This is a genomic window from Streptomyces sp. NPDC088350 (assembly GCF_044753545.1).
Taxonomy (GTDB): Bacteria; Actinomycetota; Actinomycetes; order Streptomycetales; family Streptomycetaceae; genus Streptomyces.
On the sequence record NZ_JBIVNL010000016.1, the window covers coordinates 1 to 55,494 of the forward strand.

A 55,494-nucleotide genomic window follows, 5' to 3' on the forward strand; every position below is an offset into this window, starting at 1 on the left:
CCCCCCGCCCCCCCCCCCCGGGGGGGCGCCCCCCCCCCCCCCCCCCCCCCACCGCCCCCCGCCCCCCCCCCCCCCCGGGGGGGGGGGCGCCCCCCCGCCCCCCCCCCCCCCCCCGACTCGCATGGGGTCTCAGCCGAGTCTCGCCGCCAGGCCGCCCGTGCAGCGGACCTCGTCGCCCGCCGTGATGAGCAGTGCCTCCACGTCCGGCAGCGACTCCAGCCAGCCCAGACCCTCCCGCGAACCCATCGCGAACGCGGCCGTCGCCCAGCAGTCGGCCCAGGTCAGCCGGGGGGCCACGACGGTGACGGCGACCAGGTCGGTGACCGCGGACTTGCCGGTGCTCGGGTCCACGATGTGCGCCCCGCGCTCCGCCGTACCGGAGGTGGCCACGGCCAACTCGTCGGCGCCGGCGGCCGAGATGACGGCTGCGAGGCCGCCCGGACGGAGGGGATCGGAGACACCGACCCGCCACGGCCGGTGCGGTCCCGGTGTGCCGAACATCTGGACGTCACCGCCGCCGTTCACGCTGACCCCGCTCACCCCGGCCGCCGCCGCGATCAGCCCGGCCGCCCGCTCGGCGGCCCAGCCCTTCACGATGCCGGTCGGGTCGAGCCGTCCCTCGTAGGTCGTGCTGAACCAGCCGGCGCTCACCCGCTCCGCCTCGGCGCCCAGCTCCAGCACCTCGGCGACCTCGGCGTCGCACTCGGCCAGGGTCAGCTCGCCGCGGGCCAGCCGGGACACCTGGCTGTCGTCGCGGTAGGTGCTGAACACCTCGTTGACGCGGTGCAGTTGGGCGACCGCCCGGTCCAGCGCGGTCCGGACTGCCTCGGGCTCCCCGCCGCGGATGTCGAAGGAGAACACCGTCCCCATGACCTCCTCGGCGTGCCGCAGCGCGGCGGGAGCCTCCGCGGGATCGGTCACCGTGTCAGCCACCGGCCTTGTCCAGCGCCGACTGCAGGGACTGCTTGTAACCGCCGCTCGTGTACGTCGCACCCGACACGGAGTCGATGGTCGCACTCCCGGCTGCCACGGCCTCCTGGTTGAGCTTCGGGATCGCCAGCGCCGTCTTCTGGTCACTGAGCCCGCCGCTCGGCGCCTGCACGGCGTCCGCCTTGGTGATCTTGCCGTTGGCGACGGTGATCCGGACCTGCACCGGCCCGTACTCGGTCGTCGCGACATTGCCGGTGACGGTCTTGGCCTGAGCGGCCTGGCCCGACCCAGAGGCCTGGCCCGACCCGGCGGCCGAACTCTGCGACGGGGACGCCGTGTTGGCGCCGGCGGCCTTCATCTTGTCGATGGCCGACTGCAACGACTGCTTGTAGCCGGTGCTGGTGTACGTCGCCCCGGTCACGGACGTGATGTCCGCGCTCTGGGTGGCGACGGCCTCCTGGTTCAGCTTGGGCACGGACAGCGCGGTCTTCTGGTCGCTGGTGCCGCCCTTGGGCGCCTGGACGGCCTCGGCCTTGGTGATCTTCCCGTTGGCGACCGTCAGCCGCACCTGGACGACCCCGTACTGGGTCTGGGCGACAGCGCCCGTGACCGTGGAGGTCCCGGCCGCCGCGGCACCGCCCTGGGGCGACTCCTGCGCGGCGGCGGTCCCCTGGGCCGCCGCACCCTGCGCGGACGCCGAGGTGGAGTCGGTCGCCGGCTTCAGGGAGAGCAGCAGCACGATCCCGGACACGGTGGCGGCGCTCGCAAGCAGAACACGCCGGATGGGGTGGCTCTTCTTCATCGCTCCTGACTCCCGTCGCTCACATCTCGAACGACTCGTGATGGATGCGGCGGGCGGGAACCCCCGCGCCGCGCAGTGCTTCGTAGACCGACTGCGCGAAGCCGGGCGGCCCGCACATGAAGACGTCGTGGTTGTCGATGTCGGGCATCTTGCGCCGCAGGGACTCCGCCGAGATGTCGGGGCGTTCCCCGTCGGGGCTGTTGACCGCGTACATCAACCGGGCGCCGCGCTCGTCGGCGATCTTCGCCAACTCGTCCCACAGTGCGAGGTCCTGCGTGGTGTTGGCCCGGTAGAGCAGCGTGATGTCACCGGCCGCTCCCGGCAGCGTCTCGAACAGTGCCCGCATGGGCGTGATGCCGACGCCACCGGCGACCAGCAGCACCTTGCCGCGGGTGCGCCGCTGCGAGGTCATCGCGCCGTACGGGCCCTCGGCCCACACCTTCATGCCGGGGCGCAGTTCACGCAGCCGGGCGCTGTGGTCGCCGATCGCCTTGACCGTGATCCGCAGCATGTTCGGGCGGGGCGCCGCCGACAGCGAGTACGGGTGCGAGCTGAACCGCATGCCCGGCGCCAGGAACCGCCACCGGAAGAACTGCCCGGCCTCCGCGCCCATCCGGTGCAGCTTCCGCCCGCCGATGAGCACGGACACGATGCCGGGCGTCTCCTCGATGACCGCCTCGACGTACATCCGGTGCCGCAGGTTGAGACGGATCGGGGTGAGGATCCGGTACCAGACCACCAGCGCGGTGACCGTGCCGTACAGCCCGTACCAGACGGTCTTGGCGAGCGGCGTCAGCGCGAAGTCGTTGCCGGTGGTGATCTGGTGCCAGAAGGTCAGGAACACCGCGCCGTACGTCAGCAGGTGCACGTGGTACCAGGTGTCGTACGGCAGCCTGCGGCGGACGGCGCCGATCGACGAGAGTCCGATGAGCAGGAACAGGCCGGTGCCGATGGCGGCCTTGCCCATGTCGGGCAGCTGGTTCACGGAGTCGATGGTCTGCTGGACGATGTCGTTCAGCGTCTTGCCCGCCTGGAGGGCGTAGCCCCACATGATGAGGAAGACGTGCGCGAAGACCAGGCAGAGCGTGTACCGGCCGCTCATCGCGTGCCAGCGGGCGACCCGGTCGGAGCCGACCCGCCGCTCCAGGGCGGGCACGCGGGCCATCTGGAGCACGACGAGTGCCATCAGATAACCGGCCAACAGGCCGGTGATGCGGCCCGCGTTGAGGATTTTGCCGTTCTGGTCGGCGATGGACGGCGTGTTCTGCCACCACATCCACAGCACCCCGACCGCGCCCGCCCAGACGGCGAGCAGCAGCAGGGTCGCTGGGGAGCGGCGCGGGCGGATGCGGCGCATCGTCTGTCGGCGGGCGGCACGTCCGCCTGCGAGCGTGGTGGTCACGGTTCCTCCGTGGACGGGGCAAGGGGGGTGGGCTGGTCCCTTGGCCCTGAAGTACGTGCCGTTGCGCCTGTGCGTTCAGAGTCCCGCCGAGTCCAGTGCGGACTGGAGTGACTGGCGGTAACCGTCACTTGTGTACGTGGCTCCCGACACCGTGTCGATACTCGCGCTCTGCGCGGCCAGGGCCTCGCTCCGCAACTGGGGCAGGGCAGCGGAGTTGATCTCCTGATCGCGTGGATTGCCCGAAGGCGACTGGACCGCGGTGACATCGGTGATTTTGCCGTTCTTCACGGTGATCTTCACCTGTACGGGGCCCCAACGGGTCTGCACGGTATCGCCGTTGACGGTCTTGGCGCCGGTCGCGGTGGAGCCGCTTGAGCTGCTCGACGGCACGGTCGCGGGTGCCGCGGCCACCTGGGGCGCGGTGTGCGGCTTCAGCGCCAGCAGCATCACCAGACCGGACGCGGTGACCGCGCTCGCCAGCACGATCCGGCGCAGCGGACGGTTCTTCCTCAACGGATGCACGACGGCCTCACAGCTCGAACGACTCGTGGTGGATACGGCGGTCCGGCACCCCGGCGGCACGCAGCGCCCCGTACAGATCCTGGGCGAACGCGTGCGGACCGCAGAGGTACACGTCGTGCCCGGCGAGATCGGGCACGGCCTCGCGCAGCGCCGCCGCGCCGAGCACCGGCCGCTGCCCCTGCGGCCCGTTGAGCGCGTACAGCACCTTCGCCCCGCGCCACCGCGCGATCGCCTCCAACTCCGCGCCCAGCGCGAGGTCTTGGGCCGTCCGCGCCCGGTACAGCAGCGTCACCTCGCCCGGCAGCGTCTCGAACAGCGCCCGCAGCGGGGTGACACCGACGCCGGCCGCGATCAGCAACGACCGGTGCGCGGTGCGCCGTTCGGCGGTCAGCGAGCCGTACGGCCCCTCCGCCCACACCCGGGCGCCCGGCCGCAGCAGCGCCACCGCCGCGCTGTGGCCGCCGAGCGCCTTGACCGTGATCCGCAGCAGGTCCCGCCGGGGCGGCGCCGACAGCGAGTACGGCGTCGACGTCCAGCCCATGCCTTCGCCGAAGAACCGCCAGCGGAAGAACTGCCCGGCCTCCGCGCCGAGTTGGTCGATCCGCCGCCCGCGTACGACGACGGAGTACACCCCCGGAGCCTCCCGGTGCACGGACTCGACCCGCAGCCGGTGCCGCAGATTGAGCCGCACCGGGACGAGCACCCGGAACCACAGCACCAGCGCCGCGACACCCAGGTACAGCGCGTACCAGGCGTCCGTGGCGGCGGCGTGGCCGTTGAACTCGTTGCCGAGGGACAACTGGTGGAAGAAGGCGAGGAACACGGCGACGTATGTGAGGAGGTGGACGTAGTACCAGAACTCGTAGCTCAGCCTGCGCCGCGCGGCACGCGCGGAGGTGATGCCGACCGCGAACAGGATCAGCGCGCCCAACGTGCCCTTCAGCATGTCCGGGTAGTCCAGCACCACCGTGACCGTCTCGTGCACGAGTGAGGCACGGTCCTGGGCGGCATAGCCGAGCAGGATGAACACGATGTGCGCGACCAGCAGACAGACCGTGTAGCGGCCGGCCATCGCGTGCCAGCGCGCCACCCGGTCCGAGCCGATCCGCCGCTCCAGCAGCGGCACCCGCGCCATCAGACCCACGAGCACGGCACAGGCGTACCCGCACAGCAGCCCGGCGATCCGCCCGGCCCCGGTCAGCCAGCCCGCAGCCCCGACCACCGAACCGGTACCGGCCCACCAGAGGGCGACCGTGGCCGCCGCCCCGGCCCACAGCAGCCCGAGCACCGCGCCCGCCGGTGAACGCCGGGGGGACGGCGCCACGGGCGGTGCCGCCCGCCGCTCGTACACGGTGGTCATCTGTGCGTCCTCTCACCCGTCCTGCACACGACTGTGCGGGCCGAACCTCTGAGGGATCTCTGAGCGAACCCCTTTCTCGGCGTTCTCAGAGGAAACTCAGAGGGGCCCGCGGCGGCCGGGGACGCGACGAGGGGTGATGCTGGTAAACGCGATGAACACGACCCGCTCCGGCCGACCGGCCCTCACCCGCCCCGACGGCACCCCCGTCCGCGTCCTGGTCGTCGACGACGACCCCGATCTGGCCGAGGTGCTCTCCGGCGCCCTGCGCTACGAGGGCTGGGAGGTCCGCACGGCCGGCGACGGGGCCTCCGCGCTCGCCGGGGCGCGCGAGCTGCGGCCCGACGCCGTAGTCCTGGACGTGATGCTCCCGGACACCGACGGCTTCGCCGTACTGCGCTCCCTGCACGAGGTGAAGCCCGACGTCTGCGTGCTCTTCCTCACCGCCCGGGACACCGTCGAGGACCGCATCGCGGGCATCACCGCGGGCGGCGACGACTACGTGACGAAACCCTTCAGCCTGGAGGAGGTCGTCGCCCGGCTGCGCGGACTGCTGCGCCGCGCGGGCATGGCCCGCCAGCAGGAGGAGGGCCCCCGGATGACCGTCGGGGACCTCGTCATGGACGAGGAGGCCCGCGAGGTCACCCGCGACGGGCGGCTCATCGAACTGTCGCCGACCGAGTTCGAACTGCTCCGCTTCCTCATGCGCAACCCGCGCCGCGTCCTCAGCAAGGCCCAGATCCTCGACCGCGTCTGGTCCTACGACTTCGGCGGCCAGGCCCATGTCGTCGAGCTGTACATCTCCTACCTGCGCAAAAAGGTGGACGCGGGCCACGCGCCCATGATCCACACCGTGCGCGGGGCCGGATACGTGCTCAAGCCGGTCGTGTGATGGGCGGGCGCCTGCGGGCCCTCGGGCGCCGGCTGCCCCGGCCGCACACCCTGCGGGCGCGGCTGACGGCGGGCCTGGTGGTGCTGCTCGCGGTCAGCTGCGCGGCCGTCGGGGTGGCCGCGGTGATCGAGCTGGACGGCTTCCTCACCGGCCGCCTCAACCAGCAACTGACCGAGGTCGGGACGCAGTTCCCGGCCAGCCTGGAGCACAACGGCAAGACGCCGACCGACCACGACGCCGACGACCGCGAACGCGGCGACACCCGCAGGCAGGCGCCGGGCACGTTCGGCGCCCGCCTGGTCGACGGCACCGTCACCAACGCGGCGGTCGTGCCCGCCGACGAGGAAGACTCCACGACCGACCTGAAGGTCGCCCTCACCGCGCGGGACAGAAGGGAACTCGCCGCGGTCCCGGTCGGCGGCAGGGCCCACACCATCCACCTCTCCTCCCTCGGCCGGTACCGCGTCCTCGCCGCCGTCGGCCGGGACAACGACGTCCTGATCACCGGACTCCCGTTGGAGTCGGTGGAGGCCGCCGTCCACCGCCTGGAGGCGGTCGCCGCGATCGTCTTCGGCGCCGCCCTCCTGGCCGCCGGATTCGCGGGCGCGCTCTGGGTCCGCTGGTCGCTGCGGCCACTCAGCCGGGTCGCCGCCACGGCCACCCGGGTCAGTGAACTCCCGCTGGCCAGCGGCGAGGTGACCCTCCCGCCCCGGGCGCCCGAGTCCGATCCGCGCAGCGAGGTGGGCCGGGTCGCCGGTGCCTTCAACCGCATGCTCGGCCATGTCGAGGACGCGCTCACCCACCGGCACGCCAGCGAGGAGCGCCTGCGCAGCTTCGCGGCCGACGCCAGCCACGAACTACGGACCCCGGTCGCGTCGATCCGGGGCCACGCCGAACTCGCCCTGCTCCACCCGGACCCCGTCCCGCCCAAGGTGACCCGGGCACTGGAGCGCATCGCGGCCGAGTCCGCGCGCATGGGTGTGATGGTCGACGAGATGCTCCTCCTCGCCCGCCTCGACGCGGGCCGCCCCCTCGAACGCCGACCCGTCGACCTCACCCGCCTGGTCCTCGACGCCGTCACCGACGCGCGTGCGGCGGGCCCCGACCACCGCTGGACCCTGGAACTCCCCGAGGAACCGGTCACCGTCACGGGCGACGCCCACCGCCTCCAACAGCTCTTGGCCAACCTGCTGACCAACGCCCGCTCGCACACACCCGCCGACACGAAGGTGACGGTAGCCCTGGAGACACGGGACGGGACCACCTGCCTGGTCGTCCACGACGACGGCCCCGGCGTCCCGGCAGAGGTCCAGCCAGGAGTCTTCGAACGCTTCACCCGAGCGGACCGCCGACGAACGGAGGCCGGGGGAGGGACGGGGGGAGGAGGAGCGGGCCTGGGCCTGTCGATCGTGGCGGCCGTGACGGAGGCGCATAGGGGGAGCGTGCAGTTGGAGAGCCGCCCAGGCTCGACAACGTTCACGGTGAAACTTCCGTCAGGTGGAGCTACGCAGGGGCGCGGGGAACTGCGCGACCAGCCCCATCCGGCCTGAACCCGCCATACGACCGTCAGATCAGCGGCGCTCTCGCGATTCAGTACCGAGTAATCGCCGTAACCCCGCTCACCGTCCCAATCGCGATACGAGGCCCCCGCAAAGGATCAGCCCACCGCAAAATCCTCCGCATCGCATCCACCGGTACGGACACACAACCGGCGGTAGCCCCGCGCCCGTTGACATGCAAAAAGATCCCGGCCCCCCGCCCCTTCACAGGCTTGGCGTAGTTGAACCCGATGACAACCCCATACGCATACTGCGTCGCATAAGAGATCAACCGCTCCGACTCGGACGCCCGGCAGTCCCCGGCCAACGGCTCACTCCACCGGTTGTAGACCCGAGACAGAACGTCCTCGCACCACCACGAACTCCCGTGCACCCGCCGGTACTTGACCTTGGTCCCACCCGGCGCCCCCTTGATCCCGAAGGCGAACGGCAGGTCGTACAACCCGGTGGGAGTCGTGTAAGACCCCTGCTTACGAGCCCGGCCCTCGACCAGCCCCTTCGCCCCGAACCGCGCAGCCGCCGAACCGACCTTCACCCAACCCGCACCCCGCCGCCGCTCCCACCAACTGAGCGTCCCCGACGTGGAGTTCGCGCGGGGCGCCTGGGCGAGGATCAGCTGACTGCCACCCCCGGTGTCCGCCAGCAACGCCGGCAACGGCGTCGCCGCACGCGCGGGCACCGCACCGAGCAGGAGAAGGAGGGACGCGGACGCAAGGGTGAGCACACCGGGACGCATGGCTCAGACGGTAGGGCCCGGGCGAGGTGACGGCAGCTCAGATGGGCCAAATAGGCAAGACGCGATCGGTCCGTACGTCACCGTGGCCGCCCCGGCCGGCGTTCATCGGGGCGGCCACGGCTGCCTGTCACGTCACTTGGTGAGCGTGCAGGCGGCCAGGGAGTCCAGCCCGGTCGGCTTGGTGCCCTGACGCCCGATGGCGATCGCGATCCGGTCGATCGTCGAGACGCGCTTGTCCTTCAGCGGGCCGAGGATGGCGTTCTGGACGAAGTTGGGTCCGCCCTGTCCGACGGTGTCGACGAGTCGCTTGTTGGCCTCGGCGATCTGCGTGTTCAGCAGAGTGAGGTTGCGGTCGACCTCGGCCTGCGCGGAAGCCGGGACGGCCGGCAGCTGCGACTTCACGTCGGGGCAGGAGATCGTGCCGACGGCGCCCGACGCGGCGGTGGTGCCGGTCCCCCCGGCCGCCTGCGTGGCGGCGGCGGTGGCGCTCGGGGTCGCGGCCGTGGCGCCCGTCGCCCCGGTCGAACCGGTCGTACCGGCCGAGTTGAGGGTGCACCCGGCGAGCGCGTCCAGGCCCGTCGGCTTGGTGCCCTTGCGACCGATGGCGATGGCGATTCTGTCGATGGTCGAGACGCGCTTGTCCTTCAGCGGGCCGAGGATGGCGTTCTGGACGAAGTTGGGTCCGCCCTGTCCGACGGTGTCGACGAGTCGCTTGTTGGCCTCGGCGATCTGCGTGTTGAGGAGCGTGAGGTTGCGGTCGACCTCGGCCTGCGCGGAAGCCGGGACGGCCGGCAGCTGCGACTTCACGTCCGGGCAGGAGATCGTCCCGGTGGCGGCCAGTGTCCTGACATTCTGGGTGCCGCTCTTGGAGGGTGTCCCGGCGAGGGCCGAACCGGCGATGACCGCACCGGACAGCGCCACGGCGGCGGCACCGCCGATGAACACGACGCGACGCTTGTTGTACTTGGGGAGAGCCCTGGACATGCGAATGCCTCACTCGGGTCAGGGGGGAACTGGAGATGACTCGTGGGGGAAACGCGGCGCCTGCGTCCGGCGAGAGGTACGGGAAAGCGGTTACAGATGTTCAAGGCTCCTTGAAATTGATGTTCAGGACCTCCCGAAATTGACGAATCATGCAGGACTCTGCATAATCATGCATGCTGGACAACGCGGCCGGGCGACGCAGCCGGCCACCACGGAACGACGTCCATCCACAGCCTTTGAGGAGCAGCGCAAGTGAGCAGCAACAGCGGTGACGTACGGCTCTGGGGCGGTCGTTTCGCCGACGGTCCCGCCGAGGCCCTGGCGAAGCTGTCCGCGTCCGTCCACTTCGACTGGCGGCTCGCGCCCTACGACATCGCCGGTTCCCGCGCCCACGCGCGCGTGCTGCACAAGGCGAACCTCCTTGACGACGACGAGCTGACCCGGATGCTCGCGGGCCTCGACCAGCTCGCGGCGAACGTCGCCGACGGCTCCCTCGTCGGCACGATCGCCGACGAGGATGTCCATACGGCCCTGGAACGCGGCCTGTTGGAGATCCTCGGCCCCGACCTCGGCGGCAAGCTGCGTGCGGGCCGCTCCCGCAACGACCAGGTGGCGACGCTCTTCCGCATGTACCTGCGCGACCACGCCCGTACGATCGGCGGCCTGATCGCCGACCTCCAGGACGCGCTGATCGGCCTCGCGGAGGCCCACCCCGACGTGGCGATGCCCGGCCGCACCCACCTCCAGCACGCCCAGCCGGTGCTGTTCGCCCACCACGTCCTGGCCCATGTGCAGCCCCTGTCCCGGGACGCGGAACGCCTGCGCCAGTGGGACGAGCGCACGGCCGTCTCGCCGTACGGATCGGGTGCGCTGGCCGGTTCCTCCCTCGGCCTGGACCCGGAGTCGGTGGCGAAGGACCTCGGCTTCGAGCACGGCTCGGTCGCCAACTCGATCGACGGCACGGCCTCCCGCGACTTCGTCGCCGAGTTCGCCTTCATCACCGCGATGATCGGGGTGAACCTCTCCCGGATCGCCGAGGAGATCATCATCTGGAACACGAAGGAGTTCTCCTTCGTGACCCTGCACGACGCGTTCTCCACGGGCTCGTCGATCATGCCGCAGAAGAAGAACCCGGACATCGCGGAGCTGGCGCGCGGCAAGTCCGGCCGCCTGATCGGCAACCTCACCGGCCTGATGGCCACGCTCAAGGCCCTCCCCCTCGCCTACAACCGCGACCTCCAGGAGGACAAGGAGCCGGTCTTCGACTCCATCGACCAACTCGAGGTCCTGCTCCCGGCGTTCACCGGCATGATGGCCACCCTCACCGTCCACCGCGAGCGCATGGAGGAACTGGCTCCGGCCGGCTTCTCCCTCGCCACCGACATCGCCGAGTGGCTGGTCAAGCAGGGCGTCCCGTTCCGCGTCGCCCACGAGGTCGCCGGCGAGTGCGTCAAGGTCGCGGAATCCGAGGGCATCGAACTCGACGGCCTCACCGACGAACAGTTCGCGAAGATCTCCCCCCACCTCACCCCCGAGGTCCGCACGGTCCTCAACGTCCCCGGCGCCCTGGCCTCCCGCAACGGCAGGGGCGGCACGGCCCCGAGCGCGGTAGCGATCCAACTGGCAGAGGTGAAGCGGGATTTGGCGGCACAGCACGCTTGGTCAACGGCGAAGAGCTGAGTGTTTTAGGGGCGCGGGGAACTGCGCGAGCAACCACAGCGCACCCGCACCCGCACCCGCCAAACAACCGCAACAACCCGAGCTCTGAAGCGAAGGTCATCCCGGGTTACGTTGGTCGGCAGCCGCACCACAGCCGACCAACGGAGCCCGCGATGCCCTTCGCCCGACTGGCCACAGCAACAACCCCCACCAGCCACCTCGGACTGGGCCTCGCCGCAGTGGGCCGCCCCGGCTACATCAACCTCGGCCGGGAAAGCGACCTCGGAGAGAACCGCAGCGTAGAAACTCTCCGCACCCGCACCCACGACCTCCTTGACGCCGCGTACGCGCAAGGCGTCCGCTACTTCGACGCGGCCCGCTCCTACGGCCGCTCGGAGGAGTTCCTCGCCGACTGGCTGACCGCCCACCCCGCCCTCGACGACATCGTGGTCGGCAGCAAATGGGGCTACACCTACACCGCCGACTGGACCACCGACGCCGAGAAACACGAGGTCAAGGACCACAGCGTCCAGACCTACGACCGCCAGCGCGGCGAAACCGCCGAGCTGCTCGGCGACCGCCTGGACCTCTACCAGATCCACTCGGTGACCCCCGACAGCCCGGCCCTCACCGACAAGGAACTCCACGCAAGGCTGGCCGAGGCCGCCGCCGGGGGAGTGACCATCGGCTTCTCCACCAGCGGCCCCGCCCAGGCCGACGCCATCCGCGCCGCGCTCACCGTGACGGTCGACGGCGAGCCCCTCTTCCGTACCGTCCAGTCGACCTACAACGCCCTGGAGACCTCGGCAGGCCCCGCCCTCGCCGAGGCCCACGACGCCGGACTCACGGTGATCGTCAAGGAGGGCATGGCCAACGGGCGGTTGGCGGCGCCGTACGCACCGGACGCGCTGAAGGCCGTAGCCGAGGAGACGTCCCTCGGGGCCGACGGGATCGCCCTGGCCCTGATCCTGCGCCAGCCGTGGGCAGGTGTGGCCCTCTCCGGCGCGGCCACCGTGGAACAGCTGGCCTCCAACCTGCACGCGGCGGTCGTGGACCTGGACGACGACCAGCTCGCCCGCCTCGCGACGCTCGCCGAGGACCCGCACACGTACTGGGAGCGACGCGGCCGGCTGCCCTGGCACTGATCTCCTGACCGGCACCACGGACTGAGACCTTCACGCCCATCATGAGACACTCATGTCTCACGTGGGTTACTGTTGTCTCATGGCCGTCGACCGTGACCACGTACTCCGCAGCGCAGCCGCCCTGCTCACCCGGAAATCCACGTCCACCATGGACGAGGTCGCCAAGGCGGCCGGGATCAGCAGGGCCACCCTGCACCGCCAGTTCGCCGGGCGTGACGCCCTGGTCCGCGCGCTGGAGGCGTTGGGCATCGCCGAGTGCGAGTCCGCGCTGGACACGGCCCGTCTGGACGAAGGCCCGGCCGCCGACGCCGTACGGCGACTCGTGCGCGCGCTGGAGCCCGCGGCCGGTCTGCTCGCGTTCCTCTACACCGAGAACCAGCTGTTCGAGGGCGAGCAACAGAACGAGGGCTGGACCCGGCTCGACGACCGGATCGCCACCCTCTTCCGGCGCGGCCAGTCCAGCGGCGAGTTCCGCATCGACCTCACCCCCGCCTGGCTCACCGAGGCCCTGTACGGCCTGATGGCGTCCGGTGCGTGGGCGGTCCAGGAGGGCCGGGTCGCCGCCAACGACTTCTCGCACATGATCGTCGAGCTGTTGCTCGGCGGAGCGCTGCGAAGAGACGACACACGGAGAGAGGAATCATGACCAGCACCCTGCAGCCGGCGGCTGTAACCGAGACGGAGAAGCGCCCGGGCCGTTGGCTCGCGCTCTCCGTCCTCGTGCTCGCCGTGCTGCTGGTGGCCGTGGACGCGACCGTCCTGGGCCTCGCAACCCCTTACATCAGCGAGGACTTGAAGCCTTCGGGCACCCAACTCCTCTGGATCGGCGACGTCTACTCCTTCGTCATCGCGGGCCTGCTCGTGTCGATGGGCAGCCTCGGCGACCGCATAGGCCGTAAGCGCATCCTGCTCGTCGGCGCCACCGCCTTCGGCGCGATATCGATCCTCAACGCCTATGCCACGACACCGGAGTTGATGATCCTGGCGCGGGCCCTGCTCGGCGTCGCGGGCGCGACCCTGATGCCCGCCACCCTCGCCCTGATCCGCAACCTCTTCCACGACCCGCGCGAACGCAGCCTCGCCGTCGGCATCTGGGGCGCAACGGCCTCCGCCGGTACGGCAGTCGGCCCGGTGGCGGGCGGCTTCCTGCTCGAACACTTCTGGTGGGGCTCGGTCTTCCTCATCAACCTGCCCGTGATGGCGGTCCTCGTCCTGGTCGGCATCAAGACCCTCCCCGAGTCGAAGAACCCCAACCCCGGCCCCTGGGACCTGATCAGCGTGGTCCTGTCCCTGGTGGGCGTGATCGGCGTGGTCTACGCGGTCAAGGAGGCCGCGACCCACGGCGCCGAGTTGCCCTCGCTCGCGGTGGGCGCCCTGGGCGCGGCGGCCCTGTACTGGTTCGTGCGCCGCCAACTCACGCTCCCCGCACCCCTGTTGGACATGCGCCTGTTCCGCAACCGCGGCTTCAGCGCGGCGGTCCTCGCCGACCTGCTCACCGTCCTCGGCCTGTCCGGGCTGGTGTTCTTCCTCTCCCAGTACCTGCAACTGGTCCAGGGCAGGGGCCCGTTCGAGGCGGGCCTCGCCGAAATCCCCGCCGCCGTGGGCGCGGTGGCGGCCGGCCTGATCGCCGGCCGTGCGGCCCGCCGCTTCTCGGTCCGCACGGTGGTGGCGGGCGGCCTCGCGGCGGTCGGCCTGGCCCTGGCCGTACTGACCACCCTGAGTCAGTCGACCGCCTACCCGATCCTGGGCGCCGCGCTCCTGGTGGTCGGCATCGGCGCCGGCTTCTCCTTCACGGTCACCGCCGACGTCATCCTCTCCTCCGTACCGAAGGAACAGGCAGGCGCGGCATCGGCGGTCTCGGAAACGGCCTACGAGTTGGGCGCTGCCCTCGGCATCGCGGCACTCGGCTCCATCGTGACGGGCGTGTACAGGGGCTTCCAGGCTCCGGCAGGCACTCCGTCCGGCGCCCACGAGTCACTGGGCGGCGCGGTGGAGGCGGCGACAGGCATGCCGACACAAGCAGCCCAGCAAATGCTGACCTCGGCAAGAGAAGCCTTCGTCAGCGGCCTCAGTGTGGCGTCAGCGGTGGGCGCAACGGTTCTGCTGGCAACGGCAGTTGCAGCATGGTTCATGTTGCGAGGCCAACGCCTGGAGAGCGCCCTTTAGGGGCGCGGGGAACTGCGCGACCAGCCACAACGTACCCGCGCCCAAAAACGAACCCCTACGCGGCCTTGGCCTTCGTCGCGTACATGTCCACGTACTCCTGCCCCGACAACCGCATGACCTCAGTCATCACAGAGTCCGTCACAGCCCGCAGCACATACCGATCCCGGTCCATCCCCTCATACCGAGAGAACTCCATCGCCTCACCGAACCGAACAGTCACCCGCCCCGGCCGAGGAAACCCCGCCCCACCCGGCTGCAACTTGTCCGTACCGATCATCGCGAACGGAACAACAGGCGCGCCCGTCATCATCGTGAGACGGGCGATGCCCGTACGCCCCCGGTACAACCGCCCGTCAGGCGACCGCGTCCCCTCGGGGTAGATCCCGAAGACCTTGCCCTCCTCCAGCACCCGCCGCCCGGTCATCAGCGCGGCGACACCGCCGTTCGCCCCGTCCCGGTCCACCGGGATCATGCCGACACCGGTGAAGAACCAGGCCATGAGACGGCCCTTGAAGCCCTCGCCGGTGACGTACTCGTCCTTGCCGATGAAGAACACCTGCCGGTCGCAGACCAGCGGGAGGATCATCGAGTCGATGAACGTGAGGTGGTTGCCGGCCAGGATCACCGGACCGTCGCCGGGGATGTGCTCCACGCCCTCCACCCGTGGGCGGAACATCAGGCGCATGATCGGTCCGAGCACTGCCTTGATGAGCGCGAAGCGGGACAACGGGCCCTCCGGTGTCAAGGGGTTCGATATAAATCTGTGCAGGTGAGGACGATACTCGCGGCTCCCGGGGTATTGCACATCGGGTTCACCGAGGTCTTACGCAGTGTTGACGCACGTTTACCTGCGGTGCCGCGCCGGAGACGTCCCGTAACCGGGCCGCCATGTTGTGACGCATCTCGCCTTCCTTACTGATGACGTGTCAAACCTCGCCGCGCCCACGACATCCAGCGTCACCGTCGTGTTCCGGCCGAGGTCTCCCGTTCGTCATGTACGCGCACCTACGATCGGCGCGCACCGACGGGGCGACGCCAGGAGGTTTCATGGACACGCAGGGAACACAGGGAACGCAGGGGCCGAACGAGCGGGCGAACGGAACAGGACGGCGGGCGCTCCTCGGCGCGGCCGTGCTCGGCGCGGGAGTGGCGGCACTGGGACCGGCGGGTACGGCGAGAGCCGCCGAGGCCGCGACGGCGCGTCACGGAGGCGGCCTCAAGGACCTGCCCAAGCCGACGATCGTCGGGCACCGCGGCACCAGCGGCTACCGCCCGGAGCACACCTTCGGCTCGTACAACCTGGCCCTCGACCTGGGCGCCGACATCGTCGAGGCCGGTGACCTGGTCCCGACCAAGGACGGTCACCTGGTCTGCCGGCACGAGCCGGAGATCGGCGGCACCACGAACGTCGCCGACCACCCCGAGTTCGCCTCCCGCAAGACCACCAAGCTGCTGGACGGCGTCTCCGTCACCGGCTGGTTCACCGAGGACTTCACCCTCGCGGAGCTGAAGACCCTGCGCGCGGTCGAGCGCATTCCGGCCAACCGCCCGCACAACACGCTCTACAACGGCCGCTGGGAGATCCCCACCTTCGAAGAGGTTCTCAAGTGGCAGGACGAGCAGACCCGTAAGCGCGGCAAGCAGGTCTGGATCTACCCCGAGATGAAGCACCCCACCTACTTCCGCAAGCGCGGCTTCGACATGGAGAAGCTGCTCTCGACGGTCCTGCGCAAGCACGGCAAGGACAAGAAGAACTCGCCGGTCCTCATCCAGTCCTTCGAGCCGACCAGCATCCAGAAGATCAACAAGCTCGTCGGCAACCCGCTGGTGGTGCTGCTGTCCGGCACGGGCACCCGCCCCTTCGACTTCGTCGACCTGGGCGACCCGCGCACGGTCGACGACCTCGTCACCCCCAAGGGCCTCGCCGAGATCGCGTCGTACGCGCAGGGCATCGGCCCGACGCTCGACCTGATCATCACGAAGAACGCCGACGGCAGCCTGAACAAGGAGACGACCCTGGTCGCCGACGCGCACAAGGCGGGCCTGATCCTGCACCCCTACACCATGCGCAACGAGAACCCCTTCCTGCCGCTGGAGTACCGCAAGGGCACCGCCGTGGACGCCTACGGCGACGCGTTCGGCGCCTTCAAGCGCTACTTCGCCACCGGCATCGACGGTGTCTTCACCGACAACGCCGACACCGCTCTGCTCGCCCGCGCGGACTTCGTCAACGGCTGAGCCCCGCGCCCCGTTGGAGTGACAGACGGCCGCCCCGGCAACCTTGTGCCGGGGCGGCCACGTCGTGCCGCATATGACACACCAACTCGTCGTGACCTTGCGCCCACTGCTCGCCGCCGAGGCCTCCGCCGAGGCATATGCCTCCGGAACCGAGCCGGGCGACCTCGAACAGGCCGTCTGGCTCCGCCTCCTGGAACGCCTCGACGCCTCCGGCCCACCGGTCGACCCCCAGCGCTGGCTCCGCCGCGCGGTCCGCTCGGAGGCCCAGCGCACCCGACGTACGGCTCGCCTTGAACAGTCGTACGACGACGATCCCGCCGACGACAGCGACCGCGGCCCCGAGCAGGCCGCCCTCACCTCCGACAGGCACCGCGCGCTGCATGACGCCGTGCGCCGGTTGCCCGGTCGCTGCCCGCGTCTGATGGAGGCCCTTCTGTCGCCGAAGGACCTCACCTACCGCGAGATCGCGGGGGAGTTGGGTATCTCACAGGGCAGTCTCGGCCCGGAACGTTCCAGATGTCTGGGATGTCTTCGGCGATTGCTGACGCCGGAGGTTGCGGCCCGCGAAGCACGGGGATAGGAGTGAGGGACCACATGGCGATCAGGTGAGCGGGAGGCGTGCGCACATGGGCATGAGCGTGACCATCTCGGTGGCGACCGAGCAGGACGCAGAGCAGATCTTCAGGCTGCAGTACCTGTGCTTCCAGAGCGAGGCGGCGCTGTACGGCAATTACCGCATCGATCCGCTCGTCGAAAGTCTCGACTCGGTCCGCGAGGAGGTCGGCTCCGACTGCGTCTTCGTCGCCCGGCTGGGCGAGGAGGTGGTCGGCTCGGTCCGCGGCACGGTGACCGAGGACGGCGCGGCGGCCATCGGCAAACTCTGCGTCCACCCGCGCCTCCAGGGCCACGGCATCGGCGCCCGCCTGCTCCGCGCGGCGGAATCGGCGCTCGCCGAGGAACGCGGAGCCAAGAAGTTCCGCCTCCACACCGGCCACCGCAGCGAGGGCAACCTCCGTCTGTACCGCCGCGTCGGCTACGAGACCGTAGGCACCTCCGAGGGCAACGACGGCGTACCGATGATCGTCCTGGAGAAACCGGTCGAGGCGTACGTCGCTACGGCGTGACCGTGTCGGTGGTGTCGGCCGTGCGGTTCTTCCGCAGCCAGTACAGCGCGGACAGCGGCAGCAGCACGGGGATGAAGATGTACCCCGCGCCGTAGTACGACCAGACCGTCGCGTCCGGGAAGGCCGAGCTGTCGATCACGGTCAACGTACCCACGATCAGGACACCCGCGAGTTCGGCGGCGCAGCACGCCTGTGCCGCCCTGCGGGCCCTCTCGCCGCCGCGGATCAGCGAGTACGTGATGAATCCGTACACCACACCCGCTACGGCCGACAGCGAGTAGGCGAGCGGGGCCCGGCCGAACTCGGTGGCGATCTGGTAGACGGAGCGGGACACCGCACCGACCACCATCACACCGTAGAACCAGACGAGCAGCATGCCGGGCCCGCTGATGAGCCGCTTCGGCTTCTCTTCCGCGGTGTTCTCTTCCACGGTGGTCATCTCAGCTTCCCCAGATGTCGTAGAGCCGCACTTCGAGCACCGCGAGGACCACACCGCCGGCCGCGACCGTCGCCGAACCCCAGCGCGTGCGCTCCGCCAGTGACATGAAACCCGCCGCCGGGACCGCCGCGAACGCGCCCAGCAGATACGCCACGAAGATCGCCGTGCCCTGCTCCGCCTTCTCGCCGCGCGCCAACTGCACGATGCCGACCACCAGTTGGACCGTGGCCAGCAGGGTGACGACGGCCATTCCGATGAAGTGCCAGTCCTTCGTCGACTGGTCGCGGTAGGCCGCCCACCCGGTCCAGGCGGCGAGCAGCAGCGCGGCGACACCGATCGTCAGTGTCAGGGCATCAAGCATGCAGTGACCCTATTACGGGCCATAAGGCCGGTGACCGTAGGGTCGAGTGCATGAAGATCCATGCTCAAGCCCTCCTGTTCGACAACGACGGCACGCTCGTCTCCTCCCTCGAATCCGTGCGCAGGTGCTGGACCCGGTGGGCGGACGAGTTCGGGATCACCGCCGAGGACTTCGCACGGGTCGAGCTGCACGGGCGGACCGCCGTGGAGATAGCCGCCGACCTGCTGCCCGCCGATGTCGTGCCGACGGCGGTCGCGCGGATCGAGGCGCTGGAGGTCGAGGACGTGGCCAACGGCGGTGCCGTCCTGCTGCCCGGCACGCGCGATTTCCTCGACGCGCTGCCCGCCGACCGCTGGGCCGTCGTCACCTCCGCCACCCGCCGGCTCGCCGAGGCCCGGCTCGCGCACGCCGGCATCCTCCCCAAGACCCTCGTGGTCGCCGAGGACGTCACCCGCGGCAAGCCCGACCCCGAGCCGTACCTCCTCGCGGCGCGGCAGTTGGGCGTCGACCCGGCCCGCTGCGTCGTCTTCGAGGACGCCCCGGCGGGGCTCAGGGCCGGGCGCGCGGCCGGGATGATCACCGTGGCATTGGCCACAACGCATGAGGCCCATGAGCTGGACGCCGACCTCGTGGTGAACGACCTGTCAGCCCTGTCCGCGCTGGTCAGCGACGGGGGAGTGGAGATCGTCGCGCGTCGCTGACGGCTGTCCGCCGCTGTCCGGCATGCGGACAGCGGCCCTTTGTCAGGACCGTACGTCTGCTTTACTGATTCCATGACCACGACGAGCAGCCGCACCCTTGCGACCGAGGCGACCCTGACGCCCGGTGCTCGTTGTATGTGTCGAATGTGCGCCTTCTAGAGGGCCCCCGCACCACCCCCGGGCTACGCGCCCCAGCCTCGCGCCCCGAAGCGAGCCGCAGTGGCATGTCCATGTGCTGAACGCCGTGCGACTCCGCCGCCCCACGCACATTTCCCCCCTCGTACCAGGGCACACCCACGCCCTTGTACTCGACAGTCATGGAACCCCAGTGATCACCACATCGGGCCTGACCAAGGTCTACCGCTCGCGCGGCCGTGAGGTCACCGCCCTCGACGGCGTCGATCTCCACGTCCGCGAAGGCGAGGTGTACGGCGTCATCGGCCAGTCCGGCGCCGGCAAGTCCTCGCTCATCCGCTGCGTCAACCTCCTGGAGAAGCCCACCGCCGGCACGGTCACCGTCGACGGGCGGGACCTCACCGCCCTCGCCGGGCGCGGACCGCGCGCCGGACGGGAACTCCGGCAGGCGCGCAGCCGTATCGGCATGGTCTTCCAGCACTTCAACCTGCTCTCCTCGCGGACCGTCCAGGACAACGTCGAATTGCCGCTCGAAATCCTCGGCAGGTCCGGAAAGGAGCGCTCGCGCAAGGCACTTGAGCTGCTCGACCTCGTCGGGCTCGCCGACAGGGCGAAGGCCTACCCGGCGCAGCTCTCCGGTGGGCAGAAGCAGCGTGTCGGCATCGCCCGCGCCCTGGCCGGCGACCCCAAGGTGCTGCTGTCCGACGAGGCCACCAGCGCGCTCGACCCGGAGACCACCCGCTCGATCCTCCAGCTGCTGCGCGACCTCAACCGGCAACTGGGCCTGACCGTCCTGCTCATCACGCACGAGATGGACGTCGTGAAGTCGGTCTGCGACTCCGCCGCGCTGATGCGGAACGGGCGCATCGTCGAGTCCGGGACTGTGAGCGAACTGCTCGCCACCCCCGGCTCCGAGCTGGCCACCGCGCTCTTCCCGGTCAGCGGCGAGGCGGGCGGCGAGGACCGGACCGTCGTCGACGTCACCTTCCACGGCGAGGCCGCCACCCAGCCGGTCATCTCCCAGCTCTCGCGCACCTACAACATCGACATCTCGATCCTCGGCGCCGCCATCGACACCGTCGGTGGACTCCAGGTCGGCCGCATGCGCATCGAACTGCCCGGCCGCTACGAGGACAACGTGGTGCCGATCGGCTTCCTGCGCGAACAGGGCCTGCAGATCGACGTGTTGGGCCAGGAGCCCGTACTGCTGAAGGAAGGTGCCAAGTGAGCTGGTCCGAGATGCAGCCGCTGCTGTCCCAGGCGTGTTGGGACACGCTGTACATGGTGGGCTGGTCCACGGTCATCGCCGTCGTCGGCGGACTCCCGCTCGGCATCCTGCTCGTCCTGACCGACCGCGGCGGACTGCTCCAGAACGTCGCCGCCAACAAGGTCATCGGGCAGATCGTGAACGTGGCCCGCTCGCTGCCGTTCATCATCCTCATGGTCGCGCTGATGAACTTCACGCGGACCATCACCGGGACGACGATCGGCCGCGAGGCCGCGATCGTGCCGCTCGCGATCGGGGCAATTCCCTTCTTCGCGCGCCTGGTTGAGACGGCTGTCCGCGAAGTGGACGGCGGGCTCGTCGAGGCCGTGCAGTCGATGGGCGGCAACACCTGGACGATCGTGCGCAAGGTCCTCGTACCGGAGTCCCTGCCCTCGCTGATCTCCAGCACCACGACCACGATCGTCGCGCTCATCGGCTACTCCGCCATGGCCGGCACGGTCGGCGCCGGAGGCCTCGGCGACATCGCCATTCGCTACGGCTACCAGCGCTTCGAGACCCAGCTGATGTGGATCACCGTGGCGATCCTCGCGGTCGTCATCTCCCTCATCCAGTTCGCCGGCGACTACGCGGCCCGCTCGCTGCACCGGCGCGGCGGACGGTCAGGATCCGCGCCGAGGCTACGGCTGCTCAAAGCCGCGTAGGCCCACCCCCCTCACAGGCTCCCCGCACCACCCAACGCGGGGTCGTCATACGCAACACCCTTCAGGAAAGGCACTTTTCGTGCGTAACACCGCAAAGCTCACCACCGCCGTCCTCGCCGCCGGAGCGCTCACCTTCGCGCTCTCGGCCTGCGGCTCGGACAAGGGCTCCTCCTCGGCCTCCTCCGACTACAGCGGACCGCTGGTCGTCGCCGCGAGCCCCACCCCGCACGCCGAGATCCTCGACTACATCAAGGACCACCTGGCGAAGAAGGCCGGACTCGACCTGGAGGTCAAGGAGTTCACCGACTACGTCACGCCGAACACGGCGACCGAGGACGGCTCGGTGGGCGCCAACTACTTCCAGAACCAGCCGTACCTGGACGACTTCAACAAGAAGAACGGCACCCACATCGTGCCCGTCGTCACGGTCCACCTGGAGCCGCTCGGCCTCTACTCCCACAAGGTCAAGAGCGCCGACGCCCTCAAGAGCGGCGCGACGATCGCCGTTCCGAACGACAGCGTCAACGAGGCCCGCGCCCTCAAGCTGCTCGCGGCGAACGGGCTGATCACCCTCAAGGCCGGTGTGGGCAACGAGGCGACCCCCGCGGACATCACCAAGAACCCCAAGAACCTCACGTTCAAGGAGCTGGAGGCGGCCCAGACCCCGCGCTCCCTGGACGACGTCGACGCGGCCGTCATCAACGGCAACTACGCCATCTCCACGGGCCTCAAGCCCGCCAAGGACGCCATCGTCCTGGAGTCCGCGACGAACAACCCCTACGGCAACTTCCTCGCCGTGAAGAAGGGCAACGAGAAGGACCCGCGCGTCAAGAAGCTCGCGAAGCTGCTGACCTCGCCCGAGGTGAAGAAGTTCATCGAGGACAAGTACGCCGGTTCGGTCATCCCGTCCTTCTGACCCATCCCGTCCTTCCGAGTCGTCTTGTAGACAACTCGCCGCAACTCACCGGGTCCACTCCCTCACCATGGGTGGACCCGGTGGTGCGGTTGGGCGCTTTCATGCTGCATGCTGGTCAGCTCAGGGGGCCCTGAACATTTTCCAACGGTTACGGAGCGGCGCATGACTAGCACCTTCCCCAACATCTCCATCAGCACGGAGCGGTTGGTGCTGCGGCCCCTCGACGAGGACGATGTACAGGCCCTGTCCGAGATGATGAACGACGAGCAGGTCGCCTCCTGGACCGACGTTCCCCAGCCGTTCACCCAGGCAGGCGCCCGTGAGTGGATCACCAACTACGCGCCCGCCGAACGGACTTCGGGCCGCGGCCTGGACCTCGCCGTCACCGAGTTCCTCACCCAACGGCTCGTCGGCATCGTCCAGTTGACCAAGACCAACTGGCACGTCAGGTCCACCGAACTGTCGTACATCATCGCCCCCTGGGCGCGCGGCGAGGGATACGCCTCCGAGGCGGCGCTCGCCACCGCCCAATGGCTGTTCGGGGACCAGAAGCTGGAGCGCATCGAACTGCGCACCGCCGCCGACAACACGGCCTCCCAGCAGGTGGCCCAGAAGATCGGCTGCATCAGCGAGGGCGTCCTGCGGGGCGCGTGCATAGCGCACGTCCACGCCGACGACGGCACCTGGGTGGACGTCCGCACCGACTTCATCGTGTGGAGCCTCCTCCCGGAGGACCTGGAGGGCACGGCCGAACAGCTCGAAGACGCCGACGGTTTCACGTCACTCGCCGACTGGAACTGAATCCGGCGGGTACGACCCCGGGAGCACCGCCCAGCCGCACCAGGTACCCTCACGGTGCCCGCGTACGGGCCGCTTCCCCCGACGACCTGCGAATTACCCCTGGAGACTGACGACGATGGCCGACCGCGTCACGGTGATCGGCTGGGACGGCTCTCCGCTGACCGCCGCGGCATGCTCAGCCCTCGGCGCCGCCACCCTGGTGGCCGGCGCGCCCCACCACCTCGCGCTCCCCGAGGTACCGCAGCGCGCCGAGCGCATCCGCCTCGGCAGCGTCGCCCTCGCCGCCCGCCGCATCGCCGGACACCGCGGCACCGCCGTCGTGTTCGCCGACGGGGACCCGGGCTTCTTCGGAGTCGTACGGACCCTGCGCGCACCCGAGTTCGGCCTGGAGGTGGAGGTCGTCCCCGCCGTCTCCTCCGTGGCCGCCGCCTTCGCCCGCGCCGGTATGCCCTGGGACGACGCGCAGGTGGTCGTCGCACACAGGCGCACCCTGCGACGCGCGGTGAACGTGTGCCGGGCCCACACAAAAGTCGCCGTTCTCACCTCACCGGGCGCCGGCCCCGCCGAACTCGGCCTGTTGCTGGGGAGCGTCCAGCGCACCTTCGTCATCTGCGAGGAACTGGGCACCGAGCACGAGCAGGTCACCGTCCTCACCTCGGACAAGGCCGCCGACCGCACCTGGCGCGACCCCAACGTCGTCATCGTCATGGGCGGCCCGGTCGGCCCGGCCGTCACGGCGGGACCGGGCGAGGGCTGGATCGCCGGCCGAGACCCGGCCGCCGTCGCCCGCGGCTGGACCCTGCCCGCCGAGGCCTACGGCGGGCAACTGGGCGAAGGCGAGACGGATCTGCTCCGGGCCGCCCAACTCGCCCGCCTGGGCCCGCGCGTCGGAGACCTGGTGTGGGACATCGGCTGCGGCAGCGGCGCCTTCGCCATCGAGGCGGCCCGCGCCGGAGCCGCCGTCATCGCCGTCGACCGCGACACCCAGGCCTGCACCCGCACCGACTCCGCGGCACGCAGCTTCGGCGTGCACCTCCAGATCGTCCAGGGCGACGCCCCGCACATCCTGGAGAACCTCCCCGAACCCGACGTGGTGCGCGTCGGCGGCGGGGGAGTGGCCGTCGTCTCCGCGGTCGCCGACCGGCGCCCGCAGCGCATCGTGGCGCACGCCTCCACCCGCGACGAGGCCGAACTCGTCGGCCGCGACCTGTCGGAGCACGGCTACCACGTCGAGTGCGCCCTCCTCCAGTCCGTCGAACTCGACACCAGGGCCTGGACGGAGACGGAACGGAGTGTCGCGTTCCTGCTCAGCGGCCTCCTCCCGGAGCGCGTTTCCTGACCCCTCGTACCGTCCCCGTGATCCTGTTGTCGTACTGCGCGCGGTAGGCTGGCGGACTGTTGTACCGCATCGGGTGACCCGGCACTTCGTTCGTCAATGTCCGGAAAACCCGCCCGTTTTGGGGTGAGTGTGGTACGGCGGAACCGGAGGACGCGCAACGTGGCGCAGTCCACAGCGGGCCGTCGCGGATCAAGCTGTCGCGACGGCGCAACGGCCGCGACAATGCCAGTCAATGGCTTTGTCGTCTAAATGGCTTTGTCGCTTTTTGGCGTCGGGTCGTTCGTGCCGCTGGACAGGCACGCTCGTTCTCCACTGCGGGGCGGTCGGTGCGCCGTTCCCGGTGAGCGGGTCGTAGAAGCACTAACCGATGGGCGAGGGGTACGCATGACCGACACCGGCCAGGTCCCGGCCGAGGGGCTGCCGGAGAACGCAGGCATGGTGGAACAGCCAGGCGTTCCCGCGCACGGCGCGTACACCTACCTCTCCGAGACCACCGCCGAGGACGAGGACCTGTTGCTGCTGCCGGGCGCCCAGGGCGCCTGGGGCAACGAGGTCCCGCCCCCCGCTCCCGAGCCCGTCGTCGAGACCGTCCACGAGCCCGCTCCGCACGAGCCCGGCCCGCACGAGACGGCCGGCCGCGACAGCGGTTCCGTCGACCTCGGCGGCGTCCGGCTCGCCGAACCGCCGCCCGCGCCGGTCACCCCGCGCCGCCCGCTGCACCTCGGCCCGCCCCTCCCCGACACCTCCGCGAGCCCGGTCCGCTCCCTCGCCGACCGCGGCCCCGCGGGCGCGCCGGTACGCCAGCCCGGCCCGCCGGCGACCGGCACCGAGTACCTCGACGCCCCCCAACTCCGCGACCTGCCCCCGCAGAGCGGGTCCCCCTGGGGCGCCCCGGCTCCGGTGGGCGCGGGGGAGCAGCCAGCGGAAACGGTTACTCCGCTTGGCGAACCGGCGACCGAGTCCGTCGGCGCGGCCCAGGCCACGATGGCGAGACTCGCCACGGAAACGGTCGGCGGAGGCGTCGCCACGGAGGCCCCGGACGCCGGGTTCGTCACACCCGAACCGGTTCCGGTCACGGGCATGGCCACGGACCCGGGCATGGCACAGGCTCCCGACGCCGGCGAGGCGTGGCAGGGCCACGGGCAGGTGTACGCGGGGGAGCCCGCAGCGGCTTTCGCCCACGTGAGCACGGAGAGTTCCGGCAACACCGGCGTCCCCGAGACCGGCCGACCGGCGGCGGAAACCGAGGGTTCGGTCGCCGTGCAGGGCTCCGACGCGGGGTACGCGCCGGAGAACGGCGGTGCCGCCGAGGGTGTGGATGCTTCGGGTGTCGCGCCCGTGCCCGTGCCCGAGGACGCGTTTGCTGTGGGGACCGGTTCTGGCCCCGAGGAAGCGTTCGCCGCAGGCGCGGGTTCCGTGTCCGAGGACGCGGTGGTCGTGGGTGAGGGTGCCGTGCCCGAGGGCGCGTCCGTGGTGGGTGCGGGACAGGTGCCCGGTGACGCGTTCGCTGTGGAGGGCGGGCAGGTCCAGGACGGCGCTGTGGTGCCGGATGTCGCCGAGGTGCCGGTGAGCGTCGACGATGCGGCTGCTGTGCCTGTGCCTGTGCCTGTGCCGGTTTCCGAGGAGGCGTTCGTTTCCGAGGTCGGGCCGTTGCCGGAGGCCGAAGAGGTCTACGACGCCGGGTTCGCTGCCGGGAACGGGCAAGGCGCTGAGGCCGGGGCGGTTCATGACGCCGGGCAGGCCCCCGAAGCCGTAGTCGCTCCGGAGCCGGGCCCGACGCAGGACGGCGCGTTCGCTCCCGACGCCACGGAAGCGTACGAGACCGAGACCGAGACCGAGATCGCGACCGAGACCGAGACCGAGCCCGAGGTCGCCCCGGTCGAGGCACCTGGTGTCATCGCCCAGGAGGTCGAGCAAACTCCGGCCGCCCCGGCGGTAGTTGAGGCTCCGCTCACCCCCGAAGCAGTGTCCATGCCTCCCCAAGCCGCTCCAGACCCGGACACGGCACAATCCGAGGTCGCGGCACCTCCGGTCGAGGCGACCCCCGACCCGTCGCAATCGGCCGAAGCCGAAGCCGAAGCCGAAGCCGAAGCCGTACTGGAAGTCGCGCCGGAACCCGAACCCGCACCGGCCCCCCAGCCCGTCGTACTCGAAGGCAACGCTGGACCGGAACCCACGGAGCCCCCCGAGGCCACCCTCCTCGCCCAACCCCCCACCCCCGACGCCCAGTTCGCCGAACCGCCGCACGTGCACGCGCTCCCGCCGGAGCCCCAGCCGGACGATTCGCTCGGCCGTTTCGTGGCGGTGGAGGGCTCGGTGCCCACCACCCCGCACCTCGCGCCGACCCCGCCGCACGCCCTCACGCTCCCCGCGGAGGAACCCTTCGCCACGGTCCCCGCCCCCCGTGAGGCCGACGGCGACCCCGAACTCGTACAGCACGCGGACGACCTGGACACCCGGGCCGCCGATCAGGAAGAAGAGAGCACGGCCGCAGTGGAAGACGTACGAGAGTCCACCGGCCCGGCCGCGCCCGCCTACGACGACGCCGAGCGCGAGGCCGTGCTGAAGGTGATGCGCGAGCGCCGGGACATCCGCAACGGCTTCCGCAGTGACCCGATCCCGCACGACGTGCTGTTGCGGGTGCTCGAGGCGGCGCACACCGCGCCGTCCGTCGGGCACTCGCAGCCGTGGGACTTCGTGGTCATCCGTTCCGCCGACACCCGCCGGGCCATGCACGAACTGGCGCAGAGCCAGCGCGAGGCGTACGCGAAGTCGCTGCCCAAGGGCAGGGCGAAGGTCTTCAAGGAACTGAAGATCGAGGCCATCCTCGACACCCCGGTGAACATCGTCGTCACCGCCGACCCTACCCGCGGCGGTCGCCACACCCTCGGCCGGCACACGCAGCCGCAGATGGCGCCGTACTCCGCCGCCCTGGCCGTCGAGAACCTCTGGCTCGCCGCCCGCGCCGAAGGCCTCGGCGTCGGCTGGGTCAGCTTCTTCGACGAGCGCGAGATGGTCCGCGCGCTCGGTCTGCCGGAACACCTGGAGGTCATCGCGTACCTCTGCGTCGGCTACGTCGACGAGTTCCCGGAGGAGCCCGAGCTGATGCAGGCGGGCTGGTCCAAGCGCCGTCCCCTGTCGTGGGTCGTGCACGAGGAGACGTACGGCCGCCGTGCCCTGCCCGGCGAGGACCCGCACGACCTGCTCGCCGAGACCGTCGCCGGTATCCGCCCGCTGGACGCGAAGGCGCTCGGCGAGGCGTGGGAGCGGCAGAAGCGGATGACGAAGCCGCCGGGCTCGCTCGGCATGCTGGAGATCATCTCCGCGCAGTTGTCCGGCCTGTCCCGGCAGTGCCCGCCGCCGATCCCGGAGCCTGCGGCCGTCGCGATCTTCGCGGGCGACCACGGCGTGCACGCGCAGGGCGTCACGCCCTGGCCGCAGGAGGTGACGGCCCAGATGGTCGCCAACTTCCTTGGCGGCGGCGCCGTTTGCAACGCCTTCGCGAGCCAGGTGGGCGCCGAGGTGTGCGTCGTGGATGTCGGCGTGGCGTCCGAACTCCCGGCCACGCCCGGCCTGTTGCCCCGCAAGATCCGGGCCGGCACGTCCGACATGACGACCGGTCCCGCGATGACCCGCGAGGAGGCCAAGCAGGCCATCGAGGTGGGCATCGAGACGGCCCGCGACCTCGTCGCGGCCGGCAACAAGGCTCTGCTCACTGGTGAGATGGGCATCGCGAACACCACCGCGTCCGCCGCCCTGATCTCGGTCTTCACGGACACCGACCCCGCCGAGGTGACGGGCCGCGGCACCGGCATCAACGACGAGACCCTGGCCCGCAAGACGGAGGTCGTGCGCCGCGCGATCGAACTCCACCAGCCGGACCCGGCCGACCCCGTCGGCGTACTCGCCGCGATCGGCGGCTTCGAACACGCGGCCATGGTCGGCCTGTTGCTCGGCGGCGCGTCGCTGCGTACGCCGGTGATCCTGGACGGCGTCAGTGCCGGTGCCGCCGCCCTGGTGGCCCGCGCGATCGCCCCCGAGGTCCTCGCGGCCTGCATCGCGGGCCACCGCAGCGCCGAACCGGGCCACGTGGCCGCCCTCAACAAGCTCGGCCTGCGCCCCCTGGTCGACCTCGACCTCCGCCTCGGCGAGGGCACGGGCGCCCTGTTGGCCCTGCCGCTGGTGCAGAGCACGGCGAGGGCGATGCACGAGGTGGCGACGTTCGACTCGGCGGGCGTCACCGAGAAGTAGGCACGAGGACGTTCCGGGACTGCGGTTCCGGGCGCCTTCGCCGGGCCCGAGTGGTCCGTGGGCAGGCGTTCCGCAGGGCGGAACGGGTGGGCACGGACCACGGACCCGCAGTCGGCGATGGTGCTCAGCCACTGGACCGCCTGAGCCGCCATGCTGACCTGCCCTTAAAATCTGCACGTCAGGGCTACCGCACGCCGTAAAGAGGAGCCGCACCCTCATGGCCGAAAACCCCGCCTACCCCGTAGGCCTCCGCCTCACCGGCCGCAGGGTCGTCGTCCTCGGCGGCGGCCAGGTCGCCCAGCGCCGCCTCCCGGCGCTGATCGCGGCGGGCGCCGACATCACCCTCGTATCCCCGGAAGCCACCCCCTCCGTCGAGGCGATGGCGGACGCGGGCGAGATCACCTGGGAGCGGCGCCCGTACGCCGACGGCGACCTCGCGAACGCCTGGTACGCCCTGATCGCGACGAGTGACACCGACGCCAACACCGCCGCCTCCGCCGAAGCGGAGCGCAACCGCGTCTGGTGCGTCCGCTCCGACGACGCCGACCAGGCCACCGCATGGACCCCGGCGACGGGCCACAGCGAGGGCGTCACCATCGCCGTACTCACCACGGACGCGCGCGGCCGGGACCCCCGCCACACCGCCGCCATCCGCGACGCGGTCGTCGAGGGCCTGCGCGACGGCACCCTCGTCGCCCCCCACCACCGCACCCGCACCCCGGGAGTCTCCCTCGTCGGCGGTGGCCCCGGCGACCCGGACCTCATCACGGTCCGAGGCCGCCGCCTCCTCGCCGAGGCCGACGTCGTCATCGCCGACCGCCTCGGCCCCCGCGACCTCCTCGCCGAACTCCCCCCGCACGTCGAGGTCATCGACGCGGCGAAGATCCCCTACGGCCGCTACATGGCCCAGGAGGCCATCAACAACGCCCTGATCGAACACGCCAAGCAGGGCAAGTCGGTCGTACGGCTGAAGGGCGGCGACCCCTTCGTCTACGGCCGCGGCATGGAGGAGGTCCAGGCGCTCGCCGAGGCCGGAATCCCGTGCACGGTCGTGCCCGGCATCTCCAGCTCGATCTCGGTCCCCGGAGCCGCCGGCATCCCGGTCACCCACCGAGGTGTCGCACACGAGTTCACGGTGGTCAGCGGCCATGTAGCCCCTGACGACGAGCGTTCGCTGGTCGACTGGCAGTCCCTCGCGAAGCTCACCGGCACGCTGGTGGTCCTGATGGGCGTGGACAAGATCGGGAAGATCGCCGAGACCCTGATGGCGCACGGGAAGCCGGTCGACACCCCCGTAGCTCTCATCCAAGAGGGCACGACGGCCGCCCAGCGCCGGGTGGACGCGACCCTCGCGACGGTCGGCGAGACGGTACGCACGGAGGACGTGAAGCCGCCGGCGGTGATCGTCATCGGCGCGGTCGTCACCGTGGGCCCGCGGACATCTGCGTAACCCCGGGTAACACAACCCGTTCCCAGCCGTTGGCACCACACCCAGGACAAGGCAGTATCACCCTGTGGCCGATCTCATCACCGTTGAGGATCCCGACGACCCGCGCCTGCGTGATTACACGGGCCTGACCGACGTAGAGCTGCGCCGCAAGCGCGAACCGGCCGAGGGCCTGTTCATCGCCGAGGGCGAGAAGGTCATCAGACGGGCCAAGGACGCGGGCTACGAGATGCGCTCCATGCTGCTGTCCGCGAAGTGGGTCGACGTCATGCGGGACGTCATCGACGAACTCCCGGCCCCGGTCTACGCGGTGAGCCCGGAACTGGCCGAACGCGTGACGGGCTACCACGTCCACAGGGGCGCGCTCGCCTCCATGCAGCGCAAACCCCTCCCCACGGCGGACGAACTCCTCCAGACCACCCGCCGGGTCGTCGTCATGGAATCCGTCAACGACCACACCAACATCGGCGCGATCTTCCGCTCGGCGGCGGCCCTGGGCATGGACGCGGTCCTGCTGTCCCCCGACTGCGCGGACCCTCTGTACCGCCGCAGTGTGAAGGTCTCGATGGGCGCGGTCTTCTCCGTCCCCTACGCCCGCCTCGACAGCTGGCCCAAGGGCCTGGAGTCGGTCCGCGAGGCCGGCTTCACCCTCCTCGCCCTCACCCCCGACGAGAAGGCGAAGAGCCTCGACGAGGCCGCCCCGCACCGCATGGACAGGGTGGCCCTGATGCTGGGAGCGGAGGGCGACGGCCTCTCGACCCAAGCCCTGGTGGCGGCCGACGAATGGGTCCGCATCCCCATGGCCCACGGCGTCGACTCCCTCAACGTGGGCGCCGCCGCTGCCGTCGCCTTCTACGCGGTGGCCACCGGCCGCCCCGACCTCTAGGAGCATGGCTTGGCCCAGCGCGAGGCGATCGTCGCAGTCCTCCGGCGCGCGGACCGCGTCCTCGTCATCCGCCGCGGCCCCGACTCCGCCCGCTCCGGCTACTGGGCTCCCCTCAGCGGCAAACTGGAACCGGGCGAAACCCAGGAAGAAGCCCTGGTCAGAGAGGTCCACGAGGAGGTCGGCCTCACGGTATCCCCCCTCTCCAAAGTCTGGCAGTCCGAGACCGACGACGGCACCTTCCGCCTCCACTGGTGGACAGCCACCGAAACAGGCAACGGCACGATCGTCCCCGACCCGGGCGAGGTCTCCGAGGTCCGCTGGGTCACACCGACGGAGTTCCTGACGATGACCCCACTCTTCGACGCGGACCGAGAGTTCTTCACACATGTCCTGCCGGGCTTGTAGACGCGGTGAAGAGGGGGCCGGGGATCGCGAGACACCTCTTCACCACGGGCCGACATCACTCAGCCCGTCCGGCGTTTGAGGACGAGGCCCTTTCGGGGCCGATGGGGGTCTGGGGGCGCAGCCCCCAGGCGGGGCCGAAGGGGCGGCAGCCCCTGGGGATGGGACGGGTAGGGGCGGCGGGGGCGGAACAACCCCACGACGACGCCGCCTACAGTTCCGTACTGTCCGCCTGTACGAGGCGCTCCTGTCGCTCCTGCTGACCAACGCCCCCGGCACCCCCCGTACGACCAAGCCCGTGAGCCGGCCCCGAGCACCCCTGAGCCACCGCGATCCCCAGCGCGACCAGCAACGTCACCACGACGAACACGAACAACCGCTGCCGCAGCAGCCGCGGATTCGCGGGCCGCCGCCCGGTACCCGTGCCCCGCGGACCAGGCCGCCCGGTGCCACTACGAGGCGAGGGCCGGCTCCCGCTGCCGGACCGAGTGGTGTTCCGCCCCGCAGGAGTCGGCCGAGCCTGACTCGGCCGAGACGGGACTCCACCGCCACCCCCGCCCCCGCGCGAGGGACTACCACCACCCCGCGAAGGCGGAGCCGCACCGCGCGGCGCAGGCGTGCCCTGCGGACGCCGCCCGCTCTGCGTGGTGCGCTGCTCCGGATAACTGTCGGTGAGACGCCCGGTGGGCCGGTCCGCCTCCCCCGCGCGGGGCGAGGGCGGCCGTACGTCGGACAGCCCCTGGGCCTCACGGGCGGCGATCTCCTTGAGCCGCAGGGACAGTTGAAGGGTGCTGGGCCGCTCCTCGGGGTCCTTCGCCAGACACGCCCGCACCAGCGGGGCAAGCGCGTCCGGCACCCCGTGCAGCTGCGCCTCCTCGTGCACCACGCGGTACAGCATCACCTCGGAACTGCCGTGCCCGAAGGGCGAGTCGGAGGTTGAGGCGTACGCGAGCGTGGCCCCGAGCGAGAAGACATCCGTGGCCGGCGTGACCGCAGCTCCCCGCACCTGCTCAGGGGCGAGGAACCCGGGCGAACCGACCGCCGTACCGACATGCGTGAGCGTCGACGCACCGGTCGCCCACGCGATACCGAAGTCGATGATCCGCGGCCCCTTGGGGGACAGCAGAATGTTGGACGGCTTGAGATCCCGGTGGACGACACCGGCCTCGTGCACCGCGACCAGCCCCTCCGACAGCGCGGCCCCGATCGCGGCGACCTCGGCAGCCCCCAGCGCCCCCTCGTCGGCGACCTTGTCGTGCAGGGAGGGCCCGGGAACGTACTGCGTGGCGAACCACGGCCGATCGGCTTCCAGATCCGCCGCGACCAGCCGGGCCGTGCACCCACCCCGGATCCGCCGCGCGGCCGACACCTCGCGCGCGAACCGCGAACGGAACTCCTGGTCCTCCGCCAGGTCCGGCCGGATGACCTTCAGCGCGACCCGCTGACCCTTGCGGTCGGAGCCCAGATAGACGACGCCCATTCCGCCCGCGCCGAGCCGTCTGTGAAGCCTGAACGAGCCGACGACGCGCGGGTCCTCGCGCCTCAGGCGCATCATCGCCATGTTCATCCCCGCTGCCCGGTCCGTGTGACGAGCGACAGCTTACGTTTCCCCGGGCGCCCGCGCGCAAAGGCCGCGCCCTCTCGGACCGACGGATTGTCAGTGCCGGGTGGGAAACTTGAAGAGTGGTCAGAGGCCGTGCGAACAGCAGGACTTCGCACCACCCCCGACCCCAACCAACCATCACAGAAGGGGGATTGAGCGCGTGAAGGGTGATCGCGTCGAGATAGTGGTGGACGCCGGCGACACAACACGTACATACGAGGTGGTGGCGAGCAGGGCGGGCCGCAGGGTGGAGACAGCGGTACGACGAGGTGTCGTGGAAGTGAGCGAAGTCACCCGCAACGGCTCCGTCGTCCGCACCGCCCGCTTCATGGCGACCCGGGTCCTCGCCCTGGTCGAGCAGCCGGTCCCGCGCGAGGACAGCTCAGAGAAAGCGGGGCACACCGGACTCACCCTCCGGGAAGACCCCGAGACCTAGGACTCCGTCTCCACCCAGGGGAGTACTTCGCAGGTCATTGCTCATCCTCCGGGAGGCCCGCCAATCGGTACGAGGGCATGACGACCCGCACCCGCCGCACGCCTAGATTTGAGGTCAAGCGGCGGGTGCAGCACTCGTCCCCCGAGGTCAGACACCCGCCGCTGCCAACGACAACCGAGTTCGGTCAACGGAGCACGGTCAGGAGAGGGACCATGGCCTACACGGCACCGCGGGCATTGATCCGCACAGAGGGACGCAAGGCGTACAACGCGGCGTTCCGCACCCGCCGCACAGGCCGTCGCCACCCACTGGTGGCGACCTTGATGGCACTTCCCCTGGCGGTCCTGCTCCTAGTCGTCTTCGACGGCTGGGAGACCGTGGCCACACAAGCGTCGTCCGTGGGAGTGATGCTGGGGCGCTGAGCGGCGACCCCAGGCCCGGAAGAGCGGTCCGGGCGGGGACATCCACCCATGAAACCCCGTGGGGACGGGGGTGCGGCGGACGGCAAAAAAAGCCGGCGCAGCTGGGGAGCTGCGCCGGCTTTGCTTTGCCCGTCCGACTGCCGAGTTCAGGCCCGCTGTCCTCAGCCCGTCCGGCAACCTCTCAACGCGGGCTGACATCACTCAGCCCGTCCGGCGTTTGAGGACGAGGCCCTTTCGGGGCCGATGGGGGTCTGGGGGCGGAGCCCCCAGGCGGGGCCGAAGGGGCGGCAGCTCCTGGAGATGGGACGGGTAGGGGCGGCGGGGGCGAAAACCCCTGGGCCCACCCACCCGTACAGGCCGCCCGAAACCGCCGTAGACCCCCACCACCGCACCACCCCGTACGCTCGCGACGACACCCCACCACCCGCCCCCAGGAAGCCCCGTGACTGCCACCCCTCTGCTCTCCGAACTCACCACCCGAGCCAGAGCCGCAGCACACGCCCAGACCCCCGGCTGCCCCTGCGGAGCAACCCGCACCCTCACCGACCGCCCCGACGGCACAGTCGTCCGCCACGCCGACACCGTCGCGAAGGCCCACGCCCCGGACACCCACCCCACCGACCTCACCACTCGCCTCACCACGGCCGAGCACCTCCCCGGCATCCTCCTGCCCCCACTCGCCCCCACCCCCCTCACCCTGCACGACCGCCTCGTGACCTTCTGGCCCTACGGCACCCCCGTGGACCCGGACGACCCGGACGCGGCCCCCTGGGAAGCCGCGGCCACCCTCCTCGCCCGCCTCCACCGCACCCCCGCCCCGACTCACCTCCCACCCATGCGAGGCCCCCTCAAGGCGCTCCGCGCGATCACCCGGCTCCGCGCGGCCTGCCCCCACCCCGCCGCCGCCCCCGTCCTGCACGCCTGGACGCTCCTCCCCGCCTGGGCCCGCGCGGAGGCCCCCCAGCCGGACACCACCACCCTCTGCCACGGCGACCTGCACCTCGGCCAGCTGGTCCGGTACCCGGCCCCCGACGGCCCGTGGCTGCTGATCGACGTCGACGACCTGGGCGCAGGGGTCCCCGGGTGGGACCTGGCCCGCCCCGCCGCCTGGTACGCCTGCGGGCTGCTCCCGCCCGACGAGTGGACCCGCTTCCTGTCCGCGTACCGGGCTGCGGGCGGCCCGGCGGTCCCCGCGGACGGCGACCCCTGGCCCGCCCTGGACGTCCCGGCCCGAACGCTCACCGTGCAGACCGCCGCCCTCGCCATCGTCAAGGCGGTCGCGGCGGACCGCCCGCTCGACGAGGTGGAGCAGGCGGTCGTGGACGCGTGTGCCCGAATGGGTTCCGTCCCGCCCGAGTTGGCGTCCGGATTCGCGAAGTAGGGTGCAACCGACCGGGGTCGGACGGAGTCTGTCCTGGGGAAACACCAAGATGTACCGACGGGCGAGGAGTTGAGCCGAGCATGCAGTGTCCGAAGTGCCATGCGCCGATGCACACGTACAACCGCAACGGTGTCCAGATCGAGCAGTGCAGCAACTGCCGGGGGATCTTCCTCGACTACGGCGAGCTGGAGGCGCTGACCCGCGTGGAGTCCCAGTGGCAGCAGCCCGCCCCGCCGCCCCCGGGCCCGGGCCCGCAGGCCTACCCCGCCCCGCCCGCGCCCGCCTGGGGCGCCCCGCACGGCGGCGGTCACGGCGGTGGCCACTACGGAGGTCACGGCGGCCACCACCGCCACAAGAGCTTCGGCCACATGCTGTTCTCCAGCTGACCGGCACACGGAAGAACCCCCGGCCGTACGGGACGGCCGGGGGTTCCGGAGTGTGGACGATACTGGGATTGAACCAGTGACCTCTTCCGTGTCAGGGAAGCGCTCTCCCGCTGAGCTAATCGTCCTCGGGACCACGATCCGCGGATCATGGGCGGTGCGTGCGCGATACTGGGATTGAACCAGTGACCTCTTCCGTGTCAGGGAAGCGCTCTCCCGCTGAGCTAATCGCGCGGGGATCCTTGCGGACCAAGTCCTTGCGGACCAAGTCCTTGCGGACCAGTGGACGATACTGGGATTGAACCAGTGACCTCTTCCGTGTCAGGGAAGCGCTCTCCCGCTGAGCTAATCGTCCTTGGAGGTGGAGACGGGATTTGAACCCGTGTAGACGGCTTTGCAGGCCGTTGCCTCGCCTCTCGGCCACTCCACCAGGAGCGTAGGGGTTCGGGAAGATCCCCCACTTTTTGCGAGCGGACGACCAGGTTCGAACTGGCGACCTCAACCTTGGCAAGGTTGCGCTCTACCAACTGAGCTACGTCCGCTTGTCGTTTCCGCTCCGCTTGCGCGTCGCGGCGACGAGTTGAACTCTAGCGGATTCCCGGGCCAGCACAAAAACGCGTTTGTGCAGCGTGCTGGCCTGCGACTACGGGAACACATGGTCAGGGCACCCATGGGGACACGGCCGGGCAACCTGTGGGACACCCGCCATAGACTCGACGGCGTGTCCCACCTCGTCCCTCTCGCCCGTTTCGGCGGCCGTGTCGCCACCGGTCTCCTCGATGTCACCAGCGATCCCGCGGCCCTGGACTCCACCGGCTTCTGGGCGGTCGCGGCCGACTTCGAGGGCCGTCTGACCTGCGCGCGCTTCCGCGACGTACGACACGAACCGGTCCCGGCACCCGTCCCCGGCGCCTGGCACGGCCCCGCGACCGACGCCTGGACCTCCTCCCTCGACCGCTCCGCCTACACCGCCGGCGTCCGCCGCATCCGGGAGCACATCGCGGCCGGCGAGGTCTACCAGGCCAACCTGTGCCGCGTCCTGTCCGCCCCCGTCGCCCCCGACGCCGACGTGGACGCCCTCACCGCGTTGCTCGCGCGCGGCAACCCGGCGCCGTACGCAGGAACGATTCGGCTTCCCGGCGGCGTCGAGATAGCCACGGCCTCGCCCGAACTCTTCCTGCGCCGCACCGGGCGGGTCGTCGAGTCGGGGCCGATCAAGGGCACCGGGCGGACGGAGGCCGATCTGCTGGAGAAGGACCACGCCGAGAACGTGATGATCGTGGACCTGGTCCGCAACGACCTCGGCCGGGTGTGCGCCACGGGGACCGTGACCGTGCCGGACCTGTGCGTCGTGGAGAAGCATCCGGGGCTCGTCCATCTCGTCTCGACCGTCAGGGGTGAGCTGCCCGCGGACGCCGGCTGGCCGGAGCTGCTGGCCGCCGCCTTCCCGCCCGGGAGCGTCACCGGCGCCCCCAAGTCCAGTGCCCTGCGCGTCATCGACGCCCTGGAGACCGCGCCCCGTGGTCCCTACTGCGGGGGCATCGGGTGGGTCGACGCCGACCGGGGCACCGGCGAACTGGCCGTCGGTATCCGCACCTTCTGGATCGACCGTGCCGACGGCGTGCTCCGTTTCGGCACCGGTGCGGGGATCACCTGGGGTTCGGACCCCGAGGCGGAGTGGCGGGAGACCGAGCTGAAGGCGGCACGGCTGCTCGCGGTAGCGTCGGGAGCGTACGAGGTGAGCGGAGGGGCTCCTTCATGAAGATCTGGCTCGACGGCGGGTTGCAGGACATCGAGTCCGCCCGTGTCTCCGTCTTCGACCACGGACTGACCGTGGGCGACGGCATTTTCGAGACGGTGAAGGCGACGGACGGCAGGACGTTCGCGCTGACCCGCCATCTCGACCGCCTGACCCGCTCCGCGCGCGGCCTCGGGCTGCCCGACCCCGACCTGGACGAGGTCCGCCGCGGCTGCGCGGCCGTCCTCGACGCCAACCCGATGCCGCTCGGCCGGCTGCGCATCACGTATACCGGCGGCCACGGCCCCCTAGGCTCCGACCGCGGCGAACACGGCCCGACCCTCGTGATCGCCCTCGGCGAGTCGAACCGCCGCCCCGACTCCACGGCCGCGGTCACGGTCCCCTGGACCCGCAACGAACGCGGCGCCCTCACGGGCCTCAAGACGACCTCGTACGCCGAGAACGTCGTCGCCCTCGCCCGCGCCCACCAACACGGCGCCTCCGAGGCCCTGTTCGCCAACACGGTCGGCCAACTCTGCGAAGGCACGGGGTCGAACGTCTTCGTCGTCCTGGACGGCGAGATCCACACCCCGCCGGTCACCTCCGGCTGTCTCGCCGGCATCACCCGCGCCCTGACCGTCGAATGGACCGGCGCCAAGGAGACCGACCTGCCGCTGGACGTCCTGGAGCGCGCCGACGAGGTCTTCCTCACGTCGTCGCTGCGGGACGTACAGGCCGTGCACCTGGTCGACGACCGCCAACTCCCGGGCGTGGCAGGGTCGGTGACCGCCAAGGCCATGCGCGTGTTCGACGAGCGGTCGGCCGACGACCTTGATCCATAAAAGCCTCATTCATTGGGCCGACCTGGCGCTCCAGGTCGGGTAGAACACAGGTGATGACCACGACCCTGCGGCCGACCGAGCCGCTGCAGCGCGAGGCCGACGGGACGCGTTCACGCCGTTACCAGGTGTGTGTGAACAGCCGTCCCGTCGGCGCGATACACCTCGGCACGAGTCCGTTCTTCGGTGACTCGGTGGCCCAGATCCTGGACCTGCGCATCGACGAGCAGGACCGTCGGCGCGGCCGGGGCACGGTGGCCGCGCTCGCCGCCGAGGAGGTGGTGCGGGGGTGGGGCTGCGACCGGATCGAGGCATCCGTGCCCGCGGAGGCGGAGGCGGCTCTCAAGGTGGTGACCGCCCTCGGATACGTCGTCCGCAACCGCCACATGGAGAAGCCCCTCGGCGACACCGCGCCCGAACTGCCCGAGGGGAGCCGGGGGAGGCCCATGACGCGGGAGGAGTTCGACCCCTGGCTAGAGCTCGGCACGGAGGGCTTCATCCAGAGCTGGACCGAGCGCGGTGTGCCCGAGGCCGAGGCCCGGACCAGGGCGCTGGAGGGCAACGCCACCCTGCTGCCCGACGGAATGGCCACTGCGGGGATGCTCTTCAGCGTCCTGGAACACGAGGGGACCGAGGTGGGCACGCTCTGGGCGGGCCCGCGCGACGGCAAGGCCTTCGTCTACGAAGTCGAGTCCGACGCACGCCATCGGGGCAAGGGCCACGGCCGCACGCTGATGCTTCTCGCCGAGGCCCAGGGAATCGCGGCCGGTCTGCCGACCATCCGTCTGAACGTCTTCGCGGGCAACACCCCCGCCGAGCGCCTCTACGAGTCACTCGGCTACGAGACGGTCACCTACCACCTGTACAAAAGCCTGCTCTGACACCTGCTTCGCGGCCTACTCGCTGTCTCTGACACCTGCTTCGCGGCCTACTCGCCGTCTCTGAGACGTGCCGCGCGGCTCACTCGCCCCCGGCGAGCAGCCGGTCGGCGATCTCCTCGACGCGGGCGCGGAGCCCGTCCTGGCTCTTGCCGCCGTCGAGCAGCTCACCGCCGATGACGTACGTCGGGGTGCCGGTCACGCCGATGGCCTTGCCCTCGGCCTGGTCGGCGTCGACGATCAGGATGTGCCGGCCGTCGATCAGGGCGGTGTCGAACTCCTCGGCGTCCAGACCGAGTTCACCGGCCACCTCGACCAGGAAGGGTTCTCCCTTACGGCCCAGTTCCTCGACCCGGCCGAGCACGGCCTCGACGTACTCCCAGCCCCGCCCCTGCTCCACGGCCTCCTCGGCGGCCTGCGCGGCGGCGAAGGAGTGTTTGTGCTTCTCCACCGGGAAGTGCCGCAGCCGCAGCTCCAGCCGGTCGCCGTAGCGGGCCCGAAGGGCACGCACATCGTCCAGGGCGGTACGGCAGTCCGGGCACTGCAGCTCGCACCAGACGTCGAGGACGGGGGTGCGCACGGAGGGGAGGTCACTCATGGCACCAGTCTCCCAGCCCCGGCCGCGCCGCCCCAACCGGGACCACGAGCCGCAGGTGTACGACGCCGACCGGCACCTGGGGAGGATGCGACCCGGAGATGTCCCTGATGTCCTACCGGGGCATGGCATCCCGGGGACCGGACGGTGCAGGATGGAAGGGACGAAGTGCGACCTGCCGGACTGGACGCGTCCGACCGAACCGACCGGACGGACCGCGCAAAGCGAACTCGTCCGACCGATACCTGCCCGACGGACCTGCCTGGAGGACCGGATGATTGCCGAGACCGTCTGTTCCGCCGTCTCCGCGGCCGGCTTGGGCATCGCGGCGGTCACCGCGTACCGCAAGCGTTTTCTCTCCGCCGCGCGTATCGCCGCCTATTCGCTGGTGCCGGTCGGCCTGGTGATGACGGGGGTCGTCGGCTGGGCGGCCGACACCGCGTTCAGCCCCGTGGCCTGGGCGGGCTTCGTCGTGCTGGGCGGCGCCTGGCTGCTGTTCACGGGCACCCGTGCCGTGGAGCGCCGCCGTGGTGGCACCCGTGCGGAGCGCAGGGCGGCCCGCGGCTCCGGCCAGGCGGACGCGGTGGCTCCGGCGGCCTCCGCGCCCTCCCTGGGTCCGGCCAAGCGTCCTGTGACCCGGCCGGCCGGGACGCCCCGCGCTCAGGGCGGGGACGACTTCACCGACATCGAGGCGATCCTCAAGAAGCACGGCATATGACGGCCGAACCGGACCGCGACTGAAACGACACAGAGTGAGCCGGGTCCGTCGGTAAGCGTTCAGGACACGACGCGACCCGAAACGGACATCACGGAATTCGGCGAACTCCCTCTCTTATCGGGCGTGTTGATCGCGCCGAGGGTCTCCGCTGCGTCATCATCGCCGCGAGATGCTGGACACGACACAGAGCGACGCCGCGCCGCCGAAGGACGAGCCGCGCGGGTGCCTTTTCGCCCTTTCCCAGCCACCGCTGATGATCTTCCTAGCGGTGATCGGGTGTCTGCTGCTCATGGCCTCGCTGCACGACCTGCTGATGCTGTGAGCCGTACTCGTGGTCCCCGACGTCACCCGCCGGGGGCCACGACCTCATCGATTCCGTCGCGCCGGGCGTCGTCAGCCCGCCGCCTCCTTGCGCCGTGCCCGGTACGCGGCCACGTGCAGCCTGTTCCCGCAGGTGCGGCTGTCGCAGTACCTGCGCGAGCGGTTCCGGGAGAGGTCGACGAAGGCGCGTCGGCAGTCGGGGGCCTCGCAGCGGCGCAGCCGCTCCTGCTCGCCGGCCACCACGAAGAACGCGAGCGCCATCCCGCAGTCGGCGGCGAGATGGTCGGCGACCGAGGCACCGGGCGCGAAATAGTGCACGTGCCAGTCGTAGCCGTCGTGGTCCGTGAGCCGGGGTGTGGTGCCGGCGGCGGCGACCAGGTCGTTGATCACCCCGGCGGCGGCCCGCGGGTTCGGGGCCGCGAAGACCGAGGTGAACCGTCCGCGGATCTTGCGCACCGCGGAAAGATCGAACTCCGACAGCACCCCGACATCGCTGATCTCGTGGTTTCGTACGAAATCCGCGAGCTGCGCGACATCCTGCAGTCCGTCCGGCGCCGTGGCGTCCTCCGGTGCGGTGTTCACCAGATCGACCACGGTGTCGAGGGCACACCGGGTGTCGTGGGTGATCAGCACGTTTCGCTCCCTGGCCTGGGGGTCGGGCGGGCGCCCGCCGATGCTGGCCGATGGTAGTGGCTTCCCGGAGGGCGGCCCCATGCCTCTATGAACGGCATCGCGCTTCTCGCGGTTCCCCGGACTCGCGGTTCCCCGCATCACGGAGGGTCGCCCGGCCGGGCGCCACGCGCACCGGCGCCGCCCCCGCGACGAATCGCGGCGACGGCGCCGGTGTGTGCCTTATGCGGTTGTCCAGGCCCGAGCCGTCTCCCCGAGTTCGGACGGCGCCGGGTGGCTTGGTCGGGACCCTCGTGCTAGCTCTCCGCCAGGATGTGCGACAGCTCCTGATCCAGGTCGAAGTGCCGATGCTCCGTGCCGGGTGGCACGGCGGCGTCCGTCCGCTTCAGGAAGGACTCCAGGGCCCGCGCGGGAGCCTCCAGCAGGGCCTCGCCCTCGGGAGAGCTCAGTGCGATGCAGACGACGCCCTGACCGTGACTACGGGATGGCCAGACACGGACGTCGCCGGTGCCGGTGGGCCGATGGAGGCCCTCAGCGAGGAGGTCGCGGGCGAACACCCACTCGACGGTCTCCTCGGCTCCGGTGTGGAAGGTGGCGTGCACGGCGTAGGGGTCGGCCGTGTCGTACCTCAGGCCTGCGGGGACAGGCAGGGATGACTCGCTCGACACAACGAGGCGCAGGTGCAGCTCGCAGCTGACCGTGGTGTTCATAAGCGCCAGGGCCTTTCGCTCAGTGTGCGCTCGGGGATTCGCACGTCGGCGAAATCGACATGCCACCTACGGTGCCGTTGTAAACCCCTCTGAGTGTTTTGCGTGCCTTTACGTAACTCTTCCGGCCGAGAGCTCGATCGCGTGATGCGGCCATTCCGGTGACTGGTTTCCCTCGGGTAGGGTTTGTCCGTATGAATACGGGGAGTGACGAGCCGGGTGAGGTTGTCGTGGTGCCGGACGGGGCGGCCGACGAGACGCCGGGCGAGACGAGAGCGGACGGGGCGCGGGGCGAGCAGGGGCTCGGTTCCAAGGCGCCGGAGTTCATCAAGGCGCGCCGCGCGCTGCATCTGAGCTGGCAGGTCGGCGTCTTCGTCATCGGCCTCGCGGTCGTGGTCGCCGGCGTCATCATGCTGCCGTTGCCGGGGCCGGGCTGGGTCGTGATCTTCGGCGGCATGGCGATCTGGGCGACCGAGTTCGTCTGGGCCCAGCTGGTGCTCCGCTGGACCAAACGCAAGGTCACCGAGGCGGCACAGCGCGCGCTCGACCCCGAGGTGCGCCGCCGGAACATCGTCCTGACCTCGATCGGCCTGGTGATCGTGGTCGCGCTTGTCAGCGTCTACGTCTGGAAGTTCGGCGTCGTGATGCCCTGGAAGATCAAGGACCAGTGACCCGGTGGCGGCGCCCGGACGCCTCCCCGCGCTGGTCGGAGGCACCCGCTGACATGGGGTAATGTTCTCCGTGCGCCCGGGCGATTAGCTCAGTGGGAGAGCGCTTCGTTCACACCGAAGAGGTCACTGGTTCGAACCCAGTATCGCCCACCCGGACCGACGGCCCGCCTGTGATCACACAGGCGGGCCGTCGTCGTTCGCCCATCCGCCCGCCTGTGTCGACTCCGCACCGCTCAGGCGTTTTTCGGCCGGTCGGCATCTGGGCGCAGCGGACCGCATCCTGTTCGGTCGACCGGTCAAGGCCGCCTCACCTGCGGTGTCCGCCGCCCGGCCCGCGTGGCGCGCTCGTCGTCGCCGTCGTAGCGCTCAGCGGGTCCACAAGAAATTCCTGTCCGAATCATTGACGCACCCCGAGGGTCTCCGTAACTTGTGCCAGCAAGCGCTTACTTGAAACGATTCATGCAGGTGGCAACGACGCTACGGGGAGGGCCCATCATGGGAACCGGCACGAATGTGGAGAGGCGTACGGTCCTGAAGACGGCAGGAGTCTCGGCGGTCACGCTGGGGCTGGCCGCGACGGGGTGCGGTGGGAACGACGGGACGTCCGTGGACGGGACGGTGACGATCCGTTACTCGTGGTGGGGTGCCGAGGAGCGGGCGAAAAAGATCAATCAGTCCATCGCGCTCTTCGAGAAGAAGTATCCGAAGATCAAGGTGAAGACGGACTTTCAGGACTATCCCTCTTTCTGGGAGAAGTTCCAGACGCAGGCCGCGGGCGGAAATCCACCGGACGTATTCCAGAACGCCGTTGGTTTTCTTCGGAAGTACGACAAGAGAGGCGTCCTGCTCGATCTCAAGCCGCAGATCGACGCGGGAAATCTGAGCCTGGATCACTTCCGTCCGGGCATCACCTCGGTGGGCCAGGTCGACGGCAAGCAGCTCGGTATTCCGGTCGGTTCGAACACCATGGCGCTGGTCATCGACAAGAAGGTCTACGAGAAGGCGGGCATCGACCCCACGGCGGGCTGGACCTGGGACGAGTACTTCAAGGCACTCAAGACGATCTACGACAAGACCGAAGTCCCCGGCGACACGGGCTACTTCAGCATCATGTACCTGTACGACCTCTACCTCCGGCAGAACGGCAAGGCGTTCTTCACCAAGGACGGCCTCGGATTCCAGGAGTCGGATCTGACGGAGTGGTGGACGGACGGGTACAGCCGGGTGAAGGCCGGGATCGTCACCTCCCCGAAGGTCGTCGCCCAGGACACCCCCAAGTCCTCGCTCTCGGCAGGACACGGCGCCTCGGAATTCACCTGGGACAACTTCACCGTCCGCTACTCCGCGGAGGGCAGCAGCACCTACGGCCTCGCGCCGATCCCCACCACCGACGGCAAGGACACCGGCCAGTACCTCGCCTCCCTCATGCTCAGCGGCTCCGCGCGCACCAAGCACCCCAAGGAAGTCGCCCAGTTCATCAACTTCATGGTCCACGACCCCTCGGTCGGCAGGATCATGGGCTACGACCGGGGCATCCTCGCGACCACCGACCAGTACGACGCCTTCAAGCCGACCGACACGGTCCAGAAGGAGATCGCCCAGTACGAGGCGGACACCGCCAAGGCCGGAGTCCTCGGGACGATCACCCCGCACCCGTCCGGCGCCGACACCGCCGAGTCCGCCTTCCTCCGGATCGGCGGGGACATGGCACTGGGCAAGACCAAGGTCGCCGACGCGGTGAAGCAGTTCTTCTCCGAGGCGCAGGCCGCCTTCTCCGCCTGATGGGAACCGCCGTGACGCTCGTCAAGGACGCTCCGCCCGACGCCCGGCAGACCCGTTCCGCAGCCCCCGCCGACCGGAAGCGGCGGGGGCGCCGCGAGAACCTCGCCGGCTACCTCTTCATGTCCCCGTGGATCGCCGGCTTCCTGCTGCTGACCGCGGGCCCCATGGTCGCCTCCCTCTACTTCGCCTTCACCGACTACAACCTCTTCAACAGCCCGAAGTGGATCGGCTTCGACAACTTCACCCGGATGTTCGACGACCCGAGGTGGCAGAAGTCGGTCGAGGTGACGGCGAAGTACGTCGTCATCGGCACCCCGCTGAAACTGCTCCTCGCCCTCGGCGTCGCCATGCTGCTCGCCCAGAGCCGCCGCGGCCAGGCCCTCTACCGGGCCGCCTTCTACGCCCCCTCGCTCATCGGCGCGAGCGTCTCGATCGGCTTCGTCTGGCGGTCGCTCTTCTCCGACGGCGCCGTCGTGGACCGTACGCAGTCCCTCTTCGGCATGCATGTCGGCGGCTGGGTCGGCGACCCCGACTGGATCCTCTACTCCCTGGTCGCGCTCACCGTCTGGCAGTTCGGCGCACCGATGGTCATCTTCCTCGCCGGGCTCAAGCAGGTTCCGAAGGAACTGTACGAGGCGGCCGAGATGGACGGGGCCGGTCCCTTCCGCCGCTTCTGGAGCATCACGCTGCCGATGATCTCCCCGGTGCTGTTCTTCAACGTGCTGCTGGAGACCGTCCACTCCTTCCAGATCTTCGGCTCGGCGTACGTCGTCTCCAACTCCCAGTGCGGACCGGCGGACGCCACGCTCGTCTACACCTGTTACCTCTACCAACAGGGCTTCAAGAACGCCCAGATGGGCTTCGCGTCCGCGATGGCCTGGATGCTGCTGCTCGCCGTGGCGCTCGTGACGGCCGTCCTCTTCTGGTCGCAGAAGAAGTGGGTGCACTACGAGGAGGACGCCCGATGAGCGCCACCACGACCACGAAGCCGAAGCCCCCGGGCGTAGGCGCGGGCCTGGGCCGCAAACGCACCGGCTCGCTCGGCTGGCACCTCGGAGCCCTGGCCGTCCTCGCCGTCGTCCTCTACCCGGTGCTGTGGGTCATCGGCGCCTCGTTCAAGCCGAGCAAGGACATCGTCAACAGCCTGCAACTCTTCCCCGGGCACCCGATCCTCGCCAACTTCAAGGGCCTGGCCAAGGGCATCGCCGACATCTCGATCTGGACCTTCTTCCAGAACTCCCTTTTCTACGCCCTCGGTTCGGTCCTCGGCATCCTCATCTCCTGCTCCCTCACGGCCTACGCCTTCGCCCGCATCCGGTTCGCCGGCCGCAACCTGCTGTTCTCCCTCATGATCGGCACACTCCTGCTGCCGTACCACGTGCTGCTGATCCCGCAGTACGTGATGTTCCAGAAGCTTCAACTGGTCAACACCTACGTCCCGTTGCTCATCGGCAAGTACCTCGCGACCGAGGCCTTCTTCGTCTTCCTCATGGTGCAGTTCATGCGCAACCTGCCGAAGGAACTGGACGAGGCCGCCCGGCTCGACGGCTGCGGGCATCTGCGCATCTACTGGTCGATCGTGCTGCCGCTGTGCCGGCCCGCGCTCATCACCAGCGCCATCTTCACCTTCATCAACGCCTGGAACGACTTCATGGGCCCGCTGATCTACCTCAACGAACCGGGCAAGTACACGGTCTCGTTGGGCCTGATGATGTTCCGCGACTCGGACGGCGTGGCCGCCAACTACGGCGGGATGATCGCGATGTCACTCGTCGCGCTGCTGCCAGTGCTGTTGTTCTTCCTCGCCTTCCAGCGGTACCTGATCGACGGTATGGCGACCTCCGGACTGAAGGGCTGAGACGGTGGCCGAAGCACGAGTGAAGGCGCGCGGGGAGTCGGTCTTCGCCGAGCGGTTCGGGGTGTTCGCCGAATGTCTGCTCACCGGGGTGTGGATCGCCGTCGCGTCGGCGGGAGTTGTCACATATCCGGCCGCGTTCGCCGCCGGGGCACGGCACTTGAGGCGCCGCACGAGTCATGTGGGCGGCGGCTGGCGGGAGTTCGTCGCGGACTTCCGGGCGGCCGTGCGCGGTGGGTGGCTCGTCGGGCTTGCCGGGTGGGGTGCGGGGGCCGCCGTGTGGGTGGACGTCCAGGCCGTGCGTGCCGGGCTGCCCGGTGGGCCGCTCGTCGGGGCCGTCGGTGTCCTCGCGCTGATCGGGGTCGTCGTCGCCGGGATGCGCGCGGCGGCGGTCTGGGCGCTGGGGGACACCTGGCGGCAACTGCTCGCCGCCGCCGGTCGCCGTACGGTGCTCGACCCCGCCGGTTCCTTCCTGCTCGTCGGCGGGCTGGTCCTCGTCGGCTGTTCCGCCCTGCTCGTCGCACCGCTGGCGGTCCCCGTGCTGGGGGCCGTGGCCGCGGCGGCCGTCGCCGTGGAGGAGCGGTACCGGCACCGCTGACGGGCGGTGCCCTCGCACCAGGTCGACGCCTTCCCGGCGTCGCACCTCTCTCTGTCATGCCCCTGACTAGACGGACTTGAAGAAAGCTTCCCGCACGGAAAGGACAGGTCATGTCTCCCCTTCCCCGCAGGTCCCTCCTCAAGGCAGCCGCTGTCGCCGGTGCCGCCGCGCAGTTCAGCTGGGCGCTAGGAGCGAAGGACGCCCAGGCCGCGCCGAGAGCCGCGGCGGCCGACGCCGACCCCGTGACCCTCGACTGGCTGGAGGACGGCGGTCTCGGCGCCGCGCCCGGTTCGACGGTCGGTGTGCCGTGGCCGATGGGCACCTACCAGGAGGACCAGACCTTCGCGCTGGCCGACGCCGAGGGCACGGCTGTGCCGGTGCAGTCCTGGCCGATCGCGTACTGGCCCGACGGATCGCTCAAGTGGACCGCGCACGCGGTGAGTTCGGGCTCCGGCACGCTCACCCTCACCGCCGGGGACACGGCCGCCCCCGACAAGAAGATCACCGTCGACAAGCACGGCGGCACCGTCGACGTGTCGACCGGGGTCATCACCGCGAAGATCGGCAAGAACGGCTCCACCCTCATCAAGTCGGTCACCCGGGGCGGCACGGAGATCGCCAAGAACGGCCGTCTCGTCCTCATCCGCCAGCCCGAGATCGAGGACGAGGACCAGGGCGCGGTGAAGACCGAGCGCTTCGACGGGGTGATCGGCGAGGTCACCGTCGAACAGGACGGCCCGGTAAGGGCGGTGGTCCGCATCGACGGCAAACACCGCAAGGGCGGCCGGAGTTGGCTGCCGTTCTCGATCCGCCTCTACTTCTACGCGGGCGCCGGCTCCTTCCGCATGGTGCACACGATCACCTTCGACGGCACGGTGGAACCCGGCAAGGCCGGCGGTGACTTCATCCGCGGTCTGGGCGTCCGCTTCACCGTGCCGATGCGCGACCAGGCCTACGACCGCCACATCCGCATCGGCGGCGAGGGAACGGGCCTGCTGCGCGAGGCGGTTCAGGGCATCACCGGCCTGCGCCGCGACCCGGGCGCGGCCGTCCAGGCGGCCCAGTACGCGGGCCAGAAACTGCCGGACCCCTCCACCTGGGACCAACGGGTCACGACCCGCCTCCAGTACATCCCCAAGTGGGGCGACTACACCCTCTCCCAGCTCTCCGCCGACGGCTTCACGCTGCGCAAGCGCACCACCAAGGGCCACGGCTGGATCGCCGCCGGCGGTGGCGGGCACGCCTCCGGATTCGGTTACGTCGGCGGGGCGAGCGGCGGATTCTCCTTCGGGCTGCGGGACTTCTGGGAGAAGTTCCCCGCCCAGCTCGACATCCGCGACGCCCACACCGACCAGGCCGAGGTCACCCTCTGGCTCTGGTCGCCCGAGGCCCAGCCGATGGACCTGCGCTTCTACCACGACGGCATGGGCCAGGACACGTACGCCGAACAGCTCGAAGGCCTCAACATCACCTACGAGGACTACGAACCCGAATTCGGCACCCCGTACGGCATCGCCCGCACCTCCGAACTCCTCTTCTGGGCCAACGAGTCGACGCCTACCCCGGAGACCCTCGCCCAACAGGTGGAAGCCGTACGGGTGTTGCCCCAACTCGCCGCCCCGCCGAAGCAGTTGATCAAGTCCAAGGTGTTCGGCCCCGGCCTCTACTCCGAGCCCGACCGCTCCACCGCCGCCAAGGCGAAGATCGAGGACCACCTCGACTTCCTCTTCACCTACTACAAGGACCAGGTGGTGCAACGCCGTTGGTACGGCTTCTGGGACTACGGCGACTTCATGCACTCGTACGACACCGTGCGCCACCAGTGGCGGTACGACATCGGCGGCTACGCCTGGGACAACTCCGAGCTGTCGCCGGACATCTGGCTCTGGTTCGCGTACATCCGCTCGGGCCGCTCGGACATCTTCCGCTTCGCCGAGGCACTGACCCGGCACACCGGTGAGGTGGACGTCTACCACCTGGGCCAGTGGGCGGGGCTCGGTACGCGGCACGGCGTCCAGCACTACGCCGACAGTGCCAAGCAGCAGCGCATCGCCAACACCACCTATCGGCGCTACTACTACTTCCTCACCGCCGACGAACGCGTCGGCGACCTCATGGCCGCCAACGTGGACTCCGACGAGACGTTCCTCGTCCTCGACCCGATCCGCAAGATCCGCACCGCGCCGTACACACCCGACCGGCATGCCCTGTCGATCGGATTCGGCACGGACTGGAGCGGGTTGGTGTCGGCGTGGCTGACCGAGTGGGAGCGCAGGGGCCCCAAGTGGGAGAAGGCCAAGGCGCGCGTCCTGTCGACGATGGAGACAATCGCCGCCCAGCCCAACGGATTTGTGCAGGGGAGCGGACTGTACGACCTCGACACAGGCAGGTTCGCTGTCGCCTCCGCGCCCGTGGTCTCCGTCTCGCACCTCTCGGCCGTCTTCGGTCTCAACGAGCTGTGCGCGGAGCTGATTCACCTCGTCGACATGCCCAAGTTCAAGGAGGTGTACCTGGATTACTGCCGCTACTTCAACGCCTCCAAGGCGGAACAGGCGGCACGCTACGGCTCCAATTTCGGCACCCTGCTGCTCTTCCAGGGCCACTCGCGCCTCGACGCGTACGCCGCCGTACAACTCGGCGACGCGACGCTCGCCAAGCGGGCGTGGAGCAAGTTCTACGGCTCCGACGGCTATATGGAGTCCTCACCGTGGAAGACGGAGGCGCTGACCGGCCCGGTCACCCTCGTCCCGGGCGGCGAGGCCGCGTGGGTGTCGTCGAACGACACCGCGCTGTACGGCCTCGCCGCCATCGAGAACCTGGCCCTGCTCGGCGACAAGATGCCCTAGCGCAGGGCTAGTTCATCCTCCCCAGTACGTCCCGCACCCGCCGGGCGTCCCGGATCCGCTGCTCGTACGTCGCGCCGAGTGCGAGCAGCAGGAGTCCGGCGAGGGCGGGCGGCGCCCAGCGGGGCAGGGCGCCGACCACCTGGGCGAGGTACGGGGCGAGTTCGTGCAGCGCGTCCAGGACGAGGGTGGTGCCGCCGAGCACGAGCGGCGCCTGGAGCCGGTGCCGCGCGCCGATCAACGTGACCAGCAGCGCGGCCGTGCCCAGGAGCAGGGGGCGCGTCCAGTGCGCGTCCGCCCAGGCCGCGAGGAGGCTCGGGGCGAGCGTGGCGGTGAGCCCGGTGCCGTACGCAGTCCAGGACGAGGTGTTCGGGTCGCGGCGCCTGCGCAGCGCGCCCACGAGCAGCGCCGGGACGGTCACCGGCAGCGTGTACGCCTCGGGGCTGCCGATGTCCCACGCGGACAGCCGCACCCAGGTGGCGAGGACGAACAGGGCGGCGGCCAGGTAGCCGAGGCTCCTGCGGTCGGGCCGTAGCGCCGTGCCCGCCGCGATCACTCCGCACAGGGACAACACCAGGGCCAGCATGGGCAGTTGGGCCGCCGAGAGGCCGATCGCGACCAGGCCCGCGACGGCGCCCGTGATCTCGACGGCCTTGGTCGTGGCCGGGTCGCCGACGCGCGGGGCGAGCAGCGCGGCCGTCACCGGTACGGCGAGTACCAGCAACGCGATGTGCTGCGGTTGCCAGTCGAGAGAGGCGCCCACCGCACAGGCGAGGCCCGTGGCGTATCCGAGGGACGCGGCTGCCGAGACCGGCGCGAGGCGTCCGAGCCGGGCGGCACCCGCGAACAGGACGGTCAGCGACGCGAGTACGGCGAGGGTGGCCGGCTCGGCCGCGAGGGAGAGGAAGGCGAGGCTGAGGGACGTGACCAGCGCGAGCGTGGTGGCCGTGCGGTGGGTGAGGGCGAGCAGCGCCATGACCATGAGCCCCTGCACCAACAGGCCGACGGCGTACGGCAGTTGCAGCGCGGTCGGGAGAGTGAGTGCCGTGGCGCAGGTCAGGGTCAGGGCGGTGGCCAGTGCCTGGGAGCGCCACTCGGCGGTGCGGACGGTGAGGATCAGTACGGCGGCAACTGCGGCCAGGACGAGGGGAGTCGCGGTCGTGTGCGGCGGCCAGAAGGTGTCCACCGCCGCCGCGTCACGGGCGTTGCCCGGCGCTCCGGACCAGACGCGCGACACCCACGCGGCCGGACCGAGCAGCGTGATGCCGACGACCGGCAGCGCCCACAGCACCGCGCCCGCCTGGACGATGCCGGAGGTCCAGCCGAGGCCGTCGCGCACCGGCTGGGGGAGTCGGCCCCGTACCAGTGCCAACAGGGCGATCCCGCACGCCAGATAGCCCGGAACCGTCCAGTCGGCGGACAGCGAAGCGCGCACCACGCCACCCAGACCGGCGACCACGAACAGGCCGCCCGCCGCGGCCGTGCTCGTCCTGAGCCCCCGGCCGGTCGCGAGCCACGCGGCGCCGAACGCGCCCGCCGCCGCGAGAGCGAAGAGCGCCGCCGCACGGGCGGCGGCGCCCGGACCGGCCCCGTCCAAGGAGATGAGGCCGGCCGCCGGCACACCCCAGCCGCCCATGCCGAACGCGCCGCCGGCGGCGACGAGACGAACGGCCCTGGGGGTGGCCCGGAGCGCGAGAACCATGTCGATCACGGCGGTCAGCAGTACCGCGGCCGTGATCGTGCGAGGACCCCCACCGGCCGCGATCGCCCAGAGAATCAAGGGGAGTTGGGCGATCGCGAGCGCGGCGGGGAGGGGGAGGAGAAGGGTCGGTGGGGCGGGCGCGGTGGTCGGTTCCGCGCGGGTGACGGCCGGGTTCGGGAGCGCGGCGAGCCCGATGCCGTACGCCGTCCAGAGCGCCGTCAGTACCGTCGCCGCTGCCGCCGCGAACGTCACGCCGTCCCCGTCCGGGAACGCGACCTCGTGCAGCGCGTAGGCGTCCAGCACCGTCAGCACGAGACCGAGGCACGCGAGCGACTCGGCCGTGGAGCGCAGACCCCGCCGCAGCAGCGCGACGGGTGCGCAGAGCGCCGCCAGGGTCACCGCGCCGAGCACCAGAGCCCGGCCGGCGATCCCCAGGCTCCCCCAACTCACCAGCGTGAACGCCATCGCCGCGAGGGTGAGCAGGATGCCGCCGAGGAACAGCAGCACGTTCTGCACACCCGGCGCGGTGGCCTCCGGCTTGGGCGGGGCGGCGGGTGCCGGCATCACCGGTGTGGGCCGGACCGGCTGAAGCACCGTCAGCAGCCAGGCCCGCCGGTGGAGCAACTGCGTACGGCGGGCGTCCAGTTGGTGCAGCTCCGCGTCCAGGAGCCGCAACTCCACGACCGGGGGCGGAATGTGCGTCATGACTCGGAGTGTGGTGCCCGTCACGTCGTACAGCATGAGTACGCGTACTCAAACGTGCGCGGATCCCGGGAGAAGGGCGTGCGAGCGGGCAGACTCCCGGCATGGACTGGACCCACTACCGCTTCCACGCCCAGTGGGCCCTGCCCGCGCCGCCCGCCGTCGTGTACCCGGTGCTGGAGCGGGCCGAGGAGTATCCGCGCTGGTGGCCGCAGGTGCGCGAGGTCAACCAGATCGACGACACGACCGGCGTCATCCGCATCCGCGCGAGCCTGCCGTACGCCCTGACCTTCACCGCGCGGGAAGTGCGGCGCGATCCGGGCGCCGGGGTGCTGGAGATCGAGATGACCGGCGACCTGGCGGGCTGGGCACGCTGGACGCTCACGGCCGACGGCCCCGGCACGCTCGCCCGCTACGACCAGGAGGTCGACCTGAACCGGCCGTTGCTCAGGTGGTTCGCCGTACCCGGACGGCCGGTGTTCCGCCTCAACCACGCGCTGATGATGCGGGCCGGACGGCGCGGGCTCCTCGCGCACCTGGACGCGGTCTGACGGAAGCGGTTTGAAGGATGGCGGCGGGGGCCTGTATTGTTCGGTGCGTTCCCGGGCGATTAGCTCAGTGGGAGAGCGCTTTGTTCACACCGAAGAGGTCACTGGTTCGAACCCAGTATCGCCCACCGGGAAAGGCCGGTCCGCAGCAGCGGACCGGCTTTTTGTTGTGCCTGTGCGGTTATGCGGCCTCCGCCGTCACGTCCGGGCGCAGTGGCCAGTCCGTGCTCACGGTCTCCGGCGTCCCGCTGCGCGCGAACCACGCCTGGAGCCCCCGCGCCTGTGCCGCGTGCCACGTCGACTGCAGGGTGTGCAGTTCGGCGGGGGACAGCCGCTCCAGGCGGGTCGCGAAACGGCGGCCCAGGGCCCGTACCAGCTCCAGCGAGGCCAGCGCGTCCGCGCCCGCGTCGTGGGCGCCCTCCAGGGTGACGCCGTAGTGCGCGCACAGGTCGGTGAGGGTGCGGCGGCCCTTGCGGTAGCGGTCCAGGTGTTTGTCGAGGACCCGGGGGTCCAGGACCCGCAGCGCCGTCGACTCGAACCAGTGGTCCAGCGAGGACGCGCGGTGGCGGCGCAGCTCGCGGTCCAGGAGGGTCAGGTCGAAGGGCGCGTTCATCACCACCAACGGGCGCCCCATGGCGGCCTGTTCGGCCAGTTCGTCGGCTATCTCGTGCATCACCGGCGCGGGCCAGCGGCCGTTGCGCTGAAGATGCTCATCGGTCAGTCCGTGAATCGCCGTCGCCCCGGCGGGCACCGGCACCCCCGGGTTCACCAGCCACCGGGTCACCCGGGGACGGGTGCCGGGGGCGTCCTGGACGACGACGGCGGCCGACACTATGCGGTCGGTCTCCACATCCACGCCCGTGGTCTCCGTGTCGAACGCGGCCAGCGGGCCCTCGTACCAGCACGTCATACGTACACAACTCCTCGTTCACCCACGGCAGCTGACGCGCCGTCTTCTGCCAGTTTGGTGATACCCGGGCTGTTTGCGCCGTACGCCGGAAGGACACAACAGGAGTACGGGTCTTTGCAGTTCAGCGACCCGACACGCGTAGTCGGAACACCAATTCACCTGAAATTGGAAGGCTGTTGGTCATGGCGATAGCGCAGCCCGAGCGGGGCGGGCTGCTGCCCGAACGGACGGCACCCCATCGCGGCTCACTCGCCACCACCGCCTGCATGGAGACACTGCAGGTGGGCTATCTGCACGCCGTCGCCGCGGCGGCCGGCTGCTCGCTGTCGCAGCCCTTTCCGGACAACGGCATCGACTGGCACGTCAGCCATGGCTCGCCCGGGCACACGGTGGACGACGAGGTCACCATAAAAGTGCAGCTCAAGTGCACCTACCAGATCCCGCCGAACCCGCCGGGACGCTCCTTCTCCTTCACGCTCGACAACGACCATCTGCGCAAGCTCGCCCGCACTCCGGTCTCGGTGCACAAGATCCTGGTCGTGATGCTCGTCCCGCGTTCCCAGGACGACTGGCTGCGCGCCAGCCACGACCGGCTCGACCTGCGGCACTGCTGCTACTGGGTCAACCTCGCCGGTCACGCGATCACCGGCCGGACACGGACCACCGTGCGGATACCGACCTCGCGCATCTTCGACGACCGGGCGCTGTGCGAGATCATGACGCGGGTCGGGACGGGAGGCAGGCCATGAGGCACCGCTCGGTCGAGGAACACCTGCGGTCGGTACGACCCCACCCCGACGACCAGGCCGACACCTCCTGGGCGGGGCCCCCCGCCCCCGACCAGGTCGACCCCGCCGTCCTCGGCGCGCTGCTGCGCCGGCACGGCTGGCAGCGGCGCGGCGGAGCCGCCGGACGGTACGGCCGCTGGACCCCACCCGGGCCCGGCGGCTCGGGCACCAGCCTGCTGGTCCCCGAGAGCCGGGCCTTCCCCGACAGCGACGACCTCCTCGGCGAGGCACTCATCGCCCTCGCCCGCAGCAACACCCCCTCCGCCCGCGAGGTCCTCATCGGCCTCGCCGTGCCCAGCGACGAGATCCGCTGGTGGCGGGACATCCCGATCGGCCCGGCAGGCGCCGCGCCCTGGACCGTGGAGGACCAACTCCGCGCCGCCGCCCGCCAGATGCTGCTCGCCGCCGCCCTCGCCAACCGCGCCCGAGCGGGCTACTACGGTGCCCGCCACCGCCGCCCGGCCGCCGCGTCCCTGGAGAACGTCCTCGTCGGCTCCGCACCCGGCGGCCGGCAGCTCACCGCGTTCGTCCCCGTCGGCGCGGGCCGCGCTCTCGCCGTACGCCTCCACCAAGCTCTGTACGCCACCCGCGAGGCCATCGACTACGAGCGGGCCACCGGCGGCATGGACGCCTTCGACGGCGCTGTCGAGGCAGGCGTCAGCCGTGAGTTGACCGAGGCCGTCGTCGCGCTCGTGCGCGGCACCGAGGGTGCCCGGATCGCCGTCGAGTGGGCGCCCGCCGCCGGGATCCCCGAGGGCTGCGCCGCCCCCGCCGAGGCCGTCGAGTTCTCGCCCGGCGACCTGCCCGTGCTGCGCGCGGCCGGCGCCCGCTATCTCCGCGAGGAACCGGCCATGCCCGTGCGCATCACCGGCTCGGTGGTGCGGATGCGCAGGTCGGGGCCGCGTGGCGAGGGCACCGTACGGATGCAGGTGATCGCCGGCGCCGAGGTCGGGCACGTCCGCATGACCCTGGACGAGGAGTCGTACCGCATAGCCGGGCACGCCCACCTCGTCGGCCTCCCGGTGCGGGTGCACGGCCGGCTGGAGAGCCGGGGCGGCTTCCGCAGGCTGACCGGCGCCTCCGGGGTCGTACCCGTGCAGGTGGACGAGGCGGAGCGGGACCGGTTGATGAAGTCCCTGCAGGAGAACCTCGACTTCTTCGAGGAGGCGTGCAGCGGGGAGGACTGAGGGAGGGGGAGTGCGGCAACCGTTTCGCGGTGGGCCCCTTAGGGTCGGTACGATCCCCTATTGCGCGCGCTCCCGGTATGGCGCCGCATCCACCCTGCAGTCAGGAGAGACCGGTGTCAGACGTCCGTGTGATC

54 protein-coding genes and 7 tRNA genes (1 of these 61 only partly in view) are annotated in these 55,494 nt (G+C 70.5%); 40 read left to right on the forward strand and 21 right to left on the reverse strand.

What is annotated here, in order from left to right; all coding sequences use genetic code 11:
- Positions 1-129: 129 nt before the first annotated feature.
- The 5 genes from ACIQBL_RS41335 to ACIQBL_RS41355 all read right to left on the reverse strand — a co-directional run bounded on the left by ACIQBL_RS41335 (position 130) and on the right by ACIQBL_RS41355 (position 5,016).
- Entirely contained in the window at positions 130-933 is an 804-nt protein-coding gene (locus tag ACIQBL_RS41335) for an FAD:protein FMN transferase (protein ID WP_401952218.1), read from the reverse strand.
- Positions 926-1,732, reverse strand: a complete 807-nt coding sequence (locus tag ACIQBL_RS41340) for an FMN-binding protein (RefSeq protein ID WP_401952221.1) — start codon at positions 1,730-1,732, stop codon at positions 926-928. The genes ACIQBL_RS41335 and ACIQBL_RS41340 overlap by 8 nt, the downstream gene beginning before the upstream one ends.
- A gap of 19 nt (positions 1,733-1,751) precedes the next feature.
- Positions 1,752-3,134, reverse strand: a complete 1,383-nt coding sequence (locus tag ACIQBL_RS41345; RefSeq protein ID WP_401952224.1) for a ferric reductase-like transmembrane domain-containing protein — start codon at positions 3,132-3,134, stop codon at positions 1,752-1,754.
- Between the two features lie 75 nt (positions 3,135-3,209).
- The gene (locus ACIQBL_RS41350) at positions 3,210-3,656 is read right to left on the reverse strand and encodes an FMN-binding protein (protein WP_401952226.1); all 447 of its coding nucleotides are present in this window, start codon (positions 3,654-3,656) and stop codon (positions 3,210-3,212) included.
- 7 nt (positions 3,657-3,663) lie between these two features.
- On the reverse strand, positions 3,664-5,016 hold the full coding sequence (locus tag ACIQBL_RS41355; protein WP_401952229.1) for a ferric reductase-like transmembrane domain-containing protein: 1,353 nt from the start codon (positions 5,014-5,016) through the stop codon (positions 3,664-3,666).
- A 151-nt stretch (positions 5,017-5,167) separates the two neighbouring features.
- Here ACIQBL_RS41355 and ACIQBL_RS41360 point away from each other — a divergent pair, with 151 nt between their 5' ends.
- A complete protein-coding gene (locus ACIQBL_RS41360; RefSeq protein WP_401952231.1) occupies positions 5,168-5,905 on the forward strand; it encodes a response regulator transcription factor in 738 nt (245 codons plus the stop codon).
- A complete protein-coding gene (locus ACIQBL_RS41365; protein WP_401952234.1) occupies positions 5,905-7,455 on the forward strand; it encodes a sensor histidine kinase in 1,551 nt (516 codons plus the stop codon). Before ACIQBL_RS41360 ends, ACIQBL_RS41365 begins: the two co-directional genes overlap by 1 nt.
- 40 nt (positions 7,456-7,495) lie before the next feature.
- Here the strand turns inward: ACIQBL_RS41365 and ACIQBL_RS41370 are convergent, their stop codons facing one another.
- Positions 7,496-8,200: a L,D-transpeptidase family protein gene (locus ACIQBL_RS41370; protein WP_401952236.1), complete on the reverse strand. Its 705-nt coding sequence runs from the start codon at positions 8,198-8,200 to the stop codon at positions 7,496-7,498.
- A 132-nt stretch (positions 8,201-8,332) separates the two neighbouring features.
- The gene (locus ACIQBL_RS41375; RefSeq protein WP_401952239.1) at positions 8,333-9,184 is read right to left on the reverse strand and encodes a hypothetical protein; all 852 of its coding nucleotides are present in this window, start codon (positions 9,182-9,184) and stop codon (positions 8,333-8,335) included.
- A 252-nt stretch (positions 9,185-9,436) separates the two neighbouring features.
- On the opposite strand from ACIQBL_RS41375, the gene argH reads away from it, so the two are divergent.
- The 4 genes from argH to ACIQBL_RS41395 all read left to right on the forward strand — a co-directional run bounded on the left by argH (position 9,437) and on the right by ACIQBL_RS41395 (position 14,154).
- Positions 9,437-10,864 (forward strand): argininosuccinate lyase, encoded by a 1,428-nt coding sequence (gene argH / locus ACIQBL_RS41380; protein ID WP_401952242.1) that lies wholly within the window; start codon positions 9,437-9,439, stop codon positions 10,862-10,864.
- Positions 10,865-11,016: 152 nt separating this feature from the next.
- Positions 11,017-11,988 (forward strand): aldo/keto reductase, encoded by a 972-nt coding sequence (locus tag ACIQBL_RS41385; protein ID WP_401952245.1) that lies wholly within the window; start codon positions 11,017-11,019, stop codon positions 11,986-11,988.
- A 79-nt stretch (positions 11,989-12,067) separates the two neighbouring features.
- Positions 12,068-12,634: a TetR/AcrR family transcriptional regulator gene (locus ACIQBL_RS41390; RefSeq protein ID WP_401952247.1), complete on the forward strand. Its 567-nt coding sequence runs from the start codon at positions 12,068-12,070 to the stop codon at positions 12,632-12,634.
- Positions 12,631-14,154 carry an MFS transporter gene (locus ACIQBL_RS41395; RefSeq protein ID WP_401952249.1) on the forward strand — a complete coding sequence of 508 codons (1,524 nt, stop codon included), beginning with the start codon at positions 12,631-12,633 and terminating at the stop codon, positions 14,152-14,154. Before ACIQBL_RS41390 ends, ACIQBL_RS41395 begins: the two co-directional genes overlap by 4 nt.
- 55 nt (positions 14,155-14,209) lie before the next feature.
- Here the strand turns inward: ACIQBL_RS41395 and ACIQBL_RS41400 are convergent, their stop codons facing one another.
- The gene (locus tag ACIQBL_RS41400; protein ID WP_401952251.1) at positions 14,210-14,899 is read right to left on the reverse strand and encodes a lysophospholipid acyltransferase family protein; all 690 of its coding nucleotides are present in this window, start codon (positions 14,897-14,899) and stop codon (positions 14,210-14,212) included.
- 302 nt (positions 14,900-15,201) lie between these two features.
- Between ACIQBL_RS41400 and ACIQBL_RS41405 the strand changes: the two genes are divergently transcribed.
- The 3 genes from ACIQBL_RS41405 (at position 15,202) to ACIQBL_RS41415 (ending at position 17,516) form a co-directional block, all read left to right on the forward strand.
- The gene (locus tag ACIQBL_RS41405; protein WP_401952253.1) at positions 15,202-16,392 is read left to right on the forward strand and encodes a glycerophosphodiester phosphodiesterase; all 1,191 of its coding nucleotides are present in this window, start codon (positions 15,202-15,204) and stop codon (positions 16,390-16,392) included.
- A 73-nt stretch (positions 16,393-16,465) separates the two neighbouring features.
- Positions 16,466-16,972 (forward strand): RNA polymerase sigma factor, encoded by a 507-nt coding sequence (locus ACIQBL_RS41410; protein WP_401952256.1) that lies wholly within the window; start codon positions 16,466-16,468, stop codon positions 16,970-16,972.
- Between the two features lie 46 nt (positions 16,973-17,018).
- Positions 17,019-17,516, forward strand: a complete 498-nt coding sequence (locus tag ACIQBL_RS41415; RefSeq protein WP_401952259.1) for a GNAT family N-acetyltransferase — start codon at positions 17,019-17,021, stop codon at positions 17,514-17,516.
- Here the strand turns inward: ACIQBL_RS41415 and ACIQBL_RS41420 are convergent.
- Positions 17,506-17,955 carry a hypothetical protein gene (locus ACIQBL_RS41420; protein WP_401952262.1) on the reverse strand — a complete coding sequence of 150 codons (450 nt, stop codon included), beginning with the start codon at positions 17,953-17,955 and terminating at the stop codon, positions 17,506-17,508. The genes ACIQBL_RS41415 and ACIQBL_RS41420 overlap by 11 nt on opposite strands.
- 1 nt (position 17,956) lies before the next feature.
- Entirely contained in the window at positions 17,957-18,316 is a 360-nt protein-coding gene (locus ACIQBL_RS41425; protein ID WP_401952265.1) for a hypothetical protein, read from the reverse strand.
- Positions 18,317-18,366: 50 nt separating this feature from the next.
- Between ACIQBL_RS41425 and ACIQBL_RS41430 the strand changes: the two genes are divergently transcribed.
- The 10 genes from ACIQBL_RS41430 (at position 18,367) to ACIQBL_RS41475 (ending at position 31,126) form a co-directional block, all read left to right on the forward strand.
- On the forward strand, positions 18,367-19,017 hold the full coding sequence (locus tag ACIQBL_RS41430) for an HAD family hydrolase (RefSeq protein ID WP_401952268.1): 651 nt from the start codon (positions 18,367-18,369) through the stop codon (positions 19,015-19,017).
- Positions 19,018-19,345: 328 nt separating this feature from the next.
- The gene (locus ACIQBL_RS41435) at positions 19,346-20,380 is read left to right on the forward strand and encodes a methionine ABC transporter ATP-binding protein (RefSeq protein WP_401952270.1); all 1,035 of its coding nucleotides are present in this window, start codon (positions 19,346-19,348) and stop codon (positions 20,378-20,380) included.
- Complete coding sequence (locus ACIQBL_RS41440; RefSeq protein WP_401952272.1) at positions 20,377-21,081, forward strand: methionine ABC transporter permease; 705 nt, start codon at positions 20,377-20,379, stop codon at positions 21,079-21,081. The genes ACIQBL_RS41435 and ACIQBL_RS41440 overlap by 4 nt, the downstream gene beginning before the upstream one ends.
- A gap of 79 nt (positions 21,082-21,160) precedes the next feature.
- Entirely contained in the window at positions 21,161-21,997 is an 837-nt protein-coding gene (locus tag ACIQBL_RS41445) for a MetQ/NlpA family ABC transporter substrate-binding protein (RefSeq protein WP_401952274.1), read from the forward strand.
- Positions 21,998-22,159: 162 nt separating this feature from the next.
- Positions 22,160-22,798: a GNAT family N-acetyltransferase gene (locus ACIQBL_RS41450; RefSeq protein WP_401952277.1), complete on the forward strand. Its 639-nt coding sequence runs from the start codon at positions 22,160-22,162 to the stop codon at positions 22,796-22,798.
- Positions 22,799-22,913: 115 nt separating this feature from the next.
- Complete coding sequence (gene cbiE, locus ACIQBL_RS41455) at positions 22,914-24,137, forward strand: precorrin-6y C5,15-methyltransferase (decarboxylating) subunit CbiE (RefSeq protein WP_401952280.1); 1,224 nt, start codon at positions 22,914-22,916, stop codon at positions 24,135-24,137.
- A 384-nt stretch (positions 24,138-24,521) separates the two neighbouring features.
- Entirely contained in the window at positions 24,522-28,388 is a 3,867-nt protein-coding gene (gene cobT, locus ACIQBL_RS41460; RefSeq protein ID WP_401952282.1) for a nicotinate-nucleotide--dimethylbenzimidazole phosphoribosyltransferase, read from the forward strand.
- Positions 28,389-28,605: 217 nt separating this feature from the next.
- Positions 28,606-29,838, forward strand: coding sequence for a uroporphyrinogen-III C-methyltransferase (cobA, locus tag ACIQBL_RS41465; RefSeq protein ID WP_401952285.1), 1,233 nt, complete (start codon positions 28,606-28,608; stop codon positions 29,836-29,838).
- Positions 29,839-29,902: 64 nt separating this feature from the next.
- Positions 29,903-30,721 carry a TrmH family RNA methyltransferase gene (locus ACIQBL_RS41470; protein WP_401952288.1) on the forward strand — a complete coding sequence of 273 codons (819 nt, stop codon included), beginning with the start codon at positions 29,903-29,905 and terminating at the stop codon, positions 30,719-30,721.
- 9 nt (positions 30,722-30,730) lie between these two features.
- Positions 30,731-31,126 carry an NUDIX domain-containing protein gene (locus tag ACIQBL_RS41475; RefSeq protein ID WP_401952290.1) on the forward strand — a complete coding sequence of 132 codons (396 nt, stop codon included), beginning with the start codon at positions 30,731-30,733 and terminating at the stop codon, positions 31,124-31,126.
- Positions 31,127-31,334: 208 nt separating this feature from the next.
- Here the strand turns inward: ACIQBL_RS41475 and ACIQBL_RS41480 are convergent, their stop codons facing one another.
- Positions 31,335-32,690 carry a serine/threonine-protein kinase gene (locus ACIQBL_RS41480; RefSeq protein ID WP_401952293.1) on the reverse strand — a complete coding sequence of 452 codons (1,356 nt, stop codon included), beginning with the start codon at positions 32,688-32,690 and terminating at the stop codon, positions 31,335-31,337.
- A 196-nt stretch (positions 32,691-32,886) separates the two neighbouring features.
- Between ACIQBL_RS41480 and ACIQBL_RS41485 the strand changes: the two genes are divergently transcribed.
- From ACIQBL_RS41485 to ACIQBL_RS41500, 4 genes are all read left to right on the forward strand, one after another.
- The gene (locus ACIQBL_RS41485) at positions 32,887-33,162 is read left to right on the forward strand and encodes a hypothetical protein (RefSeq protein ID WP_401952295.1); all 276 of its coding nucleotides are present in this window, start codon (positions 32,887-32,889) and stop codon (positions 33,160-33,162) included.
- A gap of 212 nt (positions 33,163-33,374) precedes the next feature.
- The gene (locus ACIQBL_RS41490) at positions 33,375-33,584 is read left to right on the forward strand and encodes a hypothetical protein (RefSeq protein WP_401952298.1); all 210 of its coding nucleotides are present in this window, start codon (positions 33,375-33,377) and stop codon (positions 33,582-33,584) included.
- Positions 33,585-34,026: 442 nt separating this feature from the next.
- Positions 34,027-34,965, forward strand: a complete 939-nt coding sequence (locus ACIQBL_RS41495) for a phosphotransferase family protein (RefSeq protein WP_401952301.1) — start codon at positions 34,027-34,029, stop codon at positions 34,963-34,965.
- An 80-nt stretch (positions 34,966-35,045) separates the two neighbouring features.
- Positions 35,046-35,351, forward strand: a complete 306-nt coding sequence (locus tag ACIQBL_RS41500; RefSeq protein WP_401952304.1) for a zf-TFIIB domain-containing protein — start codon at positions 35,046-35,048, stop codon at positions 35,349-35,351.
- A 53-nt stretch (positions 35,352-35,404) separates the two neighbouring features.
- On the opposite strand, the gene ACIQBL_RS41505 is transcribed toward ACIQBL_RS41500, so the two are convergent.
- The 5 genes from ACIQBL_RS41505 to ACIQBL_RS41525 form a co-directional block, all read right to left on the reverse strand.
- Positions 35,405-35,476 (reverse strand) — tRNA-Val (locus tag ACIQBL_RS41505).
- 34 nt (positions 35,477-35,510) lie between these two features.
- Positions 35,511-35,582: transfer RNA gene (locus tag ACIQBL_RS41510), tRNA-Val, on the reverse strand.
- Positions 35,583-35,631: 49 nt separating this feature from the next.
- Positions 35,632-35,703: transfer RNA gene (locus ACIQBL_RS41515), tRNA-Val, on the reverse strand.
- 1 nt (position 35,704) lies between these two features.
- Positions 35,705-35,778, reverse strand: a tRNA-Cys gene (locus ACIQBL_RS41520).
- A 39-nt stretch (positions 35,779-35,817) separates the two neighbouring features.
- Positions 35,818-35,890, reverse strand: a tRNA-Gly gene (locus tag ACIQBL_RS41525).
- 179 nt (positions 35,891-36,069) lie between these two features.
- On the opposite strand from ACIQBL_RS41525, the gene ACIQBL_RS41530 reads away from it, so the two are divergent.
- The 3 genes from ACIQBL_RS41530 to ACIQBL_RS41540 are packed head-to-tail and all read left to right on the forward strand — an operon-like array spanning position 36,070 to position 38,806.
- Positions 36,070-37,110, forward strand: a complete 1,041-nt coding sequence (locus ACIQBL_RS41530) for a chorismate-binding protein (protein ID WP_401952307.1) — start codon at positions 36,070-36,072, stop codon at positions 37,108-37,110.
- Complete coding sequence (locus tag ACIQBL_RS41535; protein ID WP_401952309.1) at positions 37,107-37,928, forward strand: aminotransferase class IV; 822 nt, start codon at positions 37,107-37,109, stop codon at positions 37,926-37,928. Before ACIQBL_RS41530 ends, ACIQBL_RS41535 begins: the two co-directional genes overlap by 4 nt.
- Positions 37,929-37,981: 53 nt before the next feature.
- Positions 37,982-38,806, forward strand: coding sequence for a GNAT family N-acetyltransferase (locus tag ACIQBL_RS41540; RefSeq protein ID WP_401952312.1), 825 nt, complete (start codon positions 37,982-37,984; stop codon positions 38,804-38,806).
- A gap of 79 nt (positions 38,807-38,885) precedes the next feature.
- Here the strand turns inward: ACIQBL_RS41540 and ACIQBL_RS41545 are convergent, their stop codons facing one another.
- On the reverse strand, positions 38,886-39,401 hold the full coding sequence (locus tag ACIQBL_RS41545) for a DsbA family protein (protein WP_401952315.1): 516 nt from the start codon (positions 39,399-39,401) through the stop codon (positions 38,886-38,888).
- A gap of 271 nt (positions 39,402-39,672) precedes the next feature.
- On the opposite strand from ACIQBL_RS41545, the gene ACIQBL_RS41550 reads away from it, so the two are divergent.
- Together ACIQBL_RS41550 and ACIQBL_RS41555 are read left to right on the forward strand one after the other, a co-directional pair.
- Positions 39,673-40,116, forward strand: a complete 444-nt coding sequence (locus tag ACIQBL_RS41550) for a hypothetical protein (RefSeq protein ID WP_401952317.1) — start codon at positions 39,673-39,675, stop codon at positions 40,114-40,116.
- 169 nt (positions 40,117-40,285) lie between these two features.
- Positions 40,286-40,438 carry a hypothetical protein gene (locus ACIQBL_RS41555; RefSeq protein ID WP_019059824.1) on the forward strand — a complete coding sequence of 51 codons (153 nt, stop codon included), beginning with the start codon at positions 40,286-40,288 and terminating at the stop codon, positions 40,436-40,438.
- 71 nt (positions 40,439-40,509) lie between these two features.
- Here the strand turns inward: ACIQBL_RS41555 and ACIQBL_RS41560 are convergent, their stop codons facing one another.
- Both ACIQBL_RS41560 and ACIQBL_RS41565 read right to left on the reverse strand, forming a co-directional pair.
- The gene (locus ACIQBL_RS41560; RefSeq protein ID WP_401952320.1) at positions 40,510-41,070 is read right to left on the reverse strand and encodes a CGNR zinc finger domain-containing protein; all 561 of its coding nucleotides are present in this window, start codon (positions 41,068-41,070) and stop codon (positions 40,510-40,512) included.
- A gap of 293 nt (positions 41,071-41,363) precedes the next feature.
- Complete coding sequence (locus tag ACIQBL_RS41565; RefSeq protein WP_004002642.1) at positions 41,364-41,777, reverse strand: SsgA family sporulation/cell division regulator; 414 nt, start codon at positions 41,775-41,777, stop codon at positions 41,364-41,366.
- A 191-nt stretch (positions 41,778-41,968) separates the two neighbouring features.
- On the opposite strand from ACIQBL_RS41565, the gene ACIQBL_RS41570 reads away from it, so the two are divergent.
- The 7 genes from ACIQBL_RS41570 (at position 41,969) to ACIQBL_RS41600 (ending at position 49,526) form a co-directional block, all read left to right on the forward strand.
- A complete protein-coding gene (locus ACIQBL_RS41570; RefSeq protein WP_401952323.1) occupies positions 41,969-42,445 on the forward strand; it encodes a TIGR02611 family protein in 477 nt (158 codons plus the stop codon).
- Positions 42,446-42,523: 78 nt separating this feature from the next.
- Positions 42,524-42,595: transfer RNA gene (locus tag ACIQBL_RS41575), tRNA-Val, on the forward strand.
- A gap of 345 nt (positions 42,596-42,940) precedes the next feature.
- Positions 42,941-44,227: an ABC transporter substrate-binding protein gene (locus ACIQBL_RS41580; protein WP_401952325.1), complete on the forward strand. Its 1,287-nt coding sequence runs from the start codon at positions 42,941-42,943 to the stop codon at positions 44,225-44,227.
- Positions 44,227-45,195 carry a carbohydrate ABC transporter permease gene (locus tag ACIQBL_RS41585; RefSeq protein ID WP_401952328.1) on the forward strand — a complete coding sequence of 323 codons (969 nt, stop codon included), beginning with the start codon at positions 44,227-44,229 and terminating at the stop codon, positions 45,193-45,195. Before ACIQBL_RS41580 ends, ACIQBL_RS41585 begins: the two co-directional genes overlap by 1 nt.
- Positions 45,192-46,085 (forward strand): carbohydrate ABC transporter permease, encoded by an 894-nt coding sequence (locus ACIQBL_RS41590; protein WP_401952330.1) that lies wholly within the window; start codon positions 45,192-45,194, stop codon positions 46,083-46,085. Before ACIQBL_RS41585 ends, ACIQBL_RS41590 begins: the two co-directional genes overlap by 4 nt.
- Before the next feature lie 4 nt (positions 46,086-46,089).
- A complete protein-coding gene (locus tag ACIQBL_RS41595) occupies positions 46,090-46,680 on the forward strand; it encodes a hypothetical protein (RefSeq protein ID WP_401952333.1) in 591 nt (196 codons plus the stop codon).
- A gap of 110 nt (positions 46,681-46,790) precedes the next feature.
- Complete coding sequence (locus tag ACIQBL_RS41600; protein ID WP_401952335.1) at positions 46,791-49,526, forward strand: Tat pathway signal sequence domain protein; 2,736 nt, start codon at positions 46,791-46,793, stop codon at positions 49,524-49,526.
- Positions 49,527-49,533: 7 nt separating this feature from the next.
- Here ACIQBL_RS41600 and ACIQBL_RS41605 read toward each other — a convergent pair whose 3' ends face one another.
- Positions 49,534-51,966 (reverse strand): SCO7613 C-terminal domain-containing membrane protein, encoded by a 2,433-nt coding sequence (locus tag ACIQBL_RS41605; RefSeq protein WP_401952338.1) that lies wholly within the window; start codon positions 51,964-51,966, stop codon positions 49,534-49,536.
- Between the two features lie 65 nt (positions 51,967-52,031).
- Here ACIQBL_RS41605 and ACIQBL_RS41610 point away from each other — a divergent pair, with 65 nt between their 5' ends.
- Both ACIQBL_RS41610 and ACIQBL_RS41615 read left to right on the forward strand, forming a co-directional pair.
- A complete protein-coding gene (locus ACIQBL_RS41610; protein ID WP_401952340.1) occupies positions 52,032-52,478 on the forward strand; it encodes an SRPBCC family protein in 447 nt (148 codons plus the stop codon).
- Positions 52,479-52,531: 53 nt separating this feature from the next.
- Positions 52,532-52,603: transfer RNA gene (locus ACIQBL_RS41615), tRNA-Val, on the forward strand.
- Between the two features lie 53 nt (positions 52,604-52,656).
- On the opposite strand, the gene ACIQBL_RS41620 is transcribed toward ACIQBL_RS41615, so the two are convergent.
- Positions 52,657-53,385 carry a 3'-5' exonuclease gene (locus ACIQBL_RS41620; protein ID WP_401952343.1) on the reverse strand — a complete coding sequence of 243 codons (729 nt, stop codon included), beginning with the start codon at positions 53,383-53,385 and terminating at the stop codon, positions 52,657-52,659.
- A gap of 182 nt (positions 53,386-53,567) precedes the next feature.
- Between ACIQBL_RS41620 and ACIQBL_RS41625 the strand changes: the two genes are divergently transcribed.
- The 3 genes from ACIQBL_RS41625 to thrS all read left to right on the forward strand — a co-directional run.
- Positions 53,568-54,134, forward strand: a complete 567-nt coding sequence (locus tag ACIQBL_RS41625; protein WP_401952346.1) for a DUF4365 domain-containing protein — start codon at positions 53,568-53,570, stop codon at positions 54,132-54,134.
- The gene (locus ACIQBL_RS41630; RefSeq protein ID WP_401952348.1) at positions 54,131-55,360 is read left to right on the forward strand and encodes a hypothetical protein; all 1,230 of its coding nucleotides are present in this window, start codon (positions 54,131-54,133) and stop codon (positions 55,358-55,360) included. Before ACIQBL_RS41625 ends, ACIQBL_RS41630 begins: the two co-directional genes overlap by 4 nt.
- 113 nt (positions 55,361-55,473) lie before the next feature.
- Positions 55,474-55,494, forward strand: partial view of a threonine--tRNA ligase gene (gene thrS, locus ACIQBL_RS41635; protein ID WP_401952351.1) — the 5' end (the start) only. The gene runs 1,956 nt beyond the window's last position; only the first 21 of its 1,977 coding nucleotides appear in the window; the start codon lies at positions 55,474-55,476; its stop codon lies off the right edge, out of view.

Coding starts and splice junctions, on each gene's coding strand:
- ACIQBL_RS41340 (WP_401952221.1), bottom strand. CDS start 1,732: ATGAAGAAGAGCCACCCCATCCGGCGTGTTCTGCTTGCGAGCGCCGCC.
- ACIQBL_RS41355 (WP_401952229.1), bottom strand. CDS start 5,016: ATGACCACCGTGTACGAGCGGCGGGCGGCACCGCCCGTGGCGCCGTCC.
- ACIQBL_RS41360 (WP_401952231.1), top strand. CDS start 5,168: ATGAACACGACCCGCTCCGGCCGACCGGCCCTCACCCGCCCCGACGGC.
- ACIQBL_RS41365 (WP_401952234.1), top strand. CDS start 5,905: ATGGGCGGGCGCCTGCGGGCCCTCGGGCGCCGGCTGCCCCGGCCGCAC.
- ACIQBL_RS41370 (WP_401952236.1), bottom strand. CDS start 8,200: ATGCGTCCCGGTGTGCTCACCCTTGCGTCCGCGTCCCTCCTTCTCCTG.
- ACIQBL_RS41375 (WP_401952239.1), bottom strand. CDS start 9,184: ATGTCCAGGGCTCTCCCCAAGTACAACAAGCGTCGCGTCGTGTTCATC.
- ACIQBL_RS41385 (WP_401952245.1), top strand. CDS start 11,017: ATGCCCTTCGCCCGACTGGCCACAGCAACAACCCCCACCAGCCACCTC.
- ACIQBL_RS41390 (WP_401952247.1), top strand. CDS start 12,068: ATGGCCGTCGACCGTGACCACGTACTCCGCAGCGCAGCCGCCCTGCTC.
- ACIQBL_RS41395 (WP_401952249.1), top strand. CDS start 12,631: ATGACCAGCACCCTGCAGCCGGCGGCTGTAACCGAGACGGAGAAGCGC.
- ACIQBL_RS41405 (WP_401952253.1), top strand. CDS start 15,202: ATGGACACGCAGGGAACACAGGGAACGCAGGGGCCGAACGAGCGGGCG.
- ACIQBL_RS41410 (WP_401952256.1), top strand. CDS start 16,466: ATGACACACCAACTCGTCGTGACCTTGCGCCCACTGCTCGCCGCCGAG.
- ACIQBL_RS41415 (WP_401952259.1), top strand. CDS start 17,019: ATGGGCATGAGCGTGACCATCTCGGTGGCGACCGAGCAGGACGCAGAG.
- ACIQBL_RS41420 (WP_401952262.1), bottom strand. CDS start 17,955: ATGACCACCGTGGAAGAGAACACCGCGGAAGAGAAGCCGAAGCGGCTC.
- ACIQBL_RS41425 (WP_401952265.1), bottom strand. CDS start 18,316: ATGCTTGATGCCCTGACACTGACGATCGGTGTCGCCGCGCTGCTGCTC.
- ACIQBL_RS41430 (WP_401952268.1), top strand. CDS start 18,367: ATGAAGATCCATGCTCAAGCCCTCCTGTTCGACAACGACGGCACGCTC.
- ACIQBL_RS41450 (WP_401952277.1), top strand. CDS start 22,160: ATGACTAGCACCTTCCCCAACATCTCCATCAGCACGGAGCGGTTGGTG.
- cbiE (WP_401952280.1), top strand. CDS start 22,914: ATGGCCGACCGCGTCACGGTGATCGGCTGGGACGGCTCTCCGCTGACC.
- cobT (WP_401952282.1), top strand. CDS start 24,522: ATGACCGACACCGGCCAGGTCCCGGCCGAGGGGCTGCCGGAGAACGCA.
- cobA (WP_401952285.1), top strand. CDS start 28,606: ATGGCCGAAAACCCCGCCTACCCCGTAGGCCTCCGCCTCACCGGCCGC.
- ACIQBL_RS41480 (WP_401952293.1), bottom strand. CDS start 32,690: ATGAACATGGCGATGATGCGCCTGAGGCGCGAGGACCCGCGCGTCGTC.
- ACIQBL_RS41490 (WP_401952298.1), top strand. CDS start 33,375: ATGGCCTACACGGCACCGCGGGCATTGATCCGCACAGAGGGACGCAAG.
- ACIQBL_RS41500 (WP_401952304.1), top strand. CDS start 35,046: ATGCAGTGTCCGAAGTGCCATGCGCCGATGCACACGTACAACCGCAAC.
- ACIQBL_RS41535 (WP_401952309.1), top strand. CDS start 37,107: ATGAAGATCTGGCTCGACGGCGGGTTGCAGGACATCGAGTCCGCCCGT.
- ACIQBL_RS41540 (WP_401952312.1), top strand. CDS start 37,982: ATGACCACGACCCTGCGGCCGACCGAGCCGCTGCAGCGCGAGGCCGAC.
- ACIQBL_RS41545 (WP_401952315.1), bottom strand. CDS start 39,401: ATGAGTGACCTCCCCTCCGTGCGCACCCCCGTCCTCGACGTCTGGTGC.
- ACIQBL_RS41550 (WP_401952317.1), top strand. CDS start 39,673: ATGATTGCCGAGACCGTCTGTTCCGCCGTCTCCGCGGCCGGCTTGGGC.
- ACIQBL_RS41555 (WP_019059824.1), top strand. CDS start 40,286: ATGCTGGACACGACACAGAGCGACGCCGCGCCGCCGAAGGACGAGCCG.
- ACIQBL_RS41565 (WP_004002642.1), bottom strand. CDS start 41,777: ATGAACACCACGGTCAGCTGCGAGCTGCACCTGCGCCTCGTTGTGTCG.
- ACIQBL_RS41570 (WP_401952323.1), top strand. CDS start 41,969: ATGAATACGGGGAGTGACGAGCCGGGTGAGGTTGTCGTGGTGCCGGAC.
- ACIQBL_RS41580 (WP_401952325.1), top strand. CDS start 42,941: ATGGGAACCGGCACGAATGTGGAGAGGCGTACGGTCCTGAAGACGGCA.
- ACIQBL_RS41585 (WP_401952328.1), top strand. CDS start 44,227: ATGGGAACCGCCGTGACGCTCGTCAAGGACGCTCCGCCCGACGCCCGG.
- ACIQBL_RS41590 (WP_401952330.1), top strand. CDS start 45,192: ATGAGCGCCACCACGACCACGAAGCCGAAGCCCCCGGGCGTAGGCGCG.
- ACIQBL_RS41600 (WP_401952335.1), top strand. CDS start 46,791: ATGTCTCCCCTTCCCCGCAGGTCCCTCCTCAAGGCAGCCGCTGTCGCC.
- ACIQBL_RS41605 (WP_401952338.1), bottom strand. CDS start 51,966: ATGCTGTACGACGTGACGGGCACCACACTCCGAGTCATGACGCACATT.
- ACIQBL_RS41610 (WP_401952340.1), top strand. CDS start 52,032: ATGGACTGGACCCACTACCGCTTCCACGCCCAGTGGGCCCTGCCCGCG.
- ACIQBL_RS41620 (WP_401952343.1), bottom strand. CDS start 53,385: ATGACGTGCTGGTACGAGGGCCCGCTGGCCGCGTTCGACACGGAGACC.
- ACIQBL_RS41625 (WP_401952346.1), top strand. CDS start 53,568: ATGGCGATAGCGCAGCCCGAGCGGGGCGGGCTGCTGCCCGAACGGACG.
- ACIQBL_RS41630 (WP_401952348.1), top strand. CDS start 54,131: ATGAGGCACCGCTCGGTCGAGGAACACCTGCGGTCGGTACGACCCCAC.